The sequence below is a fragment of the Mucilaginibacter sp. A3364 genome (assembly GCF_059690715.1).
The window spans coordinates 1,036,933-1,094,355 of record NZ_JCAWED010000002.1; the positions used below are offsets into that span (position 1 = coordinate 1,036,933).

A 57,423-nucleotide genomic window follows, 5' to 3' on the forward strand; every position below is an offset into this window, starting at 1 on the left:
AGGTATTTTTAAACCTGATATCAAACGCCGCGTACGCCGTTAACAAAAAGTTTGGTGATAATGAAGGTGGCGAGATCGAAGTATCAACCGTGTTTGAAAACGAGAATGTTTTGGTTAAGGTACGTGATAACGGTACCGGTATGACCGAGCAAACCATCAAAAAAATATTCGAACCGTTTTTTACCACCAAAGAGGTGGGTGAAGGTACTGGTTTGGGTATGTCAATAGCTTATAACACCATCAAAAAACATAACGGAAACATCCTTGTAAAATCAGAACCGGGCGAAGGCACCGAGTTCACTTTGGTCATTCCTATTGTTTTTGAAGCCAAGCCTGTATAGTTTACTCAAATTTTGTTTAATTTAGTTTCCTGCTCAATACCCCTAAGCAACCTAAACTGATTAAAAACACGCATCTGACTATATATAATGGCAGACAAAATTAAGATACTGTACGTTGACGATGAGATGGAAAACTTAATGGGCTTTAAAGCTACATTAAGGTTAAACTACCAGGTTTTCACGGCAGTAAATATTCCCGGGGCTATTGATTATTTAGAGAAACACCCGGACATACGTATTATTTTTTGCGATCAGCGCATGCCGCTTAAAACCGGCGTTGAATTTTTTGAGGAGATACGCGGCACCTATCCGTTGCCTATGCGTATTTTGATTACCGCGCATGCGGATATCGAATCGGTTATCGGGGCAATTAACCGTGGTAATATTTTCAGGTTTGTTAAAAAGCCCTGGGAAGAAAGCGATATTATATCAGCCATTGAGGAAGCCAACAAATTTTACCAGGCCAATACCATCCTCACCACCAAAAACCAGGAACTACAAAAAGCTTATACCGAACTGGATAAGTTTGCCTACAGCGTAAGCCATGATATACGCGGCCCGCTTGCAGGTATTTTGGGTGCCATTAATGTGGCGCACGAAATGTATGATATTAATGAAATGAAGGAGATGCTGTTTTTGATGGAGAAATCGCTCAAAAAGCTGGACACTTACATTTTAAGCATGCACGATTATTACAGCCTGCAACGCGGCGAACTGAATATTGCCGGGATAGATTTTAATGATACGGCAGACGAGTTTAGAGATATTTATCGTGTTTTTGCCAGTACCAATACTATTGATTTTGCCATCAGTGTTGATCAGAAGGAGTATTATCGTAATGACATCACCCCAATAAAGCTTATCATTAACAACCTTCTTTCCAACGCGTTTAAGTACCAGAATAAGGGTGCTCACGAAAAACGTGTGGAGCTAAGCATACACGTACACAAAGCCCTGCTTACTATTAAGGTGAAAGACACGGGTATAGGTATATTAGGCAATCACCTGGGCGAGATATTTAACTTGTTTTATCGCGCCAGCTCGCAGGAAGCGGGATCAGGCTTTGGCCTGTACAACGTAAAAAGTGCTTTGCTTAAGCTAAACGGGCAGATAGAAGTAAACTCGGTGCTAAACCAGGGTACTACATTTACGGTAACTATTCCAACTAAATAACTCTAAAATTATCTCCACTTTGGCGAGATAAAAGAGGGGAAATTACGAAAGCAATTTTTGACGAAGCAAAAACTCCAACTGGTCGTTAGAGGTGCCTAGTTTTTCGTTCATTTCCTTTAGCTTTTGCTTATCCAGGTAAGCATCATAAGCGCGGGTAATGGTCATATCCAGCTCGTCCTCGTTCCAGGGTTTGCTTAGGTAATGGAAAATTTTGCCTTTGTTAACCGCATCAACAACTGCGCCCATATCGGCATAGCCGGTAAGCAGAATGCGCATCGGGTCGGGATATTTATCGATAACTTTTTCAAGGAACTCAACGCCGGTCATGTTAGGCATGCGTTGGTCGGTAATAATAATTTCAACAGGTTTTGTTTCAAGCAGTTTTAACGCCTCATCTCCGCTAATAGCGGTTAAAACCTGGTATTTGATACGGAAAGCGGCCTTGAAAGAAAACAGGTTGTTTTCTTCATCGTCAACATACAGTACAGTTATTTTTTTGTCGGCCATAAAAATAATAGCTAATATACGTTTAAACCTTAGGGGTAAATTGCATTAACATAGGCAAAGATAGTAAAACTATTAGTTTACTTATGTCAATACAATCTACAAAAAAGGTACCAAATATTAAAATATTATTTTGCCCACCGATGTTACCAGGGAGCCAATGCGTACGGCATCAAAAATACGCTCTTCGGTAGCGCCTAGTTTTATCAGCGAATCCTCGTGCGCGTTAACACACATTTCGCAACCGTTAACGGCCGATATAACAAGGCTCATCAGTTCAAAAAACTCTTTACCGGTTACAGGTTTCATCATTAACTGCATGCGTATACGTGCAGGTATCTGGGTGTATTTCTCTTTTTGTGTGAAGTGCCTGAAACGGTAGAATACGTTGTTTGAGGCTAATAGTGACGCACAACCCGCAGCTTCGCCCAACTCTTCGGCAGTGGCGCCTTGCGCGGTGGCATAATGGGTGTAGTAGTTTATAAGCGGGGTGTTATTGTTGTTTACCGCTGTGCTTAAGCCGAGCAACGCACACTCTTTCTCGGTTAAATGTGCCGACGTAAGCGTGCTGGTAAAATTCAGTTTCAGATCGCGCAGATAGCGTGATTCGCCTTTTTCTAATAATTCCAAGCTGGCATTACGATAAGCCGCATCTAATCCCAGGATTTGCAGCATCTCGTTTATAGTTTCTGTACTTTCGCTCATTTTAATTGATAGTCAGTTAGTTATGTTTTTGTTGGTAGAAAAAATATCCCCGCAGGTATCGCGGGGATATCTGTATTGTATATAAAAATTAAACTGTTAAAGTTTCCTGACCTTTTTCCCAGTTGCAAGGGCAAAGCTCGTCGGTTTGTAAACCGTCTAACACGCGGATAACTTCTTTAACGTTACGACCAACGTTTAAGCCGTTTACAGATACCCATTGGATAGTGCCTTGTGGGTCGATAATGTAGGTAGCGCGGTAAGCAACTTTTTCGTCTTCGGTTAAAATACCCAGTTCTTCGGCTAATGATTTTGAAGTGTCAGCCAGCATCGGGAATTTCAGATCGCGCAGGTCATCGTGGTGGGTTCTCCAGGCAGCGTGAACAAATTCAGAATCGGTAGAAGCGCCGATAACACGGGTTTCGCGGTCGCGGAACTCGCCAAATGCTTTGTTAAATTCGGCAATTTCGGTTGGGCAAACAAAAGTAAAATCTTTTGGCCACCAGAAAATTACCGTCCAAACGTTATCATCATTAGTTAAAAAATCTGAAGTGATGGTTTCAAACTCTTTACCTTTTTCTAAACTTACAACCGCAGTTTTTGAGAACTGAGGGAATTTTTTACCTATACCAATCATACTGTTTTCTTGTTTTTTGTGATGCAAATATACCAATTTTTGCGGCACCGCTCAATCGTAATTATAGATAGGTTATAGCTTTTATCTATATAAATTATTTTTGGATATAGTTATTTCATATAACTAAAAAATCAATTAACAAATGTTTAAAACAGGCTGGTTTGTTTGCCCTTGCGGGGAGTAAATAGGGTATAATCATGTTCCGGCATTTCCCGGTCATCCAAAAAACGATTGGTAGCCATCCGGAAGAGCTGGTGGATAGATTTGGCCACCGGCCCGTCGCCGCTCATGCGCCTGCCGTAATCGCTATCATTTAAGTTGCCATCGTGACATGATTTGATGGCGTTAAGTACTTTTTCTGCTTTATTAGGAAAAGCTTTATGCAGCCAATCGGTAAATATCTCGGCTATGCTACCGTTAAGGCGTACAATAGTGAAACCCGCACCCAAGGCGCCTCTATCTGCCGATGCGCGGATAATATCGGGTATTTCGTTGCTGTTTAAACCAGGAATGATCGGCGCCGCCATTACCCTAACAGGCACCCCGTTTTCTGACAGTTTTTGAATAACCGATAGCCTGCCCGATGCCGTTACCGTACGTGGTTCCAGTTTTTGGCGCAGTTGCTCATTCAGCGATGTGATGGAAACATTAACGTGGATCAAATTGAGTTTGGCCAGTTCGGTAATTATATCCATATCGCGCAGTATTAAATTATTTTTGGTGATGATGCTTACCGGGTTTTTATAACGCAGAAAAATTTCGAGTAACCGCCGGGTTATTTCCAATTTGCGTTCTACAGGCTGATAACAATCCGTATTGCCCGACATCAGGATGTTTACCGGTTGATAGTTGCGCTTGTTAAAATATTGCTCCAGCAACTCAGGCGCGTTACGTTTAACGATGATCTTGCGCTCAAAATCAAGCCCCGCGCTAAAACCAAAATATTCGTGACTATTGCGCGCATAACAATAGATACAACCGTGCTCACAGCCCTGGTAGGGGTTAATGGAGTACATATGACTAAGATCCGGACTGCTTGATTCGCTTACTATTTTTTTTGGTGTTTCTTCGAATAGCTGTGTGTTGCCGTTTTCCAGCAACGGCTCGTCCAGCCCCTCAATATGGTCAAGCACATACTTGCGTTTTAAAAATTTATTATCGGTATTTACCTGCGCGCCGCGCCCTTTAAAAAACTCGGGGTTTTCCTGATGTGCCATCACACAAATTTGCTAATTATTTTAGCAAAATCAATCGCTTTGAATTAAAATATTTTGAGTGATAGATTTCCTGAAAAATACCAAGAGTTAAGTATTTTAATTAGGATGAAATTTGGATATATTTACGCCGGTCTAACCTTATCTGCCAGGAAAATGATAATAATGTCTACATCAACTTATAAAAATACCGCACTTACTATATTGATGGGCCTTAGCCTGCTGTTGACTATCAGCTGTAAGAAAGGCAAGACGCCCGAGCCAACCGTCGATCCGGCGACGTTGCCGGCAATCACAAAAATTACTAACGGCTCGCTATCCGATTATCTGGTCGCGGTTACTGATAATATTGGTAAGCCTAATGATTTCATGATCATTTACGGCCGTAATTTTAACCCCAATTTTAAGGAAAATAAAGTGCTGTTTAATGATATCAGCGTAACGCCTTACTACGGCGATTCAACAATGGTGTTTATTAATATACCTGATAATATACCGATGGGGCAGGTATCGCTTGCGTTGGTTACTAATGGAAAAACACTCGGTTTCCCTTATAAATTTAAGGTAGAACCGCCTAACCCTAAGATAACCCGAATAAGCGCCGAGGCCGGCATACAGAACAGTAAACTTACCATTTACGGCAGTAACTTTAGCACTACCACGGCCAACAACAAAGTAACCATTAACGGTATAAACGCTGTTGTTGATTCGGCAGGAACGGATGCGGTATACGTAACAGTCCCACAAACCACCACCACCGGTAAAATAGTGCTGACCACCTTCGGCACTGCTTTAACTTATGATAAAGACTTTACCATATTGCCATCAACCTATACCACCTTGGCGGGTACCTATTATTACAGCCCGCGTGGCTTATCTGCTGATGCTGCGGGCAATTTATACGGGACGGCGGGGAATAAAGTAATAAAGATAACACCGGGCGGTATTACAACCACTCTGGCAACCATCGGCGGTGCTACCGATGGCAGCTTTCTGGCAGGATGCGCAGTAGATGCAGAGGGTAATGTATATGTTTCCTCGCCGTATGATCAGTTTGTGGGAGCACGTATATATTTTACCGCCAATAACTCGAAAGTATATAAGATATCGCCAACCGGTGCGGTAAGCGTTTTGGCAGGCGGGGACTATCGCGGTTATGCCGACGGGCAAGGGAGAGCAGCGCTATTTGCCAACCCGCAGGAACTGTTTGCCGATGCTGCCGGAAATATTTATGTTCACGATGATCAATACATCCGCAAAATTACGCCCGGGGGCTTAGTAAGTACCTTTGCCGGCAGCACAAGCGGACCGATCACCGATGGCCAGGGTACTGCCGCGCGTTTTGCTTTTATATTAGCTTTTGGCGGCGATGCCAGAACAGGCGATATGTATGTGTTAGAAAGCGCAGGATATGATGATGGAGCGCAGAATTATCATGCCCGTATCCGAAAAATAAGCCCGTCGGGCCTGGTGAGTACACCTGTCCTTAGTCCGATGCCCGGTTCGCCGGCTAACAGCCTTTTTCCTAAGGTATCGCGTTATAATACCAGCTTAGCGGTAGATGCTGCAGGTGCGGTTTATTTAGCTACAGATATCAATGTGTATAAGATCAGTGGTGGGGTAATAACCAATACTTACCTAAATCCTACAGGTGCTGAAGCGCTATCTATGGTGTTTGATGCTGCCGGAAAATTGAATATTACAGCGGCAAAAACCTTTAATATATGGCGTGGCGGAGATAGTTACACGGTATATAAAGTTACGCCTTAGCACTTAAAGTTCTATCAGGTTATTTTTAATGGCATAGATAGCTAACCCCACCCTGCTTTTAACCTGTAATTTTTCAAAAAGCTGGTCGCGATAGCCATCAACGGTGCGCACGCTTACACACATCTGGTCGGCAATTTCTTTGTAGGTGAGTTCGGTGCCTGTAAGTTTTAAAAACTCCAGTTCGCGCTCGTTTAATTTAACCTGATCTGTTTGCTTGTTAAAATTGTTTACCAAATGTTTGGTGACAAACTGGGGGAAGTACACATCGTTACCGGCCACAGTATTCAGCGCCATCTCAAAATCGGCAGGTTCGGCATCTTTTAACAAATAGCCTTTTACACCAAGGCGCACCATGGTAAGCACTTTATCGGCATCTTCAAACATAGATAGTATGATGATATGAACATCAGGAAAATTGCTGCGCAGCCATTTGGCGGTTTCGATGCCATCTTTTTTGGGCATGTTGATGTCCAGCAAAATAATATCGGGCTTAAGCTTCGGTGTGAGTTTGTGCGTAAGCTCGTCGCCGTCTCCGGCTTCAAACAAAATATTGTATTGCGGAAACTGATTGATAAGCGAAGCTATGCCGCTTCGGAAAAGCCGGTGATCATCAACTAAAGCTATCTGGATGGTTTTCATTTAATATAGGGGTTTCTCTGAAGTATTGAGGCTAACCTTAACCCTACAACCCTTTCCCGGCTCGCTGCTGATGGTGGCAGCAGCGCCAACTAGTTTTGCCCTGTTTTGTATGTTTTTTAATCCCGATCCCGTCCCGCCAGGTAAGGCCTCCGTAGCAAAGCCAGCACCATCATCATCAAGTGTTAAGTTAAATATTTCATTGCCATAAAACAAACCAATATTAAGTTGTTTGGCGTTGGCGTGTTTAAGCGTGTTATTCAATGTTTCCTGGAATATGCGGAACAATACCAGTTCGCGCTGCCCGCCCAGGGTATAGTTGCTGCCCTCCATATTTAATGAGGCTTTGAGTAGCCCGCTTTTATTGATCCTGTCAACTTCGGCGGCCAGTAGTTTTGCCAACCCCATTTGCTCAATATATTCAAAGCTCATGCTTTTTGACAGGTGCCGCAGGTCAGTAATGGCCTGCGCCAAAAGTTCGCGGCTTTCGGCAATTTTTTGCTGTTTTTTATCGTCGGTAAGCCCATCTGTAAGGGCAAGATTAAGTTTTACAAATGACAAAACCTGGCTTACATTATCATGTATCTCCTGGCTAACATGATTAAAGGTATCCTCCTGTATCTCTATCTGGGTACGTAACAGTTCAGATTCAAAAGCATGTTTCATTTGCGCTTTCTCCTCCAGGTGGTTTTTTTTACGACGATTGTACGCGTTTATGTATATAATGATAAATAAAGGCGCCAGTAAAAATATGGCCGACGTAATAATGATCAGGCTTTGTATGTTGTCTTCAACCATTTTTTACAGATAAACGCGTATGACCAGCAGCCGTAAAACAAAAAGTTTAACACAATATAAATATAATAAGACAAACTATGCCCGGCTATCATCTCCTTGGTTTGGCCCCTGAATATATTAACTGCAGTGCTACCAAAATAAAAGAATAATATACCAGCTACCCACCAAAAGTTAGCCGAGTATTTCAGGTCGATATATTCATCATCTTTTAGCAGCAGATAAAAATAGTACAAGGCATACAGTACATATATTACCGACATGGTATTATAGGTAAGCATGTTGAATTTTAGAAAGCCCGAATCGGCCAGATCAAACACGTACAATGCCGATAGCGTAACGAGGCCGATAATTATCGGCAGCTTGTTTTTGCTATACCTGCTAAACAAGCTGCCGAACATTATGGGGGTATATATGATTTGAACTATCAATAAAATGTTATACACCCATTGGTTTGATTGATGCTGCATTTTTAAATGCACCCCGGTAAGTTCACCCACGCAAACAATAAACAGGTATGGTATCAGGCTTCGCCAAATGATGCTTTTATCGCGCCATAAACAAATTATAGCTATGGTCAGGCATACTAATTCAAAAGCGGTGTTGAACCTTAAATAAGTTAGCAGCATAAAGTTTAGTTGCAGTTATCAGGGCAAAGTTCGCCGTTGTCTTGCGGGTCGCCTCTTTTGTATTTTTTTCTGTAAGCGGCTTTGTAATCGTTAAGGATTTTTTCGTCGCAATAAAAGTAATCCCTTGCAACACCGGTTTTAGGGTCGCGTTCTGTGGTGGTTATTACAAAAGCGTGCCTGTTTGCAACAATATCACGGGTTTGTTCGTCCGGCTCCAAATGCCTTGCAAAGTAAATGCGTATACCATTCAGATTTTTGTTTTGATCAAGCGCGTTTAAAAACTCTATATCAAACCATTCGCCATGAGTGTTAATGGTATCGGGTTTCGTTAAAAAGCCTTGAACCATTTGCTCAGCCTTTTTGCGCGAAATGCCGTGCGGCAAGCCACATATCACAGTATTTGAAGGGGTTTTGGTGGCAATATATAATGAGTCGCCGCGACGGCCATCACCGGCGTACGATGGGATGTCATAGTTGCGCAATTTAAATAGATGTGCATTTGCAGGGTGTTCGTAGTAATCAAGGTGTCGGCGCCCGGTGGCACTTTGTCTAACGGTGGCCGGTGCTTTTCCGTTGTCTTTGGTAGATACGATCATGATGGTGTTACTAAGCGGATAGGTATTTATAGTGGTATCGCTGGCAAAGTAAACGCGTACACCATCTGTAAAACCTAACAATGGATCAGATGGGTTTGCAGGAATTGTTGCTTGTTGTTGCTTGATCTCGGCATTTAACATAGTTACGATATCATGAATCATTTCTTTGCTTATCCAGAACGAAGCTGTTGCGGGCGAGGTATCTTTCCCTTTTGAAGTGATAAAATGTTTCATCATGGATTTGGCAGAAGCTTCATCATAGCCGTTTAGGGTTTGGCTAATGGTATCAGCCTTGTCCTTGTCTTTGTTGCCCGCGCACGATGCTAACAGCATGGTTACGCCGGCTAATAGGAATAGTTTTTTCATGTTAATAAGGGTCAGTGAGTTAAGTGTGAATAATGATATAAAATTACTACGGGAAAAGCAAATGCGATACCGTGTTTTCACGGTAATAAAAAGGGGTTTGTACGGATATAGGTTAGCCCGAACAAATAAAGAGAAGAAAATTAGGTGGATTAACCTTCCAACAAGAAAACAAACAGCTCCTTCGGTCCGTGAGCGCCCAATACCAGGGTTTTCTCAATGTCTGCCGTGCGGCTGGGCCCGGTTACATTGGTGATCATGGATGGAATATCGGCGCCGTATTTTTTTTTCAGCAAAGCGAAGCCATCTTTCAGATCAGGCACCAGTTGCGAAGTGTAGGCTAAAACAATATGAACCGGCGGGTAAATACTTAGGCGCCTGCCGGCCATGTTGGCGTTTGATAGCATGATGCTGCCATTGCGAGCTATCAGTGCTTCGCAAAGCGTGAAGCCAACTTCGGCTTGCTCAAAATCTTTATCGGTTTCAAAATACGGGTAATCATACCGTGCCAATACTTCCTGCAGGGCGGGCTCCCAGCAATAAATTTTGCGCCAGTTGCGTTGCTCGGCAAGTTCTAACAGTGTTTCAATAAAAGCTACCTCGTCCTCGCAAAAAGCAAACTGGCCCGATACTGCCATAAACTCTTCGGCAAACATTACATCCAAATGCTCTGATGCCGGCGGGTAATGCGGCAAACTTTCCAGGTTGGGGTATGGGTTATCCCGTTTCTCCAACAATGCCTGGCGAATTTTTTTAAGCAGCTTTTCTTTAGATGTGGTAATGTCTTTCATTTAGTCCTAAGTCGGGGTTTTGAGTCGTAAGTCAAAAACCAATTAACAATTATAAACAAAAAAGTCCGAAGCCTTAAATCAATCGACTTAAGACTTCGGACTCTAAACTAAAGGCGGTAAATTATTCCCCTTTAACTTCTTTCTCTTCAGGGTTACGCTCAAAGGTGCCTGAATGGTCAACCACACCTTCGTGTGCTATACCTTGTGCGGCTGGCTCCTGGTTTGAATCTGCCGTGCCGTTTACAAACTCGTCATAAGTGGTACGGGTTTCAAACGGGCGCTTGCCTAATATCTCTTCCAGGTCTGACTGGAACAGGATCTCTTTCTCCAAAAGTTTCTGCGCCAGTTTTTCCAAACCTTCGCGGTTATCCAACAGTAATTGTTTTGTGCGGGCATAAACCGCGTTTATCTGGTTGCGCACCTCGCTGTCAATCAATTCAGATGTTTTTTCAGAATATGGCTTGTTAAACTGGTACTCGCCTTGCGTATCGTTAAATGATACGTTACCCACTTTATCATTCATGCCATAAATAGTAACCATGGCGTAGGATAGTTTGGTGATGCGCTCCAAATCGTTTTGCGCGCCGGTTGATATTTTACCGAAGGTGATATCTTCCGCTACGCGGCCACCCATGGTCATACACATACCGTCCTCTAACTGCTCAATAGTGTATAAAAATTGCTCTTTTGGCAGATACTGGGCATAACCCAAAGCTGCCACACCACGCGGAACGATTGATACTTTAACCAAAGGATCGGCATGTTCCAGGAACCAGCCTGCAATAGCGTGACCGGCCTCGTGGTAAGCAACGATTCTTTTTTCTTCAGGCGATATGATCTTATTCTTTTTCTCCAAACCACCAATCACACGATCGATAGCATCCTGGAAATCCTGCATATCAACAGCCTCTTTGTTACGGCGGGCTGCTATCAGCGCGGCCTCGTTACAAACGTTGGCAATCTCGGCACCGGCAAAGCCAGGTGTTTGTGCCGATAATTTTTTAGCATCAACACCTTCGGCTAGTTTAACAGGCTTTAAGTGTACTTTAAATATCTGCTCGCGACCGATCAAATCCGGTTTATCAATAGACACCTGTCGGTCAAAACGTCCCGGGCGTAACAGGGCCGAGTCTAACACGTCAGGGCGGTTGGTAGCGGCCAGGATGATGATACCCGAATCGGTACCGAAACCATCCATCTCAACCAGTAACTGGTTAAGCGTGTTTTCGCGTTCGTCATTACCACCTACAATATTGTTCTTACCACGGGCACGGCCAATGGCGTCTATCTCGTCAATAAATATGATACAAGGGGCTTTGTCTTTAGCCTGGCGGAACAGATCGCGCACACGTGACGCACCCACACCTACAAACATCTCCACAAAATCAGAACCTGACAGGGAGAAGAATGGTACCTGCGCCTCGCCTGCAACAGCTTTGGCTAACAATGTTTTACCCGTACCCGGCGAACCTACCAATAGCGCGCCCTTAGGTATTTTACCGCCCAGGTTGGTGTATTTTTTAGGATTACGAAGGAAGTCAACGATCTCCATTACTTCCTGCTTGGCTTCCTCTAAACCGGCAACATCATTAAACGTAATATTAACCTGCGATTCTTTATCAAACAAAGTAGCTTTTGATTTGCCGATATTAAATATCTGGCCGCCCGGGCCACCGCCACCACCGCCACTCATGCGGCGCATAATGAACATAAGCACAGCGGCAAACAGCACGATCATGATAACACTTTGTACCAGCCCGTTTGATAACAGGCTTTCGCGTGGTACAGGGGTATAGTCAACCCTTTTATCGGCAGGGAAATCTTTCTGTATTTCTTTAAGCGATTTATCTAAAATATCAAAAGACGCTACTGTAAAAAAGAACTGCGGATCATCCTTCGACGGGCCTAGCGCAGTCTGCGATTTAGGCGCATTTTTATATAACGCGGGTTTGGCTTTAATACTATCCGCATTTACGTGCACTTCAACGTTAACCAATTCTCCGGATGTTTTGTAGGCAATTAAGCGGTCAACATCATGCTGATTAAGCATTTTAGTGAAGGTAGTTAAGCTAATTTGTGTTGCGCTGCTGCTGCCCGAAAAATAGGCAATACCTAAAAATGTGGCTATTACAACGGCGTAAATCCACATGAAATTAAACTTAGGGGGTTTGGGCGTTATGCGTTTGTTGGGTATTTTACGTGCCGGTCTCGGCTTTTTATCCTGGATATTATCTTCCATCTTGTTTTTCTAGATCAATTAAAATTAATTTTAAGCTACCCACCCTAATCAGGCGCTTTTATAGCTTTTTATTTCGGCATCGCCCCACAGATCTTCCACACCATAATACTCGCGCTTGTCAGTCCTGAAGATGTGTATTACTACATCAACATAATCCAACAACACCCACTCGCCATGCTCAAGGCCTTCCTTGCGCCATGGGTCTTGCTGTAGCGCTTTATATATTTCCTCTTCAACACTGCCGGCAATTGCTTTTACCTGCGTGGCCGAATCGGCATTACAAATTACAAAGTAGTCGGTTACTGAACTGTTTACGTTACGAAGATCTAATCTGACTATCTCATTGCCTTTTTTTTCCTGAATGCCGTGAATGGCTAGTTCAGAAATATAAGACGATTCACTTATCGTTTTATTTTTTACCATCAAAAAGAATTAGTTTTGAACGTTTTTAGAGTTAAGCATATTATACATTGCAAAATAACATAATTTCAGGATTATTTGTTGGACAAAATTTACTGACATTAAAAGAGGTAGACTCTACCAACAATTTCCTTAAAGAACTCCTGTCAAATTCCAAGCCATTGCCTGAGGGCACCGTCATTATGGCAGAAAACCAATTTGCCGGCCGCGGGCAGCAGCAAAACACCTGGCATGCCGAGCCGGGTAAAAACCTCACCTTTAGTATATTACTCAAGCCATCATTTTTGGCCATAACCGGGCAGTTTGATCTGACCCGGGCTATAAGTATGGGCGTGTATGATGCGTTATACCCATTGCTTGGCGAAGCTTTAAAAGTAAAATGGCCCAATGATATATACTACGGCGACAGCAAGCTTGGCGGCATGTTAATTGAAAATATGATACAGGGCGGACAAATACGCAACTCTATTGTGGGTATCGGCCTTAATATCAACCAGGAAAACTTTCCGGAGGGAGCTGTTAACGCCACATCGGTAAAACAAATCTTACAAAGGGATTACGAATTACGACTTATATTGTCAGACATTTGCGCTAATATTGAAGCATGGTACCTTAAACTTCGGGCCGGAAAACTAGTCGATGTAAGGAATGCGTATTTAAACCGACTATACTGGTACAAGGAAAGCAAACGCTTTAAAGCGGGTGATGAGATCTTTAAAGGAATCATCACCGGTGTTAAGGATGCAGGCTTGCTAACCATACAAAAAGAAAATGGCGAAGAAGTGGATTTCGCTTTAAAAGAAATAGAATTTTTAAATAAAGGATAACATGAAAAAAATGCTGGCAGTTATTACTGCATTAATTATAAGCGTTAGTGCTTATGCGCAAATTGAAACGCCTGTAAAATGGGCTTATGCTGCTAAACGTACAAGCCCCACAGAGGCTACGCTATTTATAAAAGCTACTATTCAGGATGGCTGGCACATTTACTCGCAAAATGTAAAAGATGGCGGGCCTATCAAAACCTCGTTCACGTTTACGCCTGCCAAAACTTACAGCCTTGTGGGTAAAGCTGTTGAGCCAAAACCAATAACCAAGTTTGAAAAAACCTTTAAAATGGATGTAAGCTATTTTGAGAAAGAGGTTGTGTTTCAACAAAAAATTAAACTGAAAACTCCGGGAGCAACTACCATAAAAGGCTCGTTGGAGTTTATGGTTTGTAATGATGTTAAATGTCTTCCGCCAGACGGAGTTAACTTTACTATACCGGTAAGTAAATAAGTTTTATCAGGAGGATATTATAGCATGAAACGCTTTTCGTCGGCAATTATAATTGCTCTATTAGCTGTATTTATGGTAATGGGACAGGCCTGGGTTAACCCGGTGGCTGCTCAAACCGAGGATACGAGTGGTGTGGTTTTTACGGATATACAAACCAGTACCGACAGCTTAGTTGCTAAGCAGAAAGAGCAAAAAGCTGATACGGTAAAAGCTGTTTCGCCGGTGGCGGAAACTCTTGCCGCTGCCCCTGAGCAAACACTTTGGGCCATATTTATTGCCGGCTTTTTAGGCGGATTTGCCGCGTTTTTAATGCCTTGTATCTATCCAATGTTGCCGCTTACGGTTAGTTTTTTTACAAAAAAAGCAGGTAGCCGAAGCAAGGGTATAGCACAGTCGCTATTATACGGCCTGTCTATCATTGTAATATATGTTACCATAGGCTTTGTTATTACGCTGTTATTTGGCCCGTCGGCTTTAAACGCTTTGGCCACTAATGGTATTTTTAACTTCTTTTTCTTTTTACTGCTAATAGTGTTCGGCGTATCGTTTTTGGGTGCGTTCGAAATTACACTGCCAAGTTCTTTAGGCAATAAATTGGACGAAAACTCTGACAAAGGCGGATTGATCGGCATCTTCTTTATGGCAGCTACTCTAGCAGTAGTTTCTTTCTCATGTACCGGTCCTATCATCGGTTCGGTGCTGGTGCAGGCAGCTACTAAAGGTGCACGTTTGGGTCCGGCTGTTGGTATGTTTGGTTTTTCGTTGGCGCTAGCGCTGCCGTTTACTTTGTTTGCCATGTTCCCTTCGGCTATGAAATCGCTGCCAAAATCGGGCGGGTGGTTAAATAGCGTAAAAGTTGTATTGGGTTTTATTGAGATCGCCTTCGCGTTGAAATTTTTATCGAACGTTGACCTGGCTTACCACTGGAACTGGTTTGACCGCGAGGTGTTCCTGTCGCTTTGGATAGCATTGGGTTTCCTGTTGTTCTTATATCTTATCGGCAAAATCAAGTTCTCGCATGACAGTGATCTGCAATACTTATCAGTGCCGCGTACTTTTATTGCAGCTATCGTATTAGCCTTTACGGTTTATATGGTACCCGGTTTATGGGGAGCACCGCTAAAATCTATCAGTGCGTTTTTACCGCCGTTAAGTACGCAGGATTTTGATGTTTCGGCTGGCGTAAGCGCGGCTCCGGTAACAACAGCAGGTACATCACTCAAAGAAAAAAAATACGAAGAGCTTTTTAAACGCCTGCCCAAAGTAAAAGGCATTGATGATTGGTATGATTACGACCAGGCCATCGAGGTTGCCAAGCAAGCAGGTAAACCCATATTAATTGACTTTACCGGCTGGAATTGCGTTAACTGCCGCCAGATGGAGCAAAATGTATTCCCCGACCCGGAAGTGTTAAAGCGTGTGCAAAACGAATTTGTAATGCTGCAACTGGTTATTGATGATAAAACAGAGCTGCCGGCTGCCGAACAATTCACATCAACCGTAACCGGTAAAAAAATAACTACCGTAGGCGGCAAATGGCTTGATTTTGAAATAGGTAAGTTTCAATCGAACGCGCAGCCATTTTATGTAATAATTGACGAAACCGGTAAGGTGTTAGTGCCACCACAAGGTGCCGAATTTAACATCGGCAAATTTGTTACATATCTAGATAGCGGAATTTTGGCTTACAAAAATTCAAAAGCCAGCAAAAAATAACGTAAATTCGCGGCTCATTATAAAGATTCACCCTATCAGGGCTATAACAGCCTATAGTGTATTCCCTATCATGGCCAGAATAAAAAAAATCGGAGTTTTTACATCGGGCAGCGACTCGCCCGGAATGAATGCCGCAGTACGTGCAATTGTACGCAGCGCAATATATTATGATCTGGAAGTTATCGGCATCCGTCGTGGTTACGACGGTATCATCGCCGGCGACTTTTTTTCTATGGATCGTAAATCGGTATCAAACATTATACAACGAGGCGGTACTATTTTAAAAAGCAGCCGCAGCAACCAGTTTAAAGCAGCCGAAGGCCGCCAGCAAGCTTATGAGCAATTAAAAGCCAATGGTATTGAAGCCCTGGTAGCTTGCGGTGGTAACGGTACTTTTATAGGCGCAAAGGAGTTTGGCTTTGAATACCCGGACATTAACATTGTGGGCGTACCTTGTACTATTGATAACGACCTTTTGGGTACCGATTTTACCGTTGGTTACGATACTGCTATTAATACCGCTATTGAGGCGATAGATAAAATACGCGATACTGCCGAATCTCACGACCGCCTGTTTATAGTAGAGGTAATGGGTTGCGACTCGGGCCTTATAGCCCTGCGCACCGGTATCGGCGTTGGTGCCGAAGGTGTATTGATCCCTGGCACCCGTTCAGATCTGCCGTCGTTATTTGCCCGTTTAGATATTGGTCGTAAAGATAAAGCATCAAAAATTGTGGTTGTTGCCGAAGGTGAAAAACCGGGCGAAGCTTTTGAATTGGGCGAAACCATTAAACAAAAGTATCCTAACTACGATACCCGCGTAAGTATATTGGGCCACATACAGCGTGGTGGTAAACCAACCTGTATGGACCGCGTACTGGCCAGCCGACTAGGTGTAGCCGCTGTTGAAGCGCTTCGTAACGGCCACCGTAACGAAATGGTGGGCCAGATACATAACAGCATTATTTCAACACCGTTTGAACGGGCTATCAAGCATAACATTGATTTGAATCCGGATCTGTTGAGGATAGTAGAGGTGCTATCGCTTTAGTGAATTGTTGATTGGGTTGATTAAGTGAGTGGTTTTTAACAACTATTCACCTGATCAACCCAACCACTAATCAACTAATTTACAAATCACTAAAAAATATTAAAAATATTTTTCTACCTTTGCGTCCCCGCTGAAAGAAACTCCGGGGGAATGTTGAACACATAAAAACACAAAGAAATGGCAACTAAAATCAGATTGCAACGTCACGGTAAAAAAGGAAAACCGTTTTATTACATTGTAGTAGCCGACTCACGCGCACCTCGCGATGGTCGTTTTATTGAGCGTATTGGTTCATACAACCCAAATACCAACCCAGCTACTATCGATATTAATTTCGACAAAACTTTTGAATGGGTAAACAGCGGCGCGCAGCCAACTGATACCTGTCGTGCTATATTGTCATACAAAGGCATACTTTACAAAAAACACTTACAAGGTGGTGTTAAAAAAGGCGCTTTAACTCAGGAAGCTGCTGATGCTAAATTTGCAGCATGGTTAGAGCAAAAAGACGGTAAAGTTACCGGCAAAAAAGATAGTTTAGCTACTGCAAAAGCCGATGCTAAAAAAGCTGCTTTAGCTGCTGAAGCTAAAAAGAACGAAGAAAAAGCTGCTGCTGTTGCTGCTAAAAACACTCCTCCTGTTGAAGAGGAAGAAGCTCCTGCAGAAGAAGTTGCTGCTGAAGTTGAAGAAGCGCCGGTTGCTGAGGCACCAGCTGAAGAAACTCCTGAAGCATAATTTTTTAAGAGATAAAAAATTATCAATACGCAATGGCGAAGCACCTACAGGTACTTCGCCATTGTTGTTTTACAACAAGTCTCATTTCCGAAGGCTTGAGGCGAGTTGAGCACATTCGTGTAATTCGCAGCAATTCGTGAAATTAGTGCCTTAATAAGATTATGAAAACTGAAGATTGTTTCCGTATAGGTAGCGTGTTAAAAACCAAGGGCCTTAAAGGCGAGATGCAGCTATACGTTGATTTTGACGGAGTAGAGAATATTGATTTCGACGCGCTGTTTATTGAGATTGGCGGTAAGCTGGCCCCGTTTTTTGTAGAGTCGATCAAGTACAATCAGAAAAACTCGGCGTATTTATACCTGGAAGATATTGATACTATTGAGAAAGCATCAACCCTGGTGCGTAAGGACATATATCTGCCCAATAAGCTTAAGCCCAAAAAGAAAAAAGAGCAGTTTGGCTTGAAAGACCTGATAGAATTTACCGCCATTGACGAGAACGAAGGCGAGCTTGGGGTAATAACCGCTATTCATGAGTATCCGCAGCAGCTGATAGCTACTGTAACTTATAAAGGCTGCGAAGTAATGTTCCCGTTGAATGAGGAAATAATCAAAGGTATCGATATTGTAAAAGAGCAGGTTTTGGTTGATCTGCCTGAGGGATTGCTGGATATCTATTTGGACTAGATAGGAGAACCCAGAGTTAAGGATTAGATAGTCGGTCTTGTTTCGTGGCTCTTGATTCTTAAATTTTAAAAATAATTTGTCAAGTTTACTTGACTTTTGTAAAGTTTGTTTTACATTTGGTAAATCAAACTTTACAAATTATGAAAACACGTTTTCTATTTCCTCATCAATGGCTTAGAGTTGGGCTGGGCCTTTTTATTCTTGGGCTTATAGTAGCAACCTTACAACGCTATTATAGCGATGAACTAAGTAACTGGCAAATTGAACGAAACCACGCGGGGCTATCAACCTTTGAGGACCTGATACCCGATGTAATGCTTTTGCTTCTGGTTTGTGGATTGTTCCTGATGGCATTTAGCAAAGAAAAAGTTGAAGATGAGCAGTTGATGCAATTAAGGCTTGATTCGCTACAATGGTCCATTTATTTAAATTACGCTATTTTGGTGGTGTGTATTGTTTTGGTGGATAACTGGCACTTCTTTATCGGTGTAGCTGCGCATTATATATTTACCCCGCTGGTGTTTTTTATCGTCCGTTTTAGATGGGCCGTTTACAGAAACAACAAATTGTTAGTGGAGGATCAGGCATCATGAAAGCACAATATTTATTACCAACATATTTCAGAACGCTGGGCGTTTTGCTTTCGGTACCGGGTTTTATATTAGGATTTCTTTTTCTTAACTTTCATTACAACATACCGGGTTTCGGGCCGCCGGCTAACCCAAGAAATATGCTGGACGCTTATAGCGGTTACACCAACGAGCTGGCTTTAACATTGGTTATATTGGGTTTAGCGTTCATTGCCTTTTCCAAATTAAAAAGAGAGGACGAGCTTACGGCCCAGTTAAGGCTTAACGCTTTGTATTGGGCTATCTTGATAAACTACATACTAATTATTGTATTTCTTATAGTATTATATATAGACGAGCTTTATTTCGGATATGCAGATGGCAATGCCCAGGTGCTTGACTATAACTTGTTTATGCCCCTGGTTTTATTTATAGCCCGTTTTTACTACTTGCTATACAAAAACCGTAATGAGTACCACGTTAGGCCTCTGCATTTTTTACCTTATAAGCCCTTCAACAAAATAGCCAGGATCATAGCTATACCGTGCGGGATATTATTTGTAGCGCACCTTATTTATAACCTGTTTGATGTAAGCGAATTTTTTGGCAAAAAGCCGCTGTGGTATACCTACTCTGATTTTGTAGTGTACGTAACGCCATTGATATTATTGGTATGGACCTATACCAAAGAACGTATAGAGGATGAGTACATTAACTCATTGCGGTTACAGGCGATGCAAATAGCGATCTACATCAATTGTATAGTGTTGCTGCTTGCCAACTTTTTATTATACTCGCTGAGTTTTTGGACGTTTGAGTTTTTTGAACTAGCTATAATGCCGTTAATATTTGTGCTGGTGTTTCAGTACCGGCTATATCGCTTATCAAGACAGGAAGAAGGCAAAAAAGGAAGTAACCTAAATTTGAAAACTTTATAACGCGTCATCATGAAAAACTCATTACGCGTTGAACGCGCTATAAAAAATATAACCCAGGGCGAACTGGCCGACCTGATCGGCGTATCGCGCCAAACCATCAATACCATCGAGAGTAATAAATACGTACCATCCACAGTGCTGGCTTTGAAAATAGCCCGGGTGTTTGGTAAACAGGTTGAAGAGATATTTATACTGGAAGATGAGGATTAGGCTTTAGAGCCAGGAATCAATAACCAAGAGTCAAGACGAAATAAAATCTTGATTCTTGGCTCTTCTCAACCTATCTTTATTAAAAACAATAGGTTATGGAAACTAAAACCGCTTTTGCACCAACGCTTACCATCAGGAATGGCGTAATTGATATTGATTTTTATAAAAAAGCTTTTGGTGCTGTAGAGGTTTTCCGTATCAATAATGACGATGGCACCCTACACGTTGCCGAATTTTTGATAGATGATGCGCTGTTTCATCTGCATGAAATTTATCCCCATACACAATCATTTAATGCTGCCGCTCATAGCGGTGTGGTAATAGTTGGGTTAATGACGGCCGATGTGCACGGCATGTTTAACAACGCCATAGCCGCGGGCGCAACCAGCATTTTGCCGGTTAAAGATTACGAGTATGGCTATCGTCAAGGCACCCTGCGCGATCCATTTGGCCATCACTGGATGCTGCAATGCCGTATCCCGCCTGCTGCCGATTGGGTGCCTTAAAGCAACCATATCTTGATTCCTGGCTCTTGATTCTTGACTCTTTCAAAAAGCGTATCTTTGCCCCATGCGTTTTGATATAGTTACCGTATTGCCTGGTTTGCTGGAGAGTCCTTTTGCTCATTCTATTTTACTGCGTGCGCAGAAAAAAGGCCTGGCCGAGATCGTAGTGCACAACCTGCGCGACTATTCCACCCACAAGCAAAAAAGTGTAGACGACTATCCTTATGGCGGCGGCAGTGGTATGGTAATGAGTATCGAACCTTTCGCCAAATGTATTGAGGCGCTTAAAGCCGAGCGCGAATATGATGAGGTGATCTTCATGTCGCCGGATGGCGTAACGCTTAACCAGGCTATGGCTAATACGCTATCAACCAAACAAAACTTCATTATATTATGCGGACATTATAAAGGCATTGACCAGCGCATACGCGATATTTATGTAACCAAAGAAATATCTGTAGGTGATTATGTCCTTTCGGGAGGTGAGTTGCCGGCAGCCATTGTGGTTGACGCGGTGGTGAGATTGATACCCGGCGTATTGTCCGACGAAACCTCGGCATTATCCGATTCTTTTCAGGATGGATTGTTAGATGCCCCGGTTTACACCCGCCCGGCCGACTGGAACGGCCATAAAGTGCCTGATGTGCTGCTGAGCGGCCATGCCGGCCAGATTGATAAATGGCGTTTTGAGCAGGCTGTAGAGCGTACCAAACAACGCAGGCCCGATTTATTAGAGGACGAATAATTAGCGCCTTGATGCCTTTGTTTTTAGCGCCCTTTTTGTTGACAAAAAACAAAATGTGGAAATTTTTAAAAACAGCTTTTTATTTCCAAAAAATATCCCTATAATTGCAATCCGATTTTTACGGGTTAAAAATCGCTTTAAGAGCTTAAAATCATGGATTTAGTAAAATTTGTAGAAGAGCAAACAGTAACAGTTAACAAATTCCCCACCTTTAAAGCAGGTGATACTGTAAGCGTACATTATAAAATTAGAGAGGGAAATAAAGAGCGTGTACAGGTTTACCAAGGTGTAGTTATACAACGTAACAGTACTGGTGTGTCTGAAACTTTTACAGTTCGTAAAGTATCAAACGGTATCGGTGTTGAGCGTATCTTCCCTGCAAACTCTCCAAACATCGAGAAAGTTGAAGTAAACAGCTACGGTAAAGTTCGTCGCTCTAAATTGTACTACCTGCGTGCCCTTACCGGTAAAGCAGCTCGTATCAAATCAAAAAGAGTTTAATCCCCTGGCTTTGCCCCTGCAAAGTCTTACAAACACATATTATAAAGCCTTCCCGAGTTTTCGGGAAGGCTTTTTTGTTGGATGGATTTAGGGTGAGGAATATAAGCACCTTTGTTATTAAGCCCGATGCAGTACGGGGCACCTACGGAGCCCTAAAGAATGTGTTTAATGAATTGCTATAAACACGACGCTCCTAACGGAGCGCTAAGCGAGCTGTGATACTTTACCGATCTATTGAAATATAATCAACCTTTCAGGCCCCATCGGGGGCTACGTGTTTATAGCAATACCAACAAACAAAAATGACTCCGTAGGAGTTTCGTCAATCGAAAAGACATATAAACACGATGTTTCTAAATAGAGTTAAGCAAGATAAATAATACTCTGCTGATCTGTTGAAATATAATCGACCTTTCCCCGGCCCCCTCGCGGAGTCATGTGTTTTAGACCTGCATCAATAAGCCCTCAGTTATGCGGCCCCGGAGGGGCCACGTGTTTGTAGCCATACGCACAAGCAAAAGAAAGACTCCGTAGGAGTCCCGTTTATAAAAAAGATATATAAACACAATGCCTCTAAAGTAGTGCTAGGCAAAGTTAACACTACTTACTGATCCGTTGAAAGTAACCCACTATGCGGCCCTGGCGGGGCCACCTGTTTACAGCAACATCCACAAACAAAAAAAGACTCCGTAGGAGTCTTCTTTGTCGATAAAATATTTTAAAGCTTATACTTTTGCTTTCGATGGCAATGTTGCCAGCACGGTTCTGCCGCCCTTTACAACCTCGCCAAGCTCTACGTTGATCTTGGTACCTAAAGGTAAATAAAGATCAACCCTCGATCCGAATTTGATGAAACCAAACTGATCGCCTTGCTCTACCACATCGCCTTCTTTAACATACCATACAATGCGGCGTGCCAAAGCACCGGCAATCTGGCGGAACAATACCTGTACGCCTTCGCTGTTCTCAGTAACAACGGTAGTACGTTCGTTTTCGGTTGATGATTTTGGATGCCATGCCACCAGGTATTTGCCCGGATGATATTTAAAATATTTTACAACGCCGCTTATCGGGTTACGGTTTACGTGCACGTTGATGGGCGACATAAATACCGACAGTTGTATACGTTTATCTTTTAAAAATTCGGTTTCGGTAGCTTCTTCAATCACTACAACCTTGCCGTCTGCCGGGCAAAGTACGGCGGTTTCGTCTACCGTGATAGGAAACTTAGGACTGCGGAAAAACTGCAAAATGGTTAAAAACAAAACTGCCGAGAAAATATATACCATCCATTTTACTATGGTGGCATCGGGAATGAAATACTGTATTGCCGCATTCAGCACAAAAATAAACAGAATGCAAAGCGCCATTGAGGTATATCCTTCTTTATGAAAAGTCATGCTATTTGGTGTTTTGGTTTACAAATTTACGAATTTGTAATGAAGTAAAGGTATGCATATACAATTGGTGCCGCCAGCAGCAGACCGTCAAACCTGTCGAGCAAGCCACCGTGGCCCGGTAATATACCGCCCGAGTCCTTCACGTTAATACTGCGCTTGAACATAGACTCGATCAAATCACCGGTAGTGCCAAATACACTAATGATCACGCCTATCCATATCCAGTGCATTAAAGCAATATCGGCATAATAAATACTGATAATGTAGGCTGCGATGGCAGTGATCAGCATACCGCCGATAAAACCTTCCCATGTTTTTTTAGGCGAATGACGCTCAAACAATTTGGTGCGGCCCATTTGGCTGCCTACTAAATAAGCCCCGGTATCATTGGCCCAAAGTAGCAGCAAAAATCCCATCGGGAAATGGAAATTAAAACCACCCTGTATAAAGCCCAGTCCGTGGAAAAACACAAAGGGAACTGTGGCAAATATTATCCCTAAAAAAGTATAGCCGATATTGGTAAACGGGGCTTCCGTTTTTTTAAACAGTTCCTGTATAAATATAGTGCTGAATGTTATAGGCAGTAAAAAAAGCAGCTTTTGGCTCCCTATGTCGGGATGATTAGCTATTAAGGCGAATATAAAAAACAAGGCGCCGGCGTTAAACAAACCGCTTACGGTGTTTGGTTTGATGCCGGTTTGCTTAATAAGCCCGTAAAACTCCCATAAACAAAAGCCGGTTAGTATTAAAAAAAATATGCTGAATACAAATTGGCCCAGCAGTAAAGAGCCCAGCATTACAATAATAAAGAAGAAGCCGGTTATGGCGCGTAATTTCATAATTTACAATTGGTTCAGGATCATGATCTCGATAGCGTGACTGAAATCTTCCTGGTGTATATAAACCTCACAATCGCCAAAATCGCGGTGAGAGGTAGCTTGTTTATTTAAAAGAACGGCATCAATTTCATGCTCGCAAAGCACCTGCTTTACAATTTCCGACTGATAAAAATTAGTCGAAGTGTAAATTTTGATCCAGTTCTTTTCCATCAACTTATGGGGTGCAGTTTTACCCTTGCTGCACTCCGGTATAGGTACAGCAAAAATAACACAATTATTAAGCTAAACAGGTAAGCGCCATAATTAAAAATGTGCTGGCTATCGGGGTTTATTTTAGTTTTGTTATGCTGATACAGGTACATAACAACTACCGCGGCGCCATTATTAATAAAATGCCCCCATATAGCCGGCCAGATGCTTCCACTCCATAAAGTAAAATAACCAAACAAAGCACCCAGCAATAAGCGCGGCAAAAAGCCAAAAAACTCAAAGTGAAAAGCGCTGAACAGTACGGCGGTAATCCAAACGGCTACGTGGCCATTTTTGGTCCAGCGGGTAAATATGGTTTGTATCACTCCCCTAAACATTGCCTCTTCAACAATGGCGGTAAACAGGCCAACAAATATTACATTACTTAGCATACTGCCAACGGTTTTCATCTGCAGTAATACTTCGGTTAGCTTTTTGGCCTGGTCCTCCTTTTCGCGCATCCATTGCTGCAAGCCGTTTAAAAAGGGCGGCAGCACCATTTTTTGGTTGATATTGCTTAAAAACTCTATCAATGGCGACGATATCAGCATAACTACTAATACAATAAGCCATAGCTGCCACGGGACGGTAATGCCGGGCTTAAGATATTCTTTAGGTTGTTTTACAATAAAGTAGGAAAATATAACGGGCGCTACCAGTAACGGGATAGTTGTACTCACCACTTGCAATATCCACAAAGCGTTAACGGCATTGGGGCTGCTCAGATTTAACCGGGCAAGCTGTATCACCATATCTACCCCGTACAAAGCTGTTATCACCGCTGCGCCAATTACATAGCCAATGGCCGCAATTATAACGGTTAGTACTATTAATATTAAAAATTGCAGTGCCGGGAAAAGCTGATTGTGGCGGTTTTCTGTCATTTGTAGTAAAAATCGTATTTTTGCGGTGCTTAAAGATAGGTGATGTCTGTACAAATAGGAAATATTGATTTAGGGGAGTTCCCGCTGCTGCTGGCGCCGATGGAGGATGTGAGTGATCCGCCCTTCCGTTATGTGTGTAAGCAACATGGCGCGGACATGATGTATACAGAGTTTATTTCGTCTGAAGGCCTTATCCGCGACGCGGCAAAAAGCCGGAAAAAACTGGACATTTTTGAGTACGAGCGCCCTATAGGCATCCAGATCTTCGGTAGCGACATTGACCATATGCGCGAAGCTTCGGCTATATCAACCCAGGCCAATCCCGACCTGATCGACATTAACTATGGTTGCCCGGTTAAAAACGTGGCTTGCCGTGGTGCCGGTGCCAGCTTGTTGCAGGATATTGATAAAATGGTAGCCATGACCAAGGCCGTGGTTGAAGGAACGCATCTGCCGGTAACGGTTAAAACCCGCCTGGGCTGGGATGATAATACCAAAAACGTAGAAGAAGTTGCCATGCGACTGCAGGATGTAGGAATTGCGGCACTTACTATACACGGCCGTACCCGTTCACAAATGTATAAAGGCCATGCCGATTGGTCGCTCATCAGCAAGATCAAGAAAAACCCGGCCATACATATCCCGATTTTTGGTAACGGCGACATTGATTCGCCCGAGAAAGCTGCCGCGTGGCGGATGGAGTATGGTGTTGACGGGATGATGATAGGCCGTGCGGCGATAGGTTACCCGTGGATATTCCGTGAAATAAAACACTATTTCGCCACAGGCGAACATCGCGAAAAGCCAACTTTTACCGAACGTATTCACGCTTGCCGTACACACCTGGTAAAATCTATTGAATGGAAAGGCGCTAAAACAGGCGTTTTTGAAATGCGCAGGCACTACTCAAATTATTTTAAAGGCATTGAGCACTTTAAAGAATATCGTATGAGGCTGGTTACCGCCGGCACTTTTGAGGAAGTGGAGGAGATACTTTATGAGCTTGAAAACAACCAAAGGTTTCAACATTCCGTATCTCCTGTAGAAATTTAACATTTCCGGTTTTCTTCTTCTAATGTAAAAAATATATCTTGCTGAAAATTATGGCCTTAGTATGGCTTAATTTTTGAACAGGCTGATATATATTTGAATTTAAACAATACAAGCTGATGGTTACTTATACTACAGATGGTGTTAAGGTTTCGGTAGAAACCATTTATCAGCCGGAATATTCAAACCCGGCCAATGATCATTTTATGTTTGCCTACAGGGTTAACATTGAAAACACAGGAAGCTACGCGGTGCGCTTGATTAGCCGCCACTGGTATATATTTGACAGTAACGGCGCTAAGCGCGAGGTAGAAGGCGAAGGCGTAGTTGGTATACAACCTATTATTGAACCCGGCACATCGCACGAGTACGTTTCGGGCTGCAACCTTAAAACCGACATGGGCAGCATGAAGGGCGAATACCAAATGGTGCGCCTGCTGGATAATGCTACATTTGATGTACAGATACCGGAGTTTTATTTAATAGCGCCGTATAGGCTTAACTAAGGGAGATAGAGCCAAGAATCAAGAGCCGAGAGTCAAGATTTTTTTGATTTCTTACAAATAAAGAAAGCCCGATCAAATTTGATCGGGCTTTTGCTTTATTAGTCACCACAATCGTCTTGATTCTTGACTCTATTTAGTCCCTTCTGCTTCCAAACAAAAATTGCGCATAATACAGTAATGTAGCCAACGAACCTAAAGCTGCAACCACATAGGTCATAGCGGCCCACCAAAGGGCATCCTTAGCCTGTTCATGCTCCTGGCGGGTTTGCACAATGCTGTAGTTGTTATCTAACCAGGCCAAAGCACGGCGACTGGCATCAAACTCAACCGGTAAGGTAATAAATGCAAATGCGGTTACTACGGCTAATGCAGCTACACCAATGGCCAAAACCAAAGGGTTATGCGTAAAGAATAATAACATCACCCCAATAAACAAAGCAAACTGTGTAACGGTTGATGCCACGTTGGTTACCGGCACAAGCGTACTGCGCAGGCTTAACCAGCTATAGTTAGCAGCATGTTGTACGGCGTGCCCGCATTCGTGTGCAGCTACGGCTGCAGCGGCAATGCTGCGGCTATGGTACACGTCGGCGCTCAGGTTAACGGTGCGGTTTTCGGGATTATAGTGGTCGGTTAACTGGCCTTCAACAGATATCACCTGTACATCGTAAACGCCGTTATCGCGCAGCATTTTTTCGGCCACTTCTTTGCCCGATAAGCCGGAAGATAAGCCGATCTGTGAGTATTCGTTAAACTTGCTCTTAAAGCGCCACTGCACTATAAAGCTTATTACGGCAATAGCTATCATCAGCAACCAGGCCGAGTTATAGCTTATAAATCCTATGATAATTGATAAATGATTCATGGTATGTATGTTTTTGTAAAGTGTATTTCAAAAAGTATTCCATTAACTTTAATACATGGAACCCAATTACTCCTACTGGGAGCAAACCGAATTTATTAACAATGCCGACGTGATCATCATCGGTAGTGGCATCGTTGGCCTGAGCGCGGCCCTGCATTTGAAAAAGGCGGAACCATCGCTCAGGGTATTAGTATTGGAGCGTGGTTTTTTACCCACAGGCGCCAGCACCAAAAATGCCGGCTTTGCCTGCTTCGGAACGGTTTCTGAGCAATTTTCATACTTAAAACAGGCTTCTGAAGCGGAAGTGCTACACATGGCCGACTATAAATGGCGAGGCCTGCAACGCCTGCGCCAAAACCTGGGCGATGCGCAAATTGATTTCCATCAGCACGGAGGGTATGAATTATTTAGAAAAAATGAAGGTGCACGGGCCGAAGAATGCCTCGACCACTTAACATACTTTAACAAATTATTGCAGCAGGTCATCGGCCAACCTGACATTTATGCAGTCGCAGATGATAAAATTGCAGGTTTTGGTTTTGAGGGCGTTAGCCGGATGATTGTTAACCGGTTTGAGGGCCAGCTAAATACCGGCAAAATGATGCGGGCTTTACTGCATAAAGTTTATGCTACCGGCACCATGGTTTTAAATAGTTGTGGTGTTGATAATATTGAACAGCACGAAGGCCATATCGCGCTGGCAACTACACAAGGATATTTTAAAACGAAGCGAGTGATATTGGCCACCAACGCCTTTGCCAATCAGTTGTTTCTTGACTTGCGCGTTTCTCCCGGTCGCGGACAGGTATTGGTTACTAAGCCAGTGGAGGGTTTGAAGTTAAAAGGTACGTTTCATTTTGATGAGGGCTACTATTACTTCCGCAATATTGATAACCGGGTGTTGTTTGGCGGTGGCCGAAATCTGGATTTTAAAGCCGAAGAGACTTACGACTTAGGTAATACGCAGCAGGTGCAGCAACAACTGATGAATTACCTAACCCAAATGATACTTCCCGGCATGCCGGTAGCTGTAGACCAATGGTGGAGCGGTATCATGGGTTTTGGCGATGAGATCAAACCCATCATCAAACAAATACAACCAAACGTTTTTTGTGCCGTGCGCTGCAATGGCATGGGTGTAGCTATGGGAAGTTTGGTTGGCGAAGAAGTGGCGGATTTGGCTATAAGGAGCTAAGCCTTACTTTGCTGATAGGCTTTGATCAAAGTTTTTGACGCGCGATAGTGCCAACAATCCATAAGGAGTTGTTGCAGATCGGCCGGTTCAACTTTGGTTAAGTTTACCAGCACGTAGGCATAGTTTTGATAGTGTGGGGTGATAAAAAACACCTCAGGATCCTTTGCCATCCATTTATCCCGCTCCTCATTATAAATAGCCAGCGTTTCATTATCTTCTTTAATGCGCAGCATAAACTTTTTCCCTACGTGAAAGGATGGAGTGTCATGCGTATAGCCTTCACTAACGCCGGGCATAGGCAACAGTACGTTACGTATAAACTGGAGATAAATGAACGGGTCTGTTTTCATAATTACAGCAGTTCCACCAGGCGCTCCAGTGCCATACCGCGCGAACCTTTGAGCAATATCGTCGAATTTTCAATAGGTTGGGCGCGTAAGCCGGCTATGGCCTCCTCAACGCTGGAGTAAAAAGAGGCTTTGCCTAAATTAGCGCTCTCGTGCTTCATGGTGGTGCTTACATGCTCAAAGTGATGGCCAATGAAAAGGCGTTCATCAACAGGTGTATCCAATGCTTTTTGTACCACGGCCAGGTGTTCAGCGGCTGATTCATCGCCCAGTTCAAACATATCGCCCAGGATCAAAACCTTACGGTCGGCGGTAATTTTGCCTACATTTTCAATAGCAACCTGCATACTGCTTGGGTTGGCGTTATAGTAATCGCATATCAGCGTATTGGTTGCCGTTTTTGTTATTTGCGAACGGTTGTTTTTTGGCTGATAGGTTTCAATACCACGATTAATTTCGTCGGCACTTAGTTTAAAGTACACGCCCATGCAAATAGCCGCCAGTATGTTATCCAGGTTATAAGCGCCGGTAAGCTGGGTTTTTACATTGTAGCTTTCGCCGGATAAGTTGTTGGTCCATTGCAATGATAGTAGCGGAGCATTCTCGGTGATCTCACCGCTTACCAGGTCGTCAATGGCATCGCCATAAAATATGGGCGGGGTTTTGAACTTACGCGCGGCCTGCATTTCGCCTAAAATAGGGTTATTGCTGTTGATAAACGCTACGCCATCGCGGGCCAGGAAATCATATAACTCGCCCTTCGCAATTTTTACCCCTTCCACACTACCAAAACCTTCCAGGTGCGCTTTGCCTACGTTGGTTATCATGCCATGGCTGGGCTGGGATATACTGCAAAGCAGTTCAATTTCTTTGATATGATTGGCGCCCATTTCAATAACCGCCATTTGATGGCTGGCATTAATGCTCAATACGGTTAAAGGCACACCAATGTGGTTATTTAAATTACCCTGCGTAGCAAGGGTAGTAAAGTGCTGCGACATTACCGCGTTGATCAACTCCTTGGTGGTCGTTTTTCCGTTGGTGCCGGTAAGGCCAATAACAGGGATATTTAATTGTCTGCGATGATGGCGGGCCAGGTCTTGCAAAGTCGTCAATACATCGGCCACCAGTAAACAATTACCGCCGGTTTTATATTCCGGGTTATCTATCACTGCATAGGCCGCGCCTGCTTCCAAAGCCTGTTGCGCAAAGGTATTGGCGTCAAATTTATCGCCTTTAAGAGCGAAGAATAAACTGCCTGCAGCTATCTTCCGGGTATCGGTGCTGATAACGGGGTGCTGCAGGTAGATCTGGTATAGTTGTTCGGTAGTGGTCATGGTAATTACGTAAAGACTTACGAAGTTTTTAAAACTTCGTAAGTCTGTCAATCGGTAAAGTTATTGATCTCTGTTCATCCAACCAACAACGGCTTTAATTTCGCCGTAGCTAAAATCGACGCCCAGTATTTCTTTTAGCGGGGCCAGGCGATCAGCGCCATAGCTTTCTATAGCATCGCAAATGGCCGGGAATTTTTCGGGCGGTACAATTTCAGATATGTTCATTTCGCCGCTTTGCACAAAATGGCTTAGGTGGCTTTCAATAGTTGATATGCTCAGGCCTCGTTCGTGAGCCACGTCGTCAATAGTTTTGCCCTGGCGGTATAAAGTAAGGCTGGCCATGCGGGTATCACTACTGCGTGGCACGCTGGCTTTTGCCTTGCCGGGTTTACGTTCGCGCTTGCGGCTTTTTTGCGTGATCTTTGAGTTAAGGCCACGCTCATTGGCATATTGTATCACCGGGGCCACAAACTCGCGGCCATATCGCGCCAGCTTTATATCGCCAAAGCCTGATATAAAACGCAGTTCGTCCAGGCTTTGTGGCAGGTAGGTAGCAATCTCTACCAAAGTCGCGTCGGATACAATGATATATGCCGGTACGTTTTCCTGTACGGCTATGCCTTTTCGCACATTTTTCAGGATGTTTAACAGGTCGTCTTCAAACGGCAGCGCTTCGGCCTGGCGTTCTTCAACTATGTGTGTGGCTATCAGGTCAACCTTTTCCTGGCCGGTTAAAACTGCCGCGCTTTTTGGGGTTAAGGTAACTACGGGATATTCGGTATCGGTTAATGCCAGGTAGCCCAGGGCTATCAGCTCGCGGATGTAGCGTTGCCAATCCGTTTTGCTTACATCGGCACCAACGCCATATGTTTTTAATTGCTTATGTTCTTCGCGTATTTTCTCGCTGCGCGAACCGCGCAACACGTCTATCACATAATTAATGCCGAAACGCTCTTTTACCCTTGTTACTGCCGATAGTGCTTTTTGGGCGATGAGCGTACCATCAAACTTAGTGATCTCGCTCAGGCAAACATCACATGAGCCACAGTTATCGGGCGCCTGTTCATCAAAGTAATTGAGCAAAAACTGGCGGCGACAGGTGGGCAACTGGCAATATTTGGCCATATCATTCAGCTTGCTTAGCATGATGGCGGTTTGTTCGGGGTTTTCGTCAATGCTTACAAAACTTTTTAGCTTGATAGCATCTCCCGGCGAATAAAACAGCAAAGCGGACGATGGCAAACCATCCCGCCCCGCGCGCCCGGTCTCCTGGTAATAGCCCTCGATATTTTTAGGCAGGTCCATGTGCACCACATAGCGCACATTTGATTTATTAATACCCATGCCGAAGGCTATAGTCGCGACGACGATCTTGATATCATCCCGCAAAAAACCCTCCTGTGTTTTGGCCTTCAACACCGGATCTAAACCGGCATGATAAGCCGCCGCAGAATAACCTTCGTCACGCAGATCGGCCGCCAGGGATTCGGTTGATTTGCGGGATAAGCAGTAGATGATGCCTGATTCCTCTTTTCGCTCATCTAAAAAGCCAAGCAGTTGATCAAAGCTATTGCGCTTGGGGTTAACCCGGTAAGTAATGTTAGCGCGATTGAATGAGGACACGTAAACAGCAGGCTCCTTCAGGTTAAGTTTTTCCAGTATATCCTTCTGCGTCAGCTTATCGGCTGTTGCTGTTAGGGCAATTACAGGTATGCTGGGGAAATGCTCCTTAAAGCTGGCCAGCATTAAATACTCAGGGCGGAAATCATGCCCCCAGGCCGATATACAGTGCGCTTCGTCAATAGCTATCTGAGCTACTGGAACAGGTAGGGATTTCAGGAAATCGATCAGTTTGCTTTCTGATCCGAACAAACGCTCGGGCGCCAGGTAAAGCAGTTTGATGTGGTTGTTTTCCAGCTTGCGGATGATCTCGCCCTGCTCGGCCGGGTTTTGCGATGAGTTGATGAACGCGGCAGGTATGCCTGCTACATTCAGCGCATCAACCTGGTCTTTCATCAAAGCTATCAATGGCGATATAACGATAGTAAGGCCGTTTAATAATACTGCCGGTAGCTGGTAGCACAGAGACTTGCCGCCTCCGGTCGGCATCAGCGCCAATACATCCCGCCCTGACAGAACGTTGTGTATAATAGCCTCCTGCTGGTGCCTGAACGCGCTGTAACCAAAATACTTTTGTAGGGCCTGGATAGGTGTCATTATAGTAGATGAAGATATGCAAATGTGCGGAATTTAGGTTTTGGTATTTGTGTTTTTTAAACTTAAATTTGAAATAGGAGGCTTATTATGCATAATTGGAGAGAACGTATTACAACCAACATTGAACAATGTGGCGGAAGGCCGTGTATTCGTGGTATGCGTATTCGTGTTGTGGATGTGATCGATCTGCTTGCGGCAGGCTTAACGCAAGAGCAGGTAATAGAGGAGTTGCCCGACCTGGAGCCCGAAGATATTGAAGCAGCGTTAAAGTATGCAGGTAGCAAACTTGATCATCCCATTATCGCTGCATGACTATTTGGGTAGACGCACAACTTTCTCCATTTATTTCTCTCTGGATAAACGAAAACTTTCCTGATTTAAATGCAAAGTCATTGCGTGCAATAGGATTAAGGGATGCCACTGATCAGGATATTTACCATCAGGCAAAGGAATCTAATGTTGTTATTATGAGTAAAGACTACGACTTTGTGAGACTAATTGAGTCGCTTGGTAGTCCGCCTCAATTAATATGGATAACCTGCGGTAATACCTCCAATGCTCAAATGTGTCAGATTTTAGACGCCAGTATTTTGCAGGCTATAAATCTTTTGAAAAATGGAGAGAATATTGTTGAAATAGGTAACAGAATACTTTAGTCAGGTTTAAATGATAAAAAAACTATCCGTCCTACTAGTCATCATAAGCATCAGTCTATCCGCTTTAGCGCAAAAAATACAATCGCCTGCCGAGTTTTTGGGGTATAAACTGGGCGAGCAATTTACTTATCAGTATCGCGTAGCGGATTATTTTAAGTACGTAGCCAAAACATCTAAACACGTTAAGTTGATACAGTATGGCAGCACTAATGAAGGCAGGCCTTTGTTAGCCATGTTCATCAGCAGCGATGAGAATATTGCTAAACTGGAGGAGATACGCGAGAATAACCTGCACCTGGCGGGACTAAATACTAAAACTACTGCAGCCAATACAACAACATCGGTTATTGTGTGGCTGAGCTATAACGTACACGGCAACGAACCAAGTTCGAGCGAGGCGGCTATGCAAACTTTGTATGATATGGTCGATCCGGCTAATACCCGCACCAAGGCCTGGTTAAAAAATACGGTAGTAGTTATTGATCCTTGTTTAAACCCCGACGGGCACGAACGTTATGTAAACTACTATAATTCGGTAAAAGGTACATCGCCGGATGTTAACCCACTATCGCGCGAGCATATGGAACCCTGGCCGGGCGGGCGATATAACCACTACTATTTTGATTTGAACCGCGATTGGGCATGGCAGGTGCAAAAGGAGAGCCAGGCACGTATGGCGCTATATAACAAATGGCTGCCCGAGATACATGTTGATTTTCATGAGCAGGGCTACAACGCGCCTTATTACTTTGCCCCGGCGGCCGAACCTTTTCATAAAGACATAACTACTTGGCAGCGCGAATTTCAAACCACCATCGGTAAAAACAACGCGAAGTATTTTGATCAAAATGGTTGGCTGTATTTTACCCGCGAAGAGTTTGATTTGTTATACCCATCCTATGGCGATACCTATCCTATCTACAATGGCTCTATCGGCATGACTTACGAGCAAGGCGGCATAGGCGCAGGTTTGGCGGTTACTACACGTATGGGGGATGAACTGAGCCTGGCCGATCGCATCGCGCATCACCACTCTAATAGCCTAAGCACGGTTGAAACAGCATCCGCGAATGCGCAAAAAGCAGTAGAGGAATTTAAAAAGTATTTTGATGCCAGTCGCGCCAACCCTGCGGGCGACTATAAAACTTACATCGTGCGTAATGATAATGCCGATAAAATTAATGCCTTAGCCAAATTGCTGGATAAAAACGGTATTCGTTATAGTTTTGGTTTAAAGGCGAGCATTAGCGGGTATAATTACTTTACAGGCAAAACGGAGCAGTACAGCGTTGGGCATAATGATATGGTGATCAATGCCTATCAGCCAAAATCAGTATTGCTGAATGTGTTGTTTGAGCCTAAAACTTTTGTGGCTGATTCGAACACGTATGATATCACGGCATGGTCATTGCCCTTTGCTTATGGCTTGCGTACTTATGGTATAAAGGAATCCTTGCAGGGCCCCAATGCTTCGTTAACAGTTGTAAAAGAAAAACCATCAGCCACTACACATCCTTACGCCTACATCAGCCAATGGCAATCTGTTGAGGATGTGAAGTTTTTGGCGGCTTTGTTAAAAGAGAATATTAAAGTGCGCTACAGCGAAAAACCTTTTGAGGCGATGGGTAAAAAATTCGCGGCCGGGTCGCTCATTATTGCCCGTGCGGGGAACGACCGTGCCGATCTGGATGAACTGATAGCCAAACTGGCTGCTAAATATAGCCGCAACATTGTTCCTTTAAATTCGGGTTTTGTGGAAAAGGGGGCTGACCTTGGATCGGGTGCGGTTAAGTATGTGCGGGCACCCAAAGTAATGCTGGTTAGTGATGAGGGCAGTTCGGCGGAAAGCATGGGCGAAGTGTGGCATTATTTTGATCAGCAGATAAACTACCCGGTTACACTAGTGCGCTACAAGGATATTGGAAGGCTTAAACTGAGCGATTTTGATGTTATTGTATTCCCCAACGGGGGCTATGATGATATGTGGCTTGATAAACTGCAGGGCTGGGTGCGCGATGGCGGAAAACTGATTGTGATGGGCAACGCTGTCGGGCAGATCAGCAATAAAAAAGGCTTCGCTATTAAAGAGAAAGAGCAAACCGAAGAACAAAAAAAGGCCGCAAAACAAGCTAAAGCCGCTGCTGCTATAAAACTTTACGAGGACCGCGACCGCGAGTCGATCAAATCAAACGTGGCCGGCGCTATTTATAAGCTTAACCTGGACAATACCCACCCGCTGGGCTTTGGCTTACCCAACTATTACTACACGCTAAAGTTGAACGACGATGTTTACGACCTGTTGGAAGACGGTTGGAACGTAGGCACCATTAAAAAAGATGGCTATGTAGCCGGCTTTGTTGGCCAGGCCAGTAAGGAAAAGATAGTGAACGGACTGCTGCTGGGCGTACAAAACATGGGCCGCGGCGCAGTAGTTTATATGGTTGATGATCCGCTGTTCCGTGGTTTTTGGGAGAACGGGAAGTTGCTGTTTGGGAATGCGGTGTTTATGGTGAATCAGTAATTACCCCATCTTGCGCTCGTTTGTAAACGAGCGCAAGTTTATCAATTCAGGGTGCGCCACTTTTTGAAAGTGTAAATTGTCGAATATTCTAAATAATTAATAATCAGTTGCTTATAAAATAGACAGGGTGCGCCGCATTGCGCCGCTTTTTTAGATAATATTCTCAAAATCAAATAGTTATAAAATTATGGTGCGCCACTTGCGCCACTTTAAAAATGGCGCACCCCACACGAAAAAGGCCGCATTACATGCGGCCTTTCCTATTAATATATAATTCCCCTTTTTGTGGGGTCAGGGGCTTAGTTACCGCCGCTTACCCTGCCTTTTTCATCCTCGGCGCCGCTACGGTGCTGGCGGGCTTTGATCTTGGCGTTACCGAAGTTGTAGGTTACGCTTAGGCGCAGTACACGGCTGTCGCTGCGCTGGCGGATCTCGAAGTTGTTATTTAATACCTGGCTGCTGTTGTTATTGCGGCGGGTAAAGAAGATATCATCAACAGCTACTTTAACATTAAGCTTTTTATTGGCAAACTGTCGCGCCACACCGCCATCAAGCGCATAACGTTCGTGTATGGCAAATACACCAAAGGTCATGGGCGATTGATAGATGCCGCTTAGCTCCGCTTTAAAGCCCGCGAAGCTGAAGTACTGGGTTGACTTGGCTACAAAAGCGGTTTGGCCTGTATTTAAGTTACCACCCACCAGTCCTTCGCCTTTAAACGTCATCCGGAAGCCGTTAAAGTTTACGTTACCATTCCACCATTTGGTAATGGTATAAGGCGAGTAGATGTTAAGCCCATAACCAACCTGTGTTTGCAGGTTTAAGTTGGTTTCGTAAGATGTGTTGCCTTCGGTTAACACGATCTCGGTCATGGCATCGGTAGTATGGTTGTAGTCGAGGCTTACATCAATAGTTTTATTATACGTATAGTGTAAGGAGAAGCTGTTGGTATACTGCGGATTAAGGAATGAGTTGCCTCTTGACGCGGTATAAGGGTCAAGGTAGTATACAAATGGGTTCAGATCCCCATAGCTTGGGCGATCGATACGGCGGCTATAGTTGATACCCATTTCGTGTTTTTTGCCCAGCTTTTGGTTTATAAATACGCTCGGGAAGAAGTTTAAGTATTCACGGTCTACAGGTTTGCTGCCTATCAGGTCGCCATGTGAACGGGTTTCTTCGGCGCGCAGGCCAAGTTGTACACTTCCGTTTTTGTATTCCTTGCTTATGTTTACATAACCTGCGTTTACCTTTTCGGTATAGATGAAACGATTGGTGCGGGTAACATCATTTATGTAGTCGCCACCGGTAGATTTCTGAGCCTGTAGATCGTTATCGGTTTTAACGCTGCTGAATTTGGCGCCCAGTTCCAGCTTCATTGTTTTGGTAAGCGGTTTGGTATAGTCAAACTTACCGGTATATATTTCAATTACCGATGGGGTTTGGTTGCGCAATAACAACGGGGCATGTAGTGGGCTGCCATCCGGCAGGTAGTAAAAGTTATCATACTGTGCGTTCGAGTTATTGCGGAATTTAGAATAATCCAAATCAATGCCTAACTCCTGGCCCAGGGTATCCAGCTTTAACCTGTCGTTTAAGTTCAAAGCGAAGTTTTTATAGGTTTGATCCATGTTTGATTCGGTTGTTAATGACGAATCAGGCACGCCCGAAGCTTTGCCGATAAGGGTGCGGTTAAAGTTATAGTCGTGCCCTGAATTGGAGTAGCCGCTTACCACAAAGCCAATGGTATGTTTGGCGCCGGTTTCCAGGTCGGCACCCAACTGGTAATTGTTGTAATGGTTAACCGGTATCTGGTGCGAGCTTTGGGTAAAGTAAGTAAGGGAGCCGTTATTGTTTTTGATGATACGCTCCAGCTCCATCTCGCGGAAGCGTTTGCTGTCGCCACGGCTAAAGTTGCCGAACAGGTTAAGGTTACCTTCTTTATGGTTTAAATTAAGGCTGCTGTTATCACGATAGTAACGACCCTTTACGCCGCCTACAGTTACGCTGCCGTTGGTGCCGCTTTGTTTGTTCTTTTTGGTTTTGATGTTGATAATGCCCGAGTTGCCCGCCGCATCATATTTGGCTGATGGGTTGGTAATGATCTCAATTGACTGAATGGTATTACCATCGGTTGATCGAAGCAATGTAGCCAGTTGCGCTGCCGAAAGATAAGTAAGCTTGTCGTTGATCATTACGGTAACGCCCTGCTTGCCTTTCAGGCTGATGTTGTCATCCTTATCAATAGTAACACCTGGGGCGCGCTCCAGTATCTCTAAGGCGCTGTTGCCCGCTGCCAGTACGCTGTTCTCTACGTTCATCACCGTGCGGTCTATCTTACGCTCAATTAAAGGCCTTGCCGAATTAATGCTTACAGCTTTAAGTGTTTGACCGGCCGGTTGCATGGCTATGGTAGCTACAGCATAATCTGCTGTCGCGATGGTAAACGCGGCGCTAAGGCCATTTTTATAGCCCACCGAAGTTGCTTTAATAATGTAGGTACCCGGGGCTACATTGTTAAAATTGTAAGCCCCGGCATCGCTGCTCATGTTTCCTTTAACTATAGTCGAGTCTGCCGCGCGCATCAGGCTAACGCTGGCGTATGGCAGTGGCTTTTGCTGTTCATCCAATAACTTACCCGTAACAGTTGCTGTTTGGGCTAAGGCTGTGCTAAGGCTTAAAATGCATAGCAGTAGTGTATAATATATATTAAGGTATACCTGTTTCATTTCTGTAAATAGTTTGGGCAATAAAAATCCCGTAAAAACGGGTTTCCGCTTTTTTTTAATGTTAATTACTGTGTTTTGCTATACTGCCGGGGTAAATGCGTTACCGGCTTTGTAATTATCGCGCTGCCGCGATTTTATATTAAGATGCAGAAACAGGGCTATTGGTTACACACTATTTTCAAATTTATTGAAACAGGCAGGGTACGACTAGATCTTTAACGCCGGGCAAAGTGGCGCTATGATGTCATTATAAATTGAGAATGAAGCAGAAGGCTTAGGTAGTATAGCAGGTATTTTTACCTTACCGCCCTTTTGTTTGACACCGGTAACAGATGAAACTACAGGCGCGTTGCAAGGCAAAGTAAGTACAAGCCCGCTGCAAAGCAGCAGGCTTATACGTTTTATATATATATTAGGTAGGGCAAAGCGTTTCATGGCTTTATTTTTTCCGGGCTGGTTTTGCTTTTGGTAAAACAACCGTGTCAGGGTTAGTCACGGGGGCAACGGGTGCTATTACAAGCGTATCTACCTTGCACTTCAAACCGGTAGCCTTCATGGTAAAGGTTGATGTAGGGGAATCGTGCTTTTTGTTATCCTCTTTACATTGCCAGATATCAAGGTCGCGGATCATGTCGCGCAGCCGGTCGTCAATGATCACTTCGGTATTAACCGGTACTTTTAAGGTAAGTTCCATTTCCTGATCACGCCATTTGGTGCCATTCATGCGCTGTACGCGGCGGTCGAATTTTAAAATGGTATCTTTTTGTGTAAAAGTGTAGTGTATATTACGGGCATTACGCAAGGCGTCATCATAGTCTTTACCTCTTGAACGGAACGACTGTACCAGCACAGGTTGACTAACATCGCTTTTTTCTATGCGGATAGAAATGCGGTTTTCATCAAAGTCGCGGTAATCTTCAAAGTTCTCATCTTCAATAGTAACTACCGCACCGTCAAAGTTATTTTTGATGTCCAGCCGCACACTATCTTCATGAGTGAGGTATTTTACATCGTTCAGGGTTAAATAGTATTTGTTATAGGCATTAGGCTTAACGTTAACGGTTTGGCTAAAACTGGCTGATGAGCGAAAATCGGTAAACACTTTTGATATATAAACCACCATAGTACCTAGCGAGAACAACCATATCACAAATAACACAGCGGCTGATGATTTGCTAATAGTACGGATATTAAACACGGCAGTAATGGTTAACATCGCGATAGCAACAACAGGTATTACACCGGTTATAAGAGCTGTAGTGAATATGGTGGTGGAGTAATGGCTGTCAATAACACTTAAAGGGAACATGCCATTAGGCTCTTTGCCAAATATTACCGCGGCTGCATATAAAACAACCATGGCAACTATACCGCATATGCAGGATAGTATGATAGCTATACCGATAAGCTTAATAAGTATTTTGCCGGTGCCGTTAAAGAAACGACCAAGGTGATAAAACAGATCGCTGAAAAAATCTCGTACTTTATATATAACAGGTTTGGCCTCGTGATGCATATTGCTTAGGTTTTGGCGCACAGCACTTAACTCTTCTTCCAGGTTGTTTTTAAAACCTTGCAGGTTCAGCTTTTCGCCTTTCATGGCCATACGATCGATTCGGGTAACTGCTTTAGGGATGACTATCCATAGTATCAAATAGATAAAGAAGCCCGCTCCGCCAAATATCAGAGCCAAAACAAATACCAAACGCATCCATACTGCTTTAATATTAAAATAGTTGGCAAGGCCGGCACATACTCCTGCTACCAGGTGGTCATCAGGGTCGCGAAACAGGCGGCGGTTGGTGGCGGTGTAGTTATAGGAGCTGCTTGCGCCCGCGCTTTCTTCCTCTTCGGCAATTTCAAAATCGGCAACGGTGCCCATTTGTTCAATCACAGCCTTAACATCCTGCTCCACAATTACCTGCTTGTTTTCTTTCAGCAATAGTTCGCTAAACATTTCGGCAATGCGGTTTTCAATATCGGTGGTTATCTCCAGGCTATCGGCCGAGTTTAAGAAATGACGTTTTACATCCGTCATGTAATTCTTTAGTATTTCGTAGGCATCCTCTTCAATGTGGAAAACTATGCCGTTAATATTTATAATGATGGTTTTATTCATGATGCGTGATTATTAGGGTGTTATTTCTTTTTGCCGGTGGCTGTAAGTACGGCAAATGACAATTCCTGCCAGGTTTTATCCAGCTCGGCTAGTGCTTTGCGGCCTTCGTCTGATAGGGCATAATACTTTCGTGGCGGGCCTGAGGTTGATTCTACCCAGTTGTAGGTTAACAATCCGTTATTTTTTAAACGGGTTAATAAGGGATATAAAGTGCCCTCAACTACAAGCAGTTGCGCTGCTTTTAGTTCGGCAATTATATCTGAGGCGTAAGTTTCATCGCGGGCTATGATGGAGAGTATACAGTACTCCAGGATGCCTTTACGCATTTGGGTTTGTGTGTTTTCGGTAATCATAATACAAAGATATATGTTTAAAAATGTATTATGCAATACCAAGTACTGAAAAAATGAAAAAAACTTAAAAAAAAATTTCAGAGCTATTTTTTTTTAACGTTTTTTAACAAAATAATTTGTGAGTTTAATAACGGAACATTACTTTTATAATTAATTAACTAAGTATTAACTGATCTTATTATTTAAACATGAAAAAACTTCTACTAGTAAGTTTGTGTTTGCTGGTGTTGTGCGCAACCCAGGTTTATGCACAAAACCGAACAGTTACTGGTACAGTTACATCAAAAGATGACGGCCTAGGGCTGCCAGGAGTAGCTGTTACAGTTGTTGGTACCCAAACAGGTACTCAAACTAATGCCGAAGGTAACTTTACCGTACAAGCTCCGGCCGGAGCAACAAGCTTAAGAATTAGCTTTATTGGCTTTGCGCCGCAAACTGTAACAATACCTTCAAGTGGTGTTGTAAGAGTAGCTCTTGCTTCAGAAGCAAAACAATTAGGTGAAGTTGTTATTACCGGTGCTTTGGGTATCCAGCGCCAGAAAAAAGAAACCGGTTATGCGGTATCTACGGTAAACAACGAAACTATTAACGCTGGTAGCGCGGTTAACGTTGCTAACGGTTTACAAGGTAAAGTATCAGGCTTAAACATTACCACTACAAACAGTGGTGTATTTGAGAACGTAAAAATTAACTTACGTGGTGTACGTTCATTAACAGGTAACAACAACCCGTTACTGTTGATCGATGGTGTGCAATCTGATATCAACTATTTGTCTTCACTTAACCCGAATGACATTGAAGACGTGAACGTTTTAAAAGGTGCTGCCGGTGCAGGTATCTACGGTTCTGACGCCAGAAACGGTGTTATTATCGTTACTACCAAAAAAGGAACCAAAAGCGGCAAGCCTGTTGTTACTTTCAGTAACTCTACTCAAGTTCAGCAAGTTAGCTTCTATCCTAAATTTCAACATGAGTTTGGTTTAGGTGGTGGTGGTAACAACCTTAGCTTAGGTGGTTATGATCCTATCGAAAACTGGTCATGGGGCCCTCGTTATACCGGTCAGCCAATTCAAATTGGTCCTGATTTTACTGGTGTAGTTGATCCGATCTTTGGTCCGTTAACAACCCAGATGATCACTTACAGCCCTAACAACTCGAGAGAGAAATTCTTCCAGACTGCAACTATCGTTCAAAATGACGTTTCTTATTCTGAGAAAAACTTCCTGTTGTCTTTACAGGACGTTATCAATAAAGGTATCGTTCCAAAAGACAAAAACCGCAGAACCGGTTTCCGTTTAAATGTTGGCAAAGAGTATGGTAGATTGAAAGTAAACCTGAATACCAACTATATTCAAAACAACTACAATATTTTTGACCAGGAAGGTATGGCTGATTATCAGGCTAGCCAAAACGTTGGTTTGAACTCTGGTATCATGAACTTATTGTTCAATACAAACGGTTTTGTTGATCTTACTTCTTACAAAGATTACATGACCAATCCGTATGCTTCATACAACTATTATTTTACTAACTACGGTTTAAACCCGTACTTCGCTATTGATAACTGGCGTAAAGAGGGTAAAAAACAAGATCTGATCACCAGCTTAAACTTAGATTTTAAAGTTGCCAGCTGGATGAACTTAAACTACCGCGCTTCATTAACTTCTCAAACTGTTGTTGAAAGAAGAAAATCACAAGGTGAGCCGGTAAGTGTATACGGCGATACTGAAAGAGGTTTCAGCTCTATCCCGGGCAACGTTGAAGAGCGTGCATTTACGCAACAACGTATGCAATCAGAGTTGTTTGCCAACTTTAACAAACAAGTTACTGAAGACTTTAAAGTTACCGGTATTTTAGGTACTTACGTTCGTCAGGATGATGGCCGTGATACCCGTGTAGGTGCAAGCCAGCTAAACGTTACTGATTTGTATAACATCTCACAACGTGTAGGCGAGTTAACCGGTACTTCAACAGGTCGTCGTTCAAGATTGTTCGCAGTGTATGCTCAGGCTGCTTTAAACTATAAAGGTTGGGCTTCAATCGAGTTTACCGGTCGTAACGAAAAAGCTTCAGTTTTAGCTGATGGCGTAAACAGTTACTTTTATCCTGGTGCTACTGCTTCATTTGTGTTAACAGATGCTATTGAAGCTTTAAAAAATAACAGCACACTTTCATACTTGAAATTACGTGGTGGTTGGACCAAAACAGGTAACTCTGATATTGCTCCCTACCAGTTAGCTGCAACCTTCTCACAAGGTGGTGGTTTCCCTTACGGTACAACACCTGGTTACTCGGCTGATAACACTATTTATAACCCATTGTTGAAACCAGAGTTTACTCAAAGTACTGAGTTAGGTTTTGAAGCAGGTTTCTTAAATAACCGAATTAACGTTGAGGTTACTGCGTTTAACCAGAAAAACGATAACCAGATCATCCCTATCAGTATTTCGGGTGCTACCGGTTATACCAGTGCTTATGTTAACGCAGCTGCCTTTACTAACAAAGGTATAGAGATGGACTTTAAATTAACCCCGTTGGTTGATTTAGGTCAGGTTCACATCAACTTCGGAGCCAACGCTACTTATATAGAAAGTGAAGTAACATCAGTATACCAAGGTTTAGATCAAGTTGGTATTGGTGGTACAACTTCTGCAGGTAACTGGGCTATCAAAGGTTACCCGGCTTACATGATCAGAGCAATTGACTATAACCGCGATCCAAATGGCCGTGTTATTGTTAACGCTTTAACAGGTGCGCCTACTGCTGCAACCAACTCAACTATATTTGGTCAAACATTACCAAAATGGGTTGTTGGTTTAAATCCGTCAGTAAAATGGAAAGGTTTGAATGTATCAGCTTTATTTGAATACAAAGGGGGCCACATGGCTTACACTGATATAGGCGACGCGATGTCATGGACAGGTGTTTCAAGATTATCAGCTACTAACAGCCGCGAAAGATTTGTATTCCCTAATTCATCTGTACTTGTTAGTGGTAACTATGTACCAAACACTAACGTAACATTAAATAACCCAGAAAGCTTCTTCACCGGTGTAGGCCGTACTGTAAAAGCTAACTACCTGGTAAGTGCAGCTTCATGGAGATTCCGCGAGCTATCAATCGGTTATGATATCCCGGTTGCTAACGTATTCGGCAGCCAGAAAGTTGTAAAAGCGTTAAACGTTGCGTTAACAGGAAGAAACTTGTTCCTGTGGTTACCTAAATCAAATGAGTTTACCGATCCTGACTTTACTGCCAGCCCGGGTGCAACTTCATTTGGTACAGGTAGCACCACTGGTGTAACTACCGGTAACACCGCTGGTTTTAGTAACTCAAATATCAACCCGCCGGTTAGAACCTTCGGTGGTAGTGTAACAGTTACATTTTAATAACTATTAATTAGAGAAACGAGATGAAAAAAATATTAATTCCAGCTTTTACGGTAGGTTTGCTATTTGCAACCAGCTGTAAAAAAGAATTCTTCGATATCAACAAGAGCCCTAACGCTCCTACTGAGACATCCATCAGTCCTAAAGTGTTGTTGCCGAGAGCACTACATGCAGTAGGTGTTAGAACCGGTAACGGTTATGACTACGCTGCACAGTGGATGAACTACTGGGCACACTCAGGCTCATACGGTCAATCAATCGAGATCGAGTCATATGCCATTACAGCTAACTTCCAGGCAGCACAATTTGCTAACTGGTATGATTTCCTGTATGATGTAGATACTATGGAAAAACAAGCTAAAGCTGCACAAGAGCCTTTTTATGAGGCTGCTGCTAAAGTTTTAAAATCTATAGCGTTTATGAACCTGGTTGACCAATACAATAACGTTCCTTATTCAAAAGCTTTCCAGGGTGTTGCTAACTTAACACCTGCGTATGATAAAGGTGAGGATATTTACAATGATCTGTTTGTTCAATTAGAAGCTGCTGCTGTATTGTTTAAAACAGCTCCTAAAGCAATGGATCCGGATGCTGACGCTCAGGCTGCCGATATTATGTTTGGCGCTATGGGTTACAACCACGGTACAGGCGAAGCGCTTTTATGGCGTAAGCTGATCAATACGCAGCGTTTGAAACTGTTAGTTCACATGTCTCAGTTAACTACAACTGCTGCTAAAGCAACTGCCGTTGTAGCTCAAATTACTGCAGATGGTGCGGGTTACCTTGGTGCTGGCGAAACAGCTGCTGTTAACCCTGGCTATACTGCAGTTAACGGTAAACAAAACCCTTATTGGGATACCTACAAAGTATCTGCTTTAGGTGCAACCGACCAGTATAACCGTGCTAACACTTACTTCCTGAACAAAGCTGCCGGTACAAACGGCCGTTTAGGTGCTAACAACCCTGGTTATAATAACCTGGCTGCTGCAACGCCAACTCAATTGGCTCAAATTACAGCTGATGCAACCGATGACGATTTGCGTTACATGTACTACTTCACCAAAGCTACTACTCCGCTTACTGTTGCACAATACGGTTTCCCGGCACAAACACCAACGCCGCAAAACAACTTTATTGGTGCTCAATTTGGCGAGGTTGTTCCGAATGCTGACGCGTACAAACAACAGAACCAATCAGACGTTGCTGGCCCGGGTGTAGCTAAATCAGTATCTCAATCACAACAGGTTTTAACCGGTATCGAAAGTCTGTTTATACAGGCTGAAGCTGCTGCCAGAGGTTATATCGCTGCTGATCCGGCTACTTTGTTAACTGCTGCTATCAGAGAGTCGTTCACTTTCCTGGGTGTTAATAAAACAACTACTGGTGCTGCTATTACTCCGGTTGCTGCTGCTGATGCTTACATAGCTCAAAGAGGCGTTTTAACTACGCTTGCTGCTGCTACCGGTGCAGATGCCAAAGCAAAAGTAATTGTGTATGAAAAATATCTTTCATTGTTTGGTTTAGACTTTTTAGAGGCCTATACTGACTACAGAAGATTAGGCGTTCCAACCGACCTGCCTTTATCACTTAACCCTGGTAGAGTTACCAACGTTATACCTGTACGTTTACAATATCCACAAGCTGAGTTTAACTATAACCAGGCTAACGTAAACGCTCAAGGTGTTATCGATCCGCAAACTTCTACCGTTTTCTGGGATAAATAATTTACCATTTAAAAAGAAAGAAAATGAAAAGATACACTAAAATATTAACGCTTGCAGTGCTTACTTTAAGCTTATCATCTTGTCTGAAAGACAAAGGTTACGATGACTTAAAATATGGCATAAACAAGGATGTTGCCGAGAGCAACAAGATAATTACCATGCCGGTTACCGCTACAACTTTTAATACTGCGGTTTCAATTGCGGTTACTAAAACCACGCCTAACACAGTAACTATACCGATTCACTTATCGGCAAAAGATGTTGCAAGCGAGGATATCAACGTAACCATTGGCGTAAGCACCGCAAGATTAGCTACTTATAATGCTGGTGTTGCTGCTTCGGCGCAATTCACGCTATTAGATCCAAGTAAATATACTTTATCTAATGGTGGTGTTGTTAAAATTGCGTCTGGTTCAAGAGACGGTTCACTAGTGGTAACCTTTACCGGTTCAACCATTGGCGCTACCGGTCGTTGGGCTATTCCAATTGAGCTAAAAAGCACTGATAAGTCAGGCTACCTGTTAAGTGGTAACCAGGCTTACAGAAATATATTAGTTACAGTTACTCCGTAATTTTTAATTAATATTATAAAATTCAAATCCCCGGCGCAGAGCGTGCCGGGGATTTTTTTGTGCAACCAGGTTTGTATAAAATGGCGCATCTTAGTAACCTAAACTTATTGATCAAAAATGTTGAAACGACTTATTACAATTTTAGCTGTATTGGCAGGCAACTGTGGTATGGCCTACAGCCAGCAGAACGACCAACCCGGTTATATTATTAGTTTAAAAGGAGATACCGTTAAAGGGTATGTTGACTATCAACGCTGGGATAAAAACCCGGCGGTTATAAGTTTTAGGACCAACGAGCAGGCAGGCCATGTGCAATATCATCATACCGAGATTGCCGGCTTTGGTATAGCAAACCGTAATTATGTTAGCGCAAGCGTTGTAATTGATACTTCGTCAACAGATGTTAATCAGTTAAGTTATTCATCAAACCCTGAGTACAAAACGATCACTGCTTTTTTACTTAGAGTTTTTGGAACTGGTAAAGGTTTGTATCACTTTAAAGATGAAAAAGCGAGGGATCATTACTTTGTGAAATACCCGGATAGTTATAAATTACTGGTATATAAACAGTATTTACGTGACGCAGCAGACGGAAGAGTGGTTGCGCGGAATGAAGAGTATAAAAACACCCTGAGGCAGTATATGGCCGATTGCCCGGTAGTGGGCGCTAAAATAAACAGTGCCACATATAATCGTTCAAGCCTGTCGGGCCTGTTTGCAGCGTATTATGATTGCATGAAGCTGGATGCTGGAAACACAGCCAAAGCTGAGGAAGCGTATGTTAAATTAGGCATTATAGCCGGCGCCTCTTTTATGCGATTTAACAGTAGCGAAAGTACGTTATTGCCTTTCCGCATTCTGGATAAAAAAACTTCAACCAACCTGGTGGCCGGCGTAACGTTTGATGTGATTTTTCCGGCGAATAACAATCGATGGTCTTTAGCCAATGAGTTAATTTATACATCGTATAAAGTGAGTAACCACGTAATAACTTATAATAATAACAATCCTGATAGTTACTCGGATGATGATGCCGCATTTGGCCTTACAATAATTAAATTGAATAACCTGATTCGTTATAAGTTCCCGGTAGGTAAGGCATCGCTATTTGTAAATGCCGGCATTGCAAACGGATTGGCAATTAACACCATTAATAACGTTAAGAATAAAACTGTTTTTTATTCAACCACAACTTATGCAGAACAGCCAATTGTACCTGCAACAAATGTTAGAAAAGTTGAATCAAGCCTGTTATTTGGCTTAGGCGCCACAATGAGCAAATATACCATACAAGCCCGCGGCGAACTAAGTACCACTGTTGCAGAAGGAGGGGCGGCAGCAGCTAGCACACAAAGGGCCTGTTTGTTAATAGGATATTCGTTTTAAAAAAAGAGGTCTGCCTTGATTATAAGCAGACTTCTTTTTTTAATTAAGGTACTATAACGCGTTATAATGATCAAATATGGTTGACAGATCGTCATCCTTTTTAACATCAAGTTTGTTTGAAGCAATATAGCTGTCAAAATCCTGCGCCTTTAGTAGTTCTTTTATCGCTTTTTTATCTCTTTTGATTTTGCTTACAGTGCCATTTTCAAAAACGAAATAGGTATCTGTCGGCTTCAAAAGTTTAACCGGGTATAATTGGCCCGGGGCTGTTTCGGTAACGCGTTTAAGTTGGGTAGCCTTAAGTAGCTGTTTTTTTCCCTCAGAAAGCACCTCGTAATAGGTGGTAGCTTTATTGCCATCTACAGCCGGAAAGCCATTTTTAAATTTACGGTTTACCGGGTCCTCATCATTGGCGGCCAGTGTAAACTCAACAACCGGTGTGGCGAAAGCCAGAGGCTCGCCTTTATCACCTTTAAATATTAGGCGCGATCCGCTAAGGTCATACATCAGGTCAATGCCAACAAACAACTTACCATCGGCTTGTTTCACCGAGCCTTTTCTCCAAACATTATATAAATATTGATTGCCGCCGGTTGTTTGCCTCATTTGCCCGCCAAAATTCACGTCGAGCATGTTGGTAACATCTACATTTACCCCAATTTGGGCCTGGCTTTGCGTATATGCGCCGGTAAGTAATGCAGCCAGCATTGCTCCCCTAAGGACTAGTTTTTTCATAATTTACGATCTGTTAATATGTTAACTATAAAATTACAGATAAGGATTTTACTATGCAACAGCCTTTGTTGTATTAGTTAAATATATTTAGCCTCAACCTGTTGCTTATTAACCAAAAGGTGTAAGGCCTTTCCAAATACAATAGCATGGTTATTGGGTATATGCCCTGCGGGGAAATCAAAGCAAACAGGATATTTATACGCCTGCACCACATTCATCACGATTTGTGCAACGGTGTAACCGAACGGTATATCATTATCTTTAATATCAGTAAAGCCGCCCACCATTAATCCCGCCAGGTTTGCTAGTTTGCCGGCACGCTTCAGGGTATGCAGCATGCGGTCAACCGAATACAGGTACTCGCCAACATCTTCAATAAATAATATTTTACCGCTATAATCCGGGGCTGACTTTGAACCAAGGGCCGCTATTAGCAAACTTAAATTACCGCCTATTACCTGTCCTTGCGCTTCGCCATTACGGTTAATGCCATGCGAGTTAAAGTGGTAATGAACTTCCTCGCCGAACAGGGCCTTTTTAAGGCTAGTAAGCGAAGCAGAAGAAGCATCGGGTATATTTATCGGCATTTGTCCGTGAATGCTTTGCAGCCCGCAATTAGCGTGTATATGGGTATGTAAAAGTGTAATGTCACTAAAGCCGATAAGCCATTTCGGGTTTCGTTGAAGCGGCGCGAAATCAACTTTATCTATCATCCTTATTGTGCCGTAGCCGCCACGTGCAGCAAATATGGCTTTAATGCTATCATCTTCAATAAATCGCTGCAAATCTTGCGCCCGCAGGTCATCATCACCTGCAAATTGGTGAAAGCCGGCGTCCACGGTGTCACCCAACACTACTTCAAGCCCCCAAGCGGTAAGCAGCTTTATAGCATCCGTCATAGGCGAGGGCAGTTTTTTTGCCGGGCAGGTTATGGCTACCTTGTCGCCTTTTTTCAGAAACGGCGGTTGAATTGCGGTCTTAAGCATATTCAATATTAAAAAAAGTTTTCCGCAATGGGCGGCTCAATGTTATAAAACGCTTTGCTGCTTTTAGCTTCCCTGCCAATAGCTTATCTTTGCGCATATATTATGTCGCAACTTAACAACTTTAAACGCTACACCATTACATCGGCTTTGCCGTATGCCAATGGGCCATTACATATCGGTCACCTGGCAGGGGCCTATTTGCCTGCTGATATTTTTGTGCGCTTTTTACGCCTCAAAAAAAAAGATGTAGTGTATATATGCGGATCGGACGAACATGGAGCCGCCATTACCATTAAAGCCAAAAAAGAAGGCACCACGCCCCAGGCTATCATCGATAAATATCACGCCCAGATCAAACAAAGCTTTGAAGAGTTTGGGATCGGTTTCGATATTTATCACCGCACTTCATCGCCTGTTCATCATGATCTTTCGCAGGAGTTTTTCCTGAATCTGTATGAAAAAGACGAGTTTGTTGAGAAATTTTCGGAGCAATATTATGATGAGGGTTTCGATCAGTTCCTGGCCGATCGTTACATCATCGGTACCTGCCCTAACTGCCATAATGATAATGCCTACGGCGATCAGTGCGAAAAATGCGGAACTTCATTAAGCCCGACAGACCTGATCAATCCCGTATCAACCCTGAGCGGCAAGACGCCCATCTTAAAACCGACCAAACACTGGTACTTACCGCTGGATAAATACCAGCCCTGGTTAGAGCAGTGGATCGACGAGAAAGAAGGCGAGTGGAAAGTAAACGTATTCGGGCAATGTAAATCATGGCTAAAATCGGGCCTGCAGCCGCGCTCCATGACCCGCGATTTGGATTGGGGTATCGACGTGCCATTAGAAGAGGCCAAAGGCAAAAAGCTATACGTATGGATGGACGCCCCGATAGGCTATATATCGGCCACCAAGCAATGGGCCCAGGATAATGGCAAAGACTGGAAACAATACTGGAAAAAGCAAGACAACGCTGAAGACGATACCTGCCTCATCCATTTTATTGGTAAGGATAACATCGTTTTCCACTGCATTATATTCCCGTCAATACTACATGCGCACGGCGAATATGTGCTGCCGCAAAATGTACCCGCCAACGAGTTTTTAAACCTGGAAGGTGACAAACTTTCAACCTCGCGCAATCACGCGGTTTGGCTGCACGAATATTTGGAAGAATTCCCGGGAAAGCAAGATGAATTACGTTACGTGCTAACATCAATATTACCCGAAACCAGCGACAGCGAGTTTACCTGGAAAGATTATCAGGCCCGGGTAAACAACGAGCTGGTGGCCATATTGGGTAACTTTGTAAACCGGGTGATGATATTGATGCACAAATTTTACGACGGCAAAGTAGATGCCGAAACTGACAAAATTGTGCTGACAGATGATAACCTGAACCAGGAGATTGGCGATCTGTATGATTCTATTGAAAGCAGCCTGGAAAACTACCGTTTCCGCCAGGGTATGCAAGCCGTGATGGATATGGCGCGTTTAGGTAATAAATACCTGACAGAGAAAGAACCATGGAAATCAATCAAAACAGATCCTGCATCGGCTAAAGAAGCGCTGCATAATTGCTTATCTATAATTGGGCACTTAGCTACGGCTTTACAGCCTTTCCTACCGGGTACCGCTAAGAAGATATTTGGTATGCTTAACCTGCCTGAGCAGTTTACTTTTGATCAGGAATTGGTTTTCGCCAATGGCCACCAGCTTAACCCAGCCGCTTTATTGTTTGAGAAAGTAGAAGACGAGGTGATAGAAGCACAACTACAAAAATTGCAGGCTAAAAAACAAGAAGCTGCACCGGTGGAAGAAGAAGTAACGGTGGCCCCCGCAAAGGAAAACATCAACTACGAAACCTTTGCCACCATGGATATACGTACCGGCACCATTTTAACCGCCCAAAAAGTAGCCAAAACCAAAAAGCTGTTAAAGCTTACTATTGATACCGGTATAGATCAGCGCACTGTTGTATCGGGTATAGCCGAATTTTTTGAGCCAGAGAACATCATTGGCCAAAAAGTAAGTATCCTGGTAAACCTGGAGCCACGCGAAATTAAAGGCATCCTATCGCAAGGTATGATATTGATGGCCGAAGACAACGCAGGCAAGCTAACTTTTGTTACGCCTGCGGCAGATTTTCCTAATGGGTCGGTGATCAGGTAAATGGGCGAATGTGCAGATGTGCAGATTAGATTAGCAAATGGGTAAAATTACTTTTTGTTAATCGGTAAGAATTTGCACATTTGCACATCCGCATATCTGCACATCAAAAAAGGTCCCGTAGTTCAACGGATAGAATAGGAGTTTCCTAAACTCTAGATATGGGTTCGATTCCCGTCGGGACCACTAAAAAAGCAAAAGGCATTTAATCTTCAACTGGTTAGATGCCTTTTGCTTTTTTAAGTGGGTGTAAATTGGGGGTACAGTTTTGACTGATTGATTGGTTCGTCAAATTGCTTAGACTTCAATCTTATCCATTATTCTTTGTTGCTCCTTTCCACTTCTATCAACACCTCGTAATCAGTAACGACTAAGCTTTATTCAATAATCCTATCGTAGCCCATGTTATAAAAACCATAACACGTAACGGAATCTGAGATCAAAATTTTTAAAGAAAAAAGTGCAACTGAAGTTTCGGTCAGTTGCACTTTTTTTAGGAAGGCGCCGGGCTTCGATCAACTGTACACGTTTCAAATCTTATGCTTGCGTAATATCTCTAAAATCACTGGCCTTATTTTGTTAACCATACGGTCAAATCCAAGGTCGTTGGGATGTATGCCATCTGTTGTTCCTTCCTGATCATCTCCCAACAGGCCATCAGCGCTTATCAAGTAAAGGTTCTTATCATGTTTCTGTAGCTTTTCTATCTCCTGTTTAAAATAGCCGTTTTTTTGTTTTACCCTTGCAGCTATCGTCGTATCAAAAGTGCCTTTTTCGCGGGCCACGCTTTCGATAGCGATGATCGGTGTATTTGGATGGAACTTGCGAATAGTATTCACCAAATTAGCCGTGCGGGCCAGTACCTCATCTGCAGACGGGTTGGGCACGCAGTCTAAAATAAAGGCATCCATAGGCAATGGCGCGATCATGTCGGCCACGGCGGGTTCCATTTTTCCGTTGCCGCTAAAACCCAAATTGATAAAGTTATACCCTGTTTGGCGGGAAAGCTTTGCCGGATACGCTGTTCCAGGGCGGTTGGCCGAAGCGCCTTGAACTATGCTGGATCCGTACACCAGGATATTCTTTTTAAACGGCTGATCGCCGCCTATTATACTCGCGCCCGGGTCGGTACCGATCTGTAGCGAGATGGTCTCATCGTAGGTTGGTAAAAACAACAGGCATTCTTTTTCGCCCGGGGCCATGTTTTCAACAACAACAACATCCGAACATTCGTGCGTCTGCGGACGTGCAACGCCCGCAAACTGCCATCGGCCATCACGCCTGATGTAAAGGTCCATACCTTCAAATGCGATCCCGGTCATGTTATCAGAAGGAACCCGTTTGTTGGTACACCATTTAGCACTGATCTTAGCACTATTGGTACGAAAGCTTATAGCCAGGCCGGCGGAATGCGTAGCCAAACCTTTAACACTTTTGGGCAGATCCGGGTAAGCGACGGTATCTAATCGATGATAAAATGGTTCGCTTTTCTGCATCTTACCAACCAAGGTAAGCTTTCGGGCATCCGTGAATACCATCGGGGTTTGCGTTTGCTGTGCATGCGCGCGCTGCTGTACTATAATAAAGCAGCATAAGGTCAACATTCGTGCGTATAGGTTTTTCATAATTAGTGTAATGAGCGGCCTTGGCCTTGTAATTAACGTGGTTAGGTTTAAAAGATATTCCGTGAAAATTTGGTATTTGTCCCGGCAATTTCCGTGCACGGACTATATCCATAGGTCGATGCCATTTAAGAAATGTCTACCGGGTTAGGTAAAATTACCGTTATAGTAATATAATCCTAAAAAAAAATATTTTCAAAAAGTATGTGTGTTAACGCTAAAATTTACACTATAATCATATAAACCCAATTATAAGATCTTTCCTGAAAATGACACGCGACGAATATCTGCAGCTATTTGGCAAGTATGTGAATGGCCGGGCTACGCCTGAAGAATTGGCGCTGCTAATAGCTTACCGGGACAACTTTGAATTACCGGAGATAGGAGAGTTTACCCCAACTCCGGAAGATATTGCTGCTGTCAGAAAAATCAAGGAAAAGACGGATAGTACCACAGGATATTCATCGGTACGTAAACGCAACAATTATAACGGCTGGTATATTGCGGCAATGGTTCTGACCTTAATTATTGTAGTACTGTTTTCATGTAAAAACAAACAAAGTGATACAGCTACACCAAATATCAAGATTGAAAAAAAAGCAGTGGTTGACGCAAAACAAGGCCGCGAAAAAGCGGTGCTTACGCTTGCCAATGGTAAACAAATCGTCCTGAACGATACTGCTGAGGATATCATGATCCCACAAAGCAATAGCAAGATCAGCAAAAAGAAAAATGGCGTATTGCGTTATGTCGTAACGGCAACCTCTCTAAATAGATCACAGGTAGAAGAATACAATACCATTACCACCCCAAGAGGAGGCGAATACCATTTAGAATTACCGGATGGCACCAAGGTTTGGTTAAACGCCGCGTCCTCATTACGTTTCCCAACCGCTTTTACAGGTAAAGACCGAAAGGTAAAACTGACCGGCGAAGGTTATTTTGAGACAGCGAAAGACAAAGCCAAACCTTTTAAAGTGAGTTTTAACGACCAGGAGGTGGAAGTTTTAGGCACGCATTTCAACATCATGGCCTATGCAGATGAAAGTTTAGCGATAACGACTTTACTGCAAGGATCTTTAACGTTATCTCGTGATCAATTCAAACGGTTATTATCGCCAGGGCAACAGGCCATAGCGAGTGTTGGGCAGAATGGATTTAAGGTACAGCAAGCCAACGTGCAACAGGTAATGGCCTGGAAAAACGGTTTTTTCATGTTCCGCAATATTCCTATTGAAAAGATCATGAGCCAGGCATCAAGGTGGTACGATGTAAATGTTATTTATAAAGGAGAACCGGTTGATAAGACCTATGGTGGTCGTATTTCTAAGTATAAAAATATATCAGAATTACTCCATAATTTAGAATTGACCGGAACAGTACACTTTAAAATTGAAGGGAGGAGGGTAACAGTTATGCATTAAATCATTACCTGATAATTGTTACCCTAAAAATGATCACCAGGAGCGTTCGTACCGCTCCCGGTGATCTCAGCTTTGAAAAGCTGTGCCGGGTTTGAATAATGACCGTTTGAGAACAACCAATTATAGTAACCTAACATGCGAATTTACAAAATTATCACTGCAATTAAATGCAGGTCGTGTACCTGCATTTCACCTAATTTTTTGAAGATAATGAAATTGACCATTGTTTTATGGGTAGTTGCCATCATGCAGGTAAGCGCTAGTGGCTATGCCCAAAAAGTGAGCCTAAATGCCAGGAACGCCTCACTTGACGATGTATTAAATAACCTGAGCGAACAGAGCGGCTATAATTTTCTGTATAGCAGCGACCTGATGAAAGAAGCGAAACCTGTTGATGTATCCCTTAGTAACGAAACATTGAGTAACGCTTTGGAAAAGTGCTTTAAAAACCAACCGTTAAGCTATATTATCAATGGTAATACCGTTGTTATTAAAAAGAAAGAGATACGCGAGGTTCCCCAGGTAACAGCGAAAGCCCCCGTAGTGATCACCGGTACCGTATCCGATCAAAAAGGATTACCCTTGCCCGGTGTGAACGTGCTGTTAAAGGGTACCACCACCGGCGCTACAACCGATGCGAACGGAAAATATACTTTACGTTTACCGGATGATAATGGCACACTGGTATTCAGCTTCATCGGCTTCTCGACACAAGAGATAGCCGTGACCGGTAAAAACATAATCAATGTTACCCTGGAGGAGAAACCTTCGGCACTTAGCGAAGTGGTTGTAGTGGGCTACGGCACGCAACAGCGTAAAGATATTATTTCTGCTGTTTCATCTGTAAAAGGAAAAGACATCGCTAACCTGCCGGTAGCAACGCCGCAGTCCCTGATCCAGGGCCGTGCTTCGGGTGTACAGGTGGTGCAAAACTCGGGCGCTCCGGGTAGCGCGGTAACACTGCGTATACGTGGTACCACGTCTATCACCGCCGGTAACGATCCGCTTTACATTGTGGATGGTGTGCCTATCGAGTCGGGAACATTGAACAGTATCAGTCTTTCGGGAAGCCAGACCTCAGCACTTTCTGCGATCAATCCTGACGATATCGAATCAATGGATGTGTTGAAAGACGCGGGTGCATTGGCTATTTATGGTTCGCGTGCGGCCAATGGGGTGGTATTAATTACCACCAAACACGGCCGTAAAGGTGCTACAACTTATGACCTGAATTTTTACACCGGTATACAAAACGACAACAAGAGCCGTCGTGTTAAATTGATGAACAATGAGCAATCTATTGATCTTATACAAGAAAATCGCTCTAACGCGCTAGCTGATGGCGTTACTACCTTGTACGGCTTTTTACTGCCGGCTCCTGATGGCACCGTGGCTAACACCAACTGGCAGGATGCTTTATTCAGACAAGCTGCCATGTCGAACTACGACCTGTCTATCCGTGGCGGCGAAAACAAATTAAGATTTGCTCTGAGCGCCGGCTACTTTGACCAGGACGGTATCATCATCAACTCGGGTTACAAGCGTGGTACAGGCCGGATCAACCTTGATTATGATGCGAGTAGCAAATTCAAATTCGGTACCAATATTTCATTGACTCGCTATGATAACAAACGCGTATCAACCGAGGACGGCGACCGATCGTTGATACAGGTAGCCTTGAAAAAATCACCTTCGCTGCCAATCTATAATCCGGATGGCACTTATTACCAAGGCGATGTATCGGGCTTTATTAACCCGGTGGCTTTTGCCAATAAGATCAAATACACTAACCAGGTGTCTACCGTTATCGGCAACATTTACGGCGAATACAATATCATTCCCGATCTGAAATTCAGAAGTACATTCGGTATCGACTATGCCTCAGTGCTTGACGTTTTCTTCCAACCTTCGGACGCGGTACGTAATGGCGTTGCCAGCGGTAGCACATTTTCCTCTACCGTAGATAGCTGGATCAATGAGAATACTTTGACCTATACCAAAACCTTGGGCAAGCATAACTTTACCGGCTTATTGGGCTACAGTTTGCAGGAACGCAGCTCGTACGCCATCAACGCGGCCGGTACACAATATGCCACCAACAACATCTACACACTGAATGCGGCGGTATTGCCAACAACGGCAAGTTCTAGCACGTCTGCTTATGGTCTGTCATCTGCATTTGGTCGTTTAAGCTATTCATACGGCGACAAGTATTTGTTAGAAGCCACTGCCCGCCGTGACGGTTCATCGCGTTTTGGCGCTAACCGCAGATATACGATCTTCCCGGCATTATCTACTGCGTGGCGTATATCTAACGAAGAATTCTGGAAAAAGAACGAGGTGGTGAATGACCTGAAGATCCGCGCCAGTATTGGGAAAACCGGTAACCAAACCATTG

At 43.5% G+C, this 57,423-nt stretch carries 54 protein-coding genes and 1 tRNA gene (2 of these 55 cut by a window edge); 29 read left to right on the forward strand and 26 right to left on the reverse strand.

Features of this window, described 5'->3' with window-relative positions; all coding sequences use genetic code 11:
• Both AC59JT_RS16935 and AC59JT_RS16940 read left to right on the forward strand, forming a co-directional pair.
• Window positions 1–341, forward strand: the 3' end of a protein-coding gene (locus AC59JT_RS16935; RefSeq protein WP_497401132.1) for a sensor histidine kinase. Its footprint begins 1,789 nt before the window's first position; 341 of the gene's 2,130 nt are visible here — the last part of the coding sequence; its start codon lies off the left edge, out of view; it ends in the stop codon at window positions 339–341.
• An 87-nt stretch (window positions 342–428) separates the two neighbouring features.
• The gene (locus tag AC59JT_RS16940) at window positions 429–1,514 is read left to right on the forward strand and encodes a hybrid sensor histidine kinase/response regulator (protein WP_497401134.1); all 1,086 of its coding nucleotides are present in this window, start codon (window positions 429–431) and stop codon (window positions 1,512–1,514) included.
• A 42-nt stretch (window positions 1,515–1,556) separates the two neighbouring features.
• Here AC59JT_RS16940 and AC59JT_RS16945 read toward each other — a convergent pair whose 3' ends face one another.
• From AC59JT_RS16945 to AC59JT_RS16960, 4 genes are all read right to left on the reverse strand, one after another.
• Window positions 1,557–2,021 carry a response regulator gene (locus tag AC59JT_RS16945; protein WP_497401136.1) on the reverse strand — a complete coding sequence of 155 codons (465 nt, stop codon included), beginning with the start codon at window positions 2,019–2,021 and terminating at the stop codon, window positions 1,557–1,559.
• Between the two features lie 117 nt (window positions 2,022–2,138).
• On the reverse strand, window positions 2,139–2,723 hold the full coding sequence (locus AC59JT_RS16950) for a carboxymuconolactone decarboxylase family protein (RefSeq protein ID WP_497401138.1): 585 nt from the start codon (window positions 2,721–2,723) through the stop codon (window positions 2,139–2,141).
• An 88-nt stretch (window positions 2,724–2,811) separates the two neighbouring features.
• Window positions 2,812–3,357 carry a peroxiredoxin gene (locus tag AC59JT_RS16955; RefSeq protein ID WP_497401140.1) on the reverse strand — a complete coding sequence of 182 codons (546 nt, stop codon included), beginning with the start codon at window positions 3,355–3,357 and terminating at the stop codon, window positions 2,812–2,814.
• 146 nt (window positions 3,358–3,503) lie between these two features.
• Window positions 3,504–4,574, reverse strand: a complete 1,071-nt coding sequence (locus tag AC59JT_RS16960) for a PA0069 family radical SAM protein (RefSeq protein ID WP_497401142.1) — start codon at window positions 4,572–4,574, stop codon at window positions 3,504–3,506.
• A gap of 162 nt (window positions 4,575–4,736) precedes the next feature.
• Between AC59JT_RS16960 and AC59JT_RS16965 the strand changes: the two genes are divergently transcribed.
• Window positions 4,737–6,341 (forward strand): IPT/TIG domain-containing protein, encoded by a 1,605-nt coding sequence (locus AC59JT_RS16965; RefSeq protein WP_497401144.1) that lies wholly within the window; start codon window positions 4,737–4,739, stop codon window positions 6,339–6,341.
• Window positions 6,342–6,344: 3 nt separating this feature from the next.
• Here AC59JT_RS16965 and AC59JT_RS16970 read toward each other — a convergent pair whose 3' ends face one another.
• The 7 genes from AC59JT_RS16970 to rsfS all read right to left on the reverse strand — a co-directional run bounded on the left by AC59JT_RS16970 (window position 6,345) and on the right by rsfS (window position 12,813).
• Window positions 6,345–6,980, reverse strand: coding sequence for a response regulator transcription factor (locus AC59JT_RS16970; protein ID WP_497401146.1), 636 nt, complete (start codon window positions 6,978–6,980; stop codon window positions 6,345–6,347).
• Window positions 6,981–7,775, reverse strand: a complete 795-nt coding sequence (locus AC59JT_RS16975) for a sensor histidine kinase (RefSeq protein WP_497401148.1) — start codon at window positions 7,773–7,775, stop codon at window positions 6,981–6,983. It abuts the gene before it with no gap.
• Window positions 7,748–8,401, reverse strand: coding sequence for a hypothetical protein (locus AC59JT_RS16980; RefSeq protein WP_497401150.1), 654 nt, complete (start codon window positions 8,399–8,401; stop codon window positions 7,748–7,750). Before AC59JT_RS16980 ends, AC59JT_RS16975 begins: the two co-directional genes overlap by 28 nt.
• A 5-nt stretch (window positions 8,402–8,406) precedes the next feature.
• Window positions 8,407–9,363, reverse strand: coding sequence for a hypothetical protein (locus AC59JT_RS16985; RefSeq protein ID WP_497401152.1), 957 nt, complete (start codon window positions 9,361–9,363; stop codon window positions 8,407–8,409).
• Between the two features lie 149 nt (window positions 9,364–9,512).
• Window positions 9,513–10,151, reverse strand: a complete 639-nt coding sequence (locus AC59JT_RS16990; protein WP_497401154.1) for a LutC/YkgG family protein — start codon at window positions 10,149–10,151, stop codon at window positions 9,513–9,515.
• 121 nt (window positions 10,152–10,272) lie between these two features.
• Complete coding sequence (ftsH, locus tag AC59JT_RS16995) at window positions 10,273–12,390, reverse strand: ATP-dependent zinc metalloprotease FtsH (RefSeq protein ID WP_497401156.1); 2,118 nt, start codon at window positions 12,388–12,390, stop codon at window positions 10,273–10,275.
• 48 nt (window positions 12,391–12,438) lie between these two features.
• Window positions 12,439–12,813, reverse strand: a complete 375-nt coding sequence (gene rsfS, locus AC59JT_RS17000; RefSeq protein WP_497401158.1) for a ribosome silencing factor — start codon at window positions 12,811–12,813, stop codon at window positions 12,439–12,441.
• A 47-nt stretch (window positions 12,814–12,860) separates the two neighbouring features.
• Here rsfS and AC59JT_RS17005 point away from each other — a divergent pair, with 47 nt between their 5' ends.
• The 12 genes from AC59JT_RS17005 (at window position 12,861) to rplS (ending at window position 21,748) form a co-directional block, all read left to right on the forward strand.
• Complete coding sequence (locus tag AC59JT_RS17005; protein WP_497401160.1) at window positions 12,861–13,637, forward strand: biotin--[acetyl-CoA-carboxylase] ligase; 777 nt, start codon at window positions 12,861–12,863, stop codon at window positions 13,635–13,637.
• 1 nt (window position 13,638) lies between these two features.
• A complete protein-coding gene (locus tag AC59JT_RS17010; RefSeq protein ID WP_497401162.1) occupies window positions 13,639–14,091 on the forward strand; it encodes a protein-disulfide reductase DsbD N-terminal domain-containing protein in 453 nt (150 codons plus the stop codon).
• Window positions 14,092–14,115: 24 nt separating this feature from the next.
• Window positions 14,116–15,807, forward strand: a complete 1,692-nt coding sequence (locus AC59JT_RS17015) for a protein-disulfide reductase DsbD family protein (protein WP_497401164.1) — start codon at window positions 14,116–14,118, stop codon at window positions 15,805–15,807.
• A gap of 70 nt (window positions 15,808–15,877) precedes the next feature.
• Window positions 15,878–16,858, forward strand: a complete 981-nt coding sequence (gene pfkA / locus AC59JT_RS17020; RefSeq protein WP_497401166.1) for a 6-phosphofructokinase — start codon at window positions 15,878–15,880, stop codon at window positions 16,856–16,858.
• Window positions 16,859–17,035: 177 nt separating this feature from the next.
• A complete protein-coding gene (locus AC59JT_RS17025) occupies window positions 17,036–17,593 on the forward strand; it encodes a 30S ribosomal protein S16 (RefSeq protein WP_497401171.1) in 558 nt (185 codons plus the stop codon).
• A 161-nt stretch (window positions 17,594–17,754) separates the two neighbouring features.
• Window positions 17,755–18,279, forward strand: coding sequence for a ribosome maturation factor RimM (gene rimM, locus AC59JT_RS17030; RefSeq protein WP_497401173.1), 525 nt, complete (start codon window positions 17,755–17,757; stop codon window positions 18,277–18,279).
• A gap of 140 nt (window positions 18,280–18,419) precedes the next feature.
• Entirely contained in the window at window positions 18,420–18,872 is a 453-nt protein-coding gene (locus AC59JT_RS17035; protein WP_497401176.1) for a hypothetical protein, read from the forward strand.
• Complete coding sequence (locus tag AC59JT_RS17040) at window positions 18,869–19,786, forward strand: hypothetical protein (RefSeq protein ID WP_497401178.1); 918 nt, start codon at window positions 18,869–18,871, stop codon at window positions 19,784–19,786. Before AC59JT_RS17035 ends, AC59JT_RS17040 begins: the two co-directional genes overlap by 4 nt.
• A 9-nt stretch (window positions 19,787–19,795) precedes the next feature.
• Complete coding sequence (locus AC59JT_RS17045; protein WP_497401180.1) at window positions 19,796–19,996, forward strand: helix-turn-helix transcriptional regulator; 201 nt, start codon at window positions 19,796–19,798, stop codon at window positions 19,994–19,996.
• Window positions 19,997–20,091: 95 nt separating this feature from the next.
• Window positions 20,092–20,502: a VOC family protein gene (locus AC59JT_RS17050; RefSeq protein WP_497401182.1), complete on the forward strand. Its 411-nt coding sequence runs from the start codon at window positions 20,092–20,094 to the stop codon at window positions 20,500–20,502.
• A 64-nt stretch (window positions 20,503–20,566) separates the two neighbouring features.
• Window positions 20,567–21,247 carry a tRNA (guanosine(37)-N1)-methyltransferase TrmD gene (gene trmD, locus AC59JT_RS17055; RefSeq protein ID WP_497401184.1) on the forward strand — a complete coding sequence of 227 codons (681 nt, stop codon included), beginning with the start codon at window positions 20,567–20,569 and terminating at the stop codon, window positions 21,245–21,247.
• Between the two features lie 153 nt (window positions 21,248–21,400).
• A complete protein-coding gene (gene rplS / locus AC59JT_RS17060) occupies window positions 21,401–21,748 on the forward strand; it encodes a 50S ribosomal protein L19 (RefSeq protein ID WP_497401186.1) in 348 nt (115 codons plus the stop codon).
• 725 nt (window positions 21,749–22,473) lie between these two features.
• Here the strand turns inward: rplS and AC59JT_RS17065 are convergent.
• The 4 genes from AC59JT_RS17065 to AC59JT_RS17080 are packed head-to-tail and all read right to left on the reverse strand — an operon-like array spanning window position 22,474 to window position 25,120.
• Window positions 22,474–23,148 (reverse strand): phosphatidylserine decarboxylase family protein, encoded by a 675-nt coding sequence (locus AC59JT_RS17065; protein WP_497401188.1) that lies wholly within the window; start codon window positions 23,146–23,148, stop codon window positions 22,474–22,476.
• 26 nt (window positions 23,149–23,174) lie between these two features.
• Entirely contained in the window at window positions 23,175–23,987 is an 813-nt protein-coding gene (locus AC59JT_RS17070; protein WP_497401190.1) for a phosphatidate cytidylyltransferase, read from the reverse strand.
• A 3-nt stretch (window positions 23,988–23,990) separates the two neighbouring features.
• Window positions 23,991–24,197 (reverse strand): putative signal transducing protein, encoded by a 207-nt coding sequence (locus AC59JT_RS17075; protein WP_497401192.1) that lies wholly within the window; start codon window positions 24,195–24,197, stop codon window positions 23,991–23,993.
• On the reverse strand, window positions 24,197–25,120 hold the full coding sequence (locus AC59JT_RS17080; protein WP_497401194.1) for a CPBP family intramembrane glutamic endopeptidase: 924 nt from the start codon (window positions 25,118–25,120) through the stop codon (window positions 24,197–24,199). Before AC59JT_RS17080 ends, AC59JT_RS17075 begins: the two co-directional genes overlap by 1 nt.
• Window positions 25,121–25,162: 42 nt before the next feature.
• On the opposite strand from AC59JT_RS17080, the gene dusB reads away from it, so the two are divergent.
• Window positions 25,163–26,173: a tRNA dihydrouridine synthase DusB gene (gene dusB, locus AC59JT_RS17085; RefSeq protein WP_497401196.1), complete on the forward strand. Its 1,011-nt coding sequence runs from the start codon at window positions 25,163–25,165 to the stop codon at window positions 26,171–26,173.
• Window positions 26,174–26,289: 116 nt separating this feature from the next.
• Window positions 26,290–26,676 (forward strand): Co2+/Mg2+ efflux facilitator ApaG/CorD, encoded by a 387-nt coding sequence (gene apaG / locus AC59JT_RS17090; RefSeq protein WP_497401198.1) that lies wholly within the window; start codon window positions 26,290–26,292, stop codon window positions 26,674–26,676.
• A 133-nt stretch (window positions 26,677–26,809) separates the two neighbouring features.
• Here the strand turns inward: apaG and AC59JT_RS17095 are convergent, their stop codons facing one another.
• Window positions 26,810–27,541 (reverse strand): zinc metallopeptidase, encoded by a 732-nt coding sequence (locus AC59JT_RS17095; RefSeq protein WP_497401200.1) that lies wholly within the window; start codon window positions 27,539–27,541, stop codon window positions 26,810–26,812.
• A gap of 55 nt (window positions 27,542–27,596) precedes the next feature.
• On the opposite strand from AC59JT_RS17095, the gene AC59JT_RS17100 reads away from it, so the two are divergent.
• Window positions 27,597–28,736, forward strand: coding sequence for an NAD(P)/FAD-dependent oxidoreductase (locus AC59JT_RS17100; protein WP_497401203.1), 1,140 nt, complete (start codon window positions 27,597–27,599; stop codon window positions 28,734–28,736).
• Here the strand turns inward: AC59JT_RS17100 and AC59JT_RS17105 are convergent.
• From AC59JT_RS17105 to recQ, 3 genes are read right to left on the reverse strand one after another with little or no spacing between them, the layout of a single operon-like run.
• The gene (locus AC59JT_RS17105; RefSeq protein WP_497401207.1) at window positions 28,733–29,086 is read right to left on the reverse strand and encodes an MmcQ/YjbR family DNA-binding protein; all 354 of its coding nucleotides are present in this window, start codon (window positions 29,084–29,086) and stop codon (window positions 28,733–28,735) included. The genes AC59JT_RS17100 and AC59JT_RS17105 overlap by 4 nt on opposite strands.
• 2 nt (window positions 29,087–29,088) lie before the next feature.
• Window positions 29,089–30,471 (reverse strand): UDP-N-acetylmuramoyl-tripeptide--D-alanyl-D-alanine ligase, encoded by a 1,383-nt coding sequence (locus AC59JT_RS17110; protein WP_497401213.1) that lies wholly within the window; start codon window positions 30,469–30,471, stop codon window positions 29,089–29,091.
• A 9-nt stretch (window positions 30,472–30,480) separates the two neighbouring features.
• Entirely contained in the window at window positions 30,481–32,637 is a 2,157-nt protein-coding gene (recQ, locus tag AC59JT_RS17115; RefSeq protein WP_497401215.1) for a DNA helicase RecQ, read from the reverse strand.
• Window positions 32,638–32,724: 87 nt separating this feature from the next.
• Here recQ and AC59JT_RS17120 point away from each other — a divergent pair, with 87 nt between their 5' ends.
• From AC59JT_RS17120 to AC59JT_RS17130, 3 genes are read left to right on the forward strand one after another with little or no spacing between them, the layout of a single operon-like run.
• Window positions 32,725–32,949, forward strand: a complete 225-nt coding sequence (locus tag AC59JT_RS17120; protein WP_497401217.1) for a DUF433 domain-containing protein — start codon at window positions 32,725–32,727, stop codon at window positions 32,947–32,949.
• Window positions 32,946–33,293: a DUF5615 family PIN-like protein gene (locus AC59JT_RS17125; RefSeq protein ID WP_497401219.1), complete on the forward strand. Its 348-nt coding sequence runs from the start codon at window positions 32,946–32,948 to the stop codon at window positions 33,291–33,293. The genes AC59JT_RS17120 and AC59JT_RS17125 overlap by 4 nt, the downstream gene beginning before the upstream one ends.
• Window positions 33,294–33,303: 10 nt before the next feature.
• Window positions 33,304–35,814, forward strand: coding sequence for a M14 family metallopeptidase (locus tag AC59JT_RS17130; RefSeq protein WP_497401221.1), 2,511 nt, complete (start codon window positions 33,304–33,306; stop codon window positions 35,812–35,814).
• Between the two features lie 299 nt (window positions 35,815–36,113).
• On the opposite strand, the gene AC59JT_RS17135 is transcribed toward AC59JT_RS17130, so the two are convergent.
• From AC59JT_RS17135 to AC59JT_RS17150, 4 genes are all read right to left on the reverse strand, one after another.
• Window positions 36,114–38,543 (reverse strand): outer membrane beta-barrel protein, encoded by a 2,430-nt coding sequence (locus AC59JT_RS17135; protein ID WP_497401223.1) that lies wholly within the window; start codon window positions 38,541–38,543, stop codon window positions 36,114–36,116.
• 207 nt (window positions 38,544–38,750) lie between these two features.
• Window positions 38,751–38,978, reverse strand: coding sequence for a hypothetical protein (locus tag AC59JT_RS17140; protein ID WP_497401225.1), 228 nt, complete (start codon window positions 38,976–38,978; stop codon window positions 38,751–38,753).
• Between the two features lie 4 nt (window positions 38,979–38,982).
• Window positions 38,983–40,662: a PspC domain-containing protein gene (locus AC59JT_RS17145; RefSeq protein ID WP_497401227.1), complete on the reverse strand. Its 1,680-nt coding sequence runs from the start codon at window positions 40,660–40,662 to the stop codon at window positions 38,983–38,985.
• Window positions 40,663–40,682: 20 nt separating this feature from the next.
• On the reverse strand, window positions 40,683–41,015 hold the full coding sequence (locus AC59JT_RS17150) for a PadR family transcriptional regulator (protein WP_497401229.1): 333 nt from the start codon (window positions 41,013–41,015) through the stop codon (window positions 40,683–40,685).
• A 188-nt stretch (window positions 41,016–41,203) separates the two neighbouring features.
• Here AC59JT_RS17150 and AC59JT_RS17155 point away from each other — a divergent pair, with 188 nt between their 5' ends.
• From AC59JT_RS17155 to AC59JT_RS17170, 4 genes are all read left to right on the forward strand, one after another.
• Window positions 41,204–44,404, forward strand: coding sequence for a SusC/RagA family TonB-linked outer membrane protein (locus AC59JT_RS17155; RefSeq protein WP_497401231.1), 3,201 nt, complete (start codon window positions 41,204–41,206; stop codon window positions 44,402–44,404).
• Between the two features lie 23 nt (window positions 44,405–44,427).
• Window positions 44,428–46,128 (forward strand): SusD/RagB family nutrient-binding outer membrane lipoprotein, encoded by a 1,701-nt coding sequence (locus tag AC59JT_RS17160; RefSeq protein WP_497401233.1) that lies wholly within the window; start codon window positions 44,428–44,430, stop codon window positions 46,126–46,128.
• A 23-nt stretch (window positions 46,129–46,151) separates the two neighbouring features.
• Window positions 46,152–46,700 carry a DUF1735 domain-containing protein gene (locus AC59JT_RS17165; RefSeq protein ID WP_497401235.1) on the forward strand — a complete coding sequence of 183 codons (549 nt, stop codon included), beginning with the start codon at window positions 46,152–46,154 and terminating at the stop codon, window positions 46,698–46,700.
• Between the two features lie 117 nt (window positions 46,701–46,817).
• Entirely contained in the window at window positions 46,818–48,086 is a 1,269-nt protein-coding gene (locus AC59JT_RS17170) for a hypothetical protein (protein ID WP_497401237.1), read from the forward strand.
• Between the two features lie 51 nt (window positions 48,087–48,137).
• Here AC59JT_RS17170 and AC59JT_RS17175 read toward each other — a convergent pair whose 3' ends face one another.
• Both AC59JT_RS17175 and AC59JT_RS17180 read right to left on the reverse strand, forming a co-directional pair.
• Window positions 48,138–48,821 (reverse strand): hypothetical protein, encoded by a 684-nt coding sequence (locus AC59JT_RS17175; protein ID WP_497401239.1) that lies wholly within the window; start codon window positions 48,819–48,821, stop codon window positions 48,138–48,140.
• Between the two features lie 77 nt (window positions 48,822–48,898).
• Window positions 48,899–49,807 (reverse strand): S66 peptidase family protein, encoded by a 909-nt coding sequence (locus AC59JT_RS17180; RefSeq protein WP_497401241.1) that lies wholly within the window; start codon window positions 49,805–49,807, stop codon window positions 48,899–48,901.
• 102 nt (window positions 49,808–49,909) lie between these two features.
• On the opposite strand from AC59JT_RS17180, the gene metG reads away from it, so the two are divergent.
• Both metG and AC59JT_RS17190 read left to right on the forward strand, forming a co-directional pair.
• Entirely contained in the window at window positions 49,910–51,982 is a 2,073-nt protein-coding gene (metG, locus tag AC59JT_RS17185) for a methionine--tRNA ligase (RefSeq protein ID WP_497401243.1), read from the forward strand.
• Window positions 51,983–52,093: 111 nt separating this feature from the next.
• Window positions 52,094–52,165: transfer RNA gene (locus AC59JT_RS17190), tRNA-Arg, on the forward strand.
• A 344-nt stretch (window positions 52,166–52,509) separates the two neighbouring features.
• Here the strand turns inward: AC59JT_RS17190 and AC59JT_RS17195 are convergent.
• On the reverse strand, window positions 52,510–53,604 hold the full coding sequence (locus tag AC59JT_RS17195) for an SGNH/GDSL hydrolase family protein (protein ID WP_497401245.1): 1,095 nt from the start codon (window positions 53,602–53,604) through the stop codon (window positions 52,510–52,512).
• Window positions 53,605–53,870: 266 nt separating this feature from the next.
• Between AC59JT_RS17195 and AC59JT_RS17200 the strand changes: the two genes are divergently transcribed.
• Together AC59JT_RS17200 and AC59JT_RS17205 are read left to right on the forward strand one after the other, a co-directional pair.
• Window positions 53,871–55,025, forward strand: a complete 1,155-nt coding sequence (locus AC59JT_RS17200) for a FecR family protein (protein WP_497401247.1) — start codon at window positions 53,871–53,873, stop codon at window positions 55,023–55,025.
• 210 nt (window positions 55,026–55,235) lie between these two features.
• Window positions 55,236–57,423, forward strand: partial view of a TonB-dependent receptor gene (locus tag AC59JT_RS17205; RefSeq protein WP_497401249.1) — the 5' portion only. Its footprint extends 1,151 nt past the window's final position; only the first 2,188 of its 3,339 coding nucleotides appear in the window; its start codon is at window positions 55,236–55,238; its stop codon lies off the right edge, out of view.

What these genes read in the sequence shown, in the direction of transcription:
- AC59JT_RS16940 (WP_497401134.1), top strand. Translation starts at nt 429, where the DNA reads ATGGCAGACAAAATTAAGATACTGTACGTTGACGATGAGATGGAAAAC.
- AC59JT_RS16945 (WP_497401136.1), bottom strand. Translation starts at nt 2,021, where the DNA reads ATGGCCGACAAAAAAATAACTGTACTGTATGTTGACGATGAAGAAAAC.
- AC59JT_RS16950 (WP_497401138.1), bottom strand. Translation starts at nt 2,723, where the DNA reads ATGAGCGAAAGTACAGAAACTATAAACGAGATGCTGCAAATCCTGGGA.
- AC59JT_RS16955 (WP_497401140.1), bottom strand. Translation starts at nt 3,357, where the DNA reads ATGATTGGTATAGGTAAAAAATTCCCTCAGTTCTCAAAAACTGCGGTT.
- AC59JT_RS16960 (WP_497401142.1), bottom strand. Translation starts at nt 4,574, where the DNA reads ATGGCACATCAGGAAAACCCCGAGTTTTTTAAAGGGCGCGGCGCGCAG.
- AC59JT_RS16965 (WP_497401144.1), top strand. Translation starts at nt 4,737, where the DNA reads ATGTCTACATCAACTTATAAAAATACCGCACTTACTATATTGATGGGC.
- AC59JT_RS16970 (WP_497401146.1), bottom strand. Translation starts at nt 6,980, where the DNA reads ATGAAAACCATCCAGATAGCTTTAGTTGATGATCACCGGCTTTTCCGA.
- AC59JT_RS16975 (WP_497401148.1), bottom strand. Translation starts at nt 7,775, where the DNA reads ATGGTTGAAGACAACATACAAAGCCTGATCATTATTACGTCGGCCATA.
- AC59JT_RS16980 (WP_497401150.1), bottom strand. Translation starts at nt 8,401, where the DNA reads ATGCTGCTAACTTATTTAAGGTTCAACACCGCTTTTGAATTAGTATGC.
- AC59JT_RS16985 (WP_497401152.1), bottom strand. Translation starts at nt 9,363, where the DNA reads ATGAAAAAACTATTCCTATTAGCCGGCGTAACCATGCTGTTAGCATCG.
- AC59JT_RS16990 (WP_497401154.1), bottom strand. Translation starts at nt 10,151, where the DNA reads ATGAAAGACATTACCACATCTAAAGAAAAGCTGCTTAAAAAAATTCGC.
- ftsH (WP_497401156.1), bottom strand. Translation starts at nt 12,390, where the DNA reads ATGGAAGATAATATCCAGGATAAAAAGCCGAGACCGGCACGTAAAATA.
- rsfS (WP_497401158.1), bottom strand. Translation starts at nt 12,813, where the DNA reads ATGGTAAAAAATAAAACGATAAGTGAATCGTCTTATATTTCTGAACTA.
- AC59JT_RS17010 (WP_497401162.1), top strand. Translation starts at nt 13,639, where the DNA reads ATGAAAAAAATGCTGGCAGTTATTACTGCATTAATTATAAGCGTTAGT.
- AC59JT_RS17015 (WP_497401164.1), top strand. Translation starts at nt 14,116, where the DNA reads ATGAAACGCTTTTCGTCGGCAATTATAATTGCTCTATTAGCTGTATTT.
- pfkA (WP_497401166.1), top strand. Translation starts at nt 15,878, where the DNA reads ATGGCCAGAATAAAAAAAATCGGAGTTTTTACATCGGGCAGCGACTCG.
- AC59JT_RS17025 (WP_497401171.1), top strand. Translation starts at nt 17,036, where the DNA reads ATGGCAACTAAAATCAGATTGCAACGTCACGGTAAAAAAGGAAAACCG.
- rimM (WP_497401173.1), top strand. Translation starts at nt 17,755, where the DNA reads ATGAAAACTGAAGATTGTTTCCGTATAGGTAGCGTGTTAAAAACCAAG.
- AC59JT_RS17035 (WP_497401176.1), top strand. Translation starts at nt 18,420, where the DNA reads ATGAAAACACGTTTTCTATTTCCTCATCAATGGCTTAGAGTTGGGCTG.
- AC59JT_RS17040 (WP_497401178.1), top strand. Translation starts at nt 18,869, where the DNA reads ATGAAAGCACAATATTTATTACCAACATATTTCAGAACGCTGGGCGTT.
- AC59JT_RS17045 (WP_497401180.1), top strand. Translation starts at nt 19,796, where the DNA reads ATGAAAAACTCATTACGCGTTGAACGCGCTATAAAAAATATAACCCAG.
- AC59JT_RS17050 (WP_497401182.1), top strand. Translation starts at nt 20,092, where the DNA reads ATGGAAACTAAAACCGCTTTTGCACCAACGCTTACCATCAGGAATGGC.
- trmD (WP_497401184.1), top strand. Translation starts at nt 20,567, where the DNA reads ATGCGTTTTGATATAGTTACCGTATTGCCTGGTTTGCTGGAGAGTCCT.
- rplS (WP_497401186.1), top strand. Translation starts at nt 21,401, where the DNA reads ATGGATTTAGTAAAATTTGTAGAAGAGCAAACAGTAACAGTTAACAAA.
- AC59JT_RS17065 (WP_497401188.1), bottom strand. Translation starts at nt 23,148, where the DNA reads ATGACTTTTCATAAAGAAGGATATACCTCAATGGCGCTTTGCATTCTG.
- AC59JT_RS17070 (WP_497401190.1), bottom strand. Translation starts at nt 23,987, where the DNA reads ATGAAATTACGCGCCATAACCGGCTTCTTCTTTATTATTGTAATGCTG.
- AC59JT_RS17075 (WP_497401192.1), bottom strand. Translation starts at nt 24,197, where the DNA reads ATGGAAAAGAACTGGATCAAAATTTACACTTCGACTAATTTTTATCAG.
- AC59JT_RS17080 (WP_497401194.1), bottom strand. Translation starts at nt 25,120, where the DNA reads ATGACAGAAAACCGCCACAATCAGCTTTTCCCGGCACTGCAATTTTTA.
- dusB (WP_497401196.1), top strand. Translation starts at nt 25,163, where the DNA reads ATGTCTGTACAAATAGGAAATATTGATTTAGGGGAGTTCCCGCTGCTG.
- apaG (WP_497401198.1), top strand. Translation starts at nt 26,290, where the DNA reads ATGGTTACTTATACTACAGATGGTGTTAAGGTTTCGGTAGAAACCATT.
- AC59JT_RS17095 (WP_497401200.1), bottom strand. Translation starts at nt 27,541, where the DNA reads ATGAATCATTTATCAATTATCATAGGATTTATAAGCTATAACTCGGCC.
- AC59JT_RS17100 (WP_497401203.1), top strand. Translation starts at nt 27,597, where the DNA reads ATGGAACCCAATTACTCCTACTGGGAGCAAACCGAATTTATTAACAAT.
- AC59JT_RS17105 (WP_497401207.1), bottom strand. Translation starts at nt 29,086, where the DNA reads ATGAAAACAGACCCGTTCATTTATCTCCAGTTTATACGTAACGTACTG.
- recQ (WP_497401215.1), bottom strand. Translation starts at nt 32,637, where the DNA reads ATGACACCTATCCAGGCCCTACAAAAGTATTTTGGTTACAGCGCGTTC.
- AC59JT_RS17120 (WP_497401217.1), top strand. Translation starts at nt 32,725, where the DNA reads ATGCATAATTGGAGAGAACGTATTACAACCAACATTGAACAATGTGGC.
- AC59JT_RS17125 (WP_497401219.1), top strand. Translation starts at nt 32,946, where the DNA reads ATGACTATTTGGGTAGACGCACAACTTTCTCCATTTATTTCTCTCTGG.
- AC59JT_RS17130 (WP_497401221.1), top strand. Translation starts at nt 33,304, where the DNA reads ATGATAAAAAAACTATCCGTCCTACTAGTCATCATAAGCATCAGTCTA.
- AC59JT_RS17135 (WP_497401223.1), bottom strand. Translation starts at nt 38,543, where the DNA reads ATGAAACAGGTATACCTTAATATATATTATACACTACTGCTATGCATT.
- AC59JT_RS17140 (WP_497401225.1), bottom strand. Translation starts at nt 38,978, where the DNA reads ATGAAACGCTTTGCCCTACCTAATATATATATAAAACGTATAAGCCTG.
- AC59JT_RS17145 (WP_497401227.1), bottom strand. Translation starts at nt 40,662, where the DNA reads ATGAATAAAACCATCATTATAAATATTAACGGCATAGTTTTCCACATT.
- AC59JT_RS17150 (WP_497401229.1), bottom strand. Translation starts at nt 41,015, where the DNA reads ATGATTACCGAAAACACACAAACCCAAATGCGTAAAGGCATCCTGGAG.
- AC59JT_RS17155 (WP_497401231.1), top strand. Translation starts at nt 41,204, where the DNA reads ATGAAAAAACTTCTACTAGTAAGTTTGTGTTTGCTGGTGTTGTGCGCA.
- AC59JT_RS17160 (WP_497401233.1), top strand. Translation starts at nt 44,428, where the DNA reads ATGAAAAAAATATTAATTCCAGCTTTTACGGTAGGTTTGCTATTTGCA.
- AC59JT_RS17165 (WP_497401235.1), top strand. Translation starts at nt 46,152, where the DNA reads ATGAAAAGATACACTAAAATATTAACGCTTGCAGTGCTTACTTTAAGC.
- AC59JT_RS17170 (WP_497401237.1), top strand. Translation starts at nt 46,818, where the DNA reads ATGTTGAAACGACTTATTACAATTTTAGCTGTATTGGCAGGCAACTGT.
- AC59JT_RS17175 (WP_497401239.1), bottom strand. Translation starts at nt 48,821, where the DNA reads ATGAAAAAACTAGTCCTTAGGGGAGCAATGCTGGCTGCATTACTTACC.
- AC59JT_RS17180 (WP_497401241.1), bottom strand. Translation starts at nt 49,807, where the DNA reads ATGCTTAAGACCGCAATTCAACCGCCGTTTCTGAAAAAAGGCGACAAG.
- metG (WP_497401243.1), top strand. Translation starts at nt 49,910, where the DNA reads ATGTCGCAACTTAACAACTTTAAACGCTACACCATTACATCGGCTTTG.
- AC59JT_RS17195 (WP_497401245.1), bottom strand. Translation starts at nt 53,604, where the DNA reads ATGAAAAACCTATACGCACGAATGTTGACCTTATGCTGCTTTATTATA.
- AC59JT_RS17200 (WP_497401247.1), top strand. Translation starts at nt 53,871, where the DNA reads ATGACACGCGACGAATATCTGCAGCTATTTGGCAAGTATGTGAATGGC.